This is a genomic window from Streptomyces justiciae, assembly GCF_015163075.1.
Classification (GTDB): Bacteria; Actinomycetota; Actinomycetes; order Streptomycetales; family Streptomycetaceae; genus Streptomyces; species Streptomyces justiciae.
The window spans coordinates 618,001-674,538 of the sequence record NZ_JADDXU010000003.1 but is presented as its reverse complement, the minus strand read 5'-3'; the positions used below and the strand labels follow the sequence as shown (position 1 = coordinate 674,538).

At 69.5% G+C, this 56,538-nt stretch carries 51 protein-coding genes (2 of these 51 cut by a window edge); 28 read left to right on the top strand and 23 right to left on the bottom strand.

The window, feature by feature from the left end; translation table 11 throughout:
* Positions 1-651, bottom strand: the 5' portion of a protein-coding gene (locus tag IQ210_RS11405; RefSeq protein WP_194078978.1) for an ABC transporter ATP-binding protein. The gene continues 324 nt to the left of window position 1, outside the view; only the first 651 of its 975 coding nucleotides appear in the window; it begins with the start codon at positions 649-651; its stop codon lies off the left edge, out of view.
* A 262-nt stretch (positions 652-913) separates the two neighbouring features.
* Between IQ210_RS11405 and IQ210_RS11400 the strand changes: the two genes are divergently transcribed.
* The 7 genes from IQ210_RS11400 (at position 914) to IQ210_RS11370 (ending at position 7,834) form a co-directional block, all read left to right on the top strand.
* On the top strand, positions 914-1,756 hold the full coding sequence (locus IQ210_RS11400; protein WP_194078776.1) for a M24 family metallopeptidase: 843 nt from the start codon (positions 914-916) through the stop codon (positions 1,754-1,756).
* A gap of 64 nt (positions 1,757-1,820) precedes the next feature.
* Positions 1,821-3,572, top strand: a complete 1,752-nt coding sequence (locus tag IQ210_RS11395) for an SDR family oxidoreductase (RefSeq protein ID WP_228047446.1) — start codon at positions 1,821-1,823, stop codon at positions 3,570-3,572.
* Positions 3,573-3,699: 127 nt separating this feature from the next.
* On the top strand, positions 3,700-4,659 hold the full coding sequence (locus IQ210_RS11390) for a MerR family transcriptional regulator (RefSeq protein ID WP_194078977.1): 960 nt from the start codon (positions 3,700-3,702) through the stop codon (positions 4,657-4,659).
* A gap of 123 nt (positions 4,660-4,782) precedes the next feature.
* On the top strand, positions 4,783-5,331 hold the full coding sequence (locus tag IQ210_RS11385; RefSeq protein ID WP_194078774.1) for an RNA 2'-phosphotransferase: 549 nt from the start codon (positions 4,783-4,785) through the stop codon (positions 5,329-5,331).
* A gap of 80 nt (positions 5,332-5,411) precedes the next feature.
* On the top strand, positions 5,412-5,855 hold the full coding sequence (locus tag IQ210_RS11380) for a hypothetical protein (RefSeq protein WP_194078773.1): 444 nt from the start codon (positions 5,412-5,414) through the stop codon (positions 5,853-5,855).
* A gap of 102 nt (positions 5,856-5,957) precedes the next feature.
* On the top strand, positions 5,958-6,860 hold the full coding sequence (locus IQ210_RS11375) for an LLM class flavin-dependent oxidoreductase (RefSeq protein ID WP_194078772.1): 903 nt from the start codon (positions 5,958-5,960) through the stop codon (positions 6,858-6,860).
* Positions 6,861-6,937: 77 nt separating this feature from the next.
* Entirely contained in the window at positions 6,938-7,834 is an 897-nt protein-coding gene (locus tag IQ210_RS11370) for a Cof-type HAD-IIB family hydrolase (protein ID WP_194078771.1), read from the top strand.
* Here the strand turns inward: IQ210_RS11370 and IQ210_RS11365 are convergent.
* The 5 genes from IQ210_RS11365 to IQ210_RS11345 form a co-directional block, all read right to left on the bottom strand.
* A complete protein-coding gene (locus tag IQ210_RS11365) occupies positions 7,831-8,895 on the bottom strand; it encodes a M23 family metallopeptidase (RefSeq protein WP_194078770.1) in 1,065 nt (354 codons plus the stop codon). The two genes, IQ210_RS11370 and IQ210_RS11365, sit on opposite strands and share 4 nt — an antisense overlap.
* Before the next feature lie 141 nt (positions 8,896-9,036).
* The gene (locus IQ210_RS11360) at positions 9,037-10,713 is read right to left on the bottom strand and encodes a sensor histidine kinase (protein WP_194078769.1); all 1,677 of its coding nucleotides are present in this window, start codon (positions 10,711-10,713) and stop codon (positions 9,037-9,039) included.
* Between the two features lie 75 nt (positions 10,714-10,788).
* Positions 10,789-14,286, bottom strand: coding sequence for a thiol reductant ABC exporter subunit CydD (gene cydD / locus IQ210_RS11355; protein ID WP_194078768.1), 3,498 nt, complete (start codon positions 14,284-14,286; stop codon positions 10,789-10,791).
* A 12-nt stretch (positions 14,287-14,298) separates the two neighbouring features.
* Positions 14,299-15,303 carry a cytochrome d ubiquinol oxidase subunit II gene (gene cydB / locus IQ210_RS11350; RefSeq protein WP_194078767.1) on the bottom strand — a complete coding sequence of 335 codons (1,005 nt, stop codon included), beginning with the start codon at positions 15,301-15,303 and terminating at the stop codon, positions 14,299-14,301.
* An 18-nt stretch (positions 15,304-15,321) separates the two neighbouring features.
* A complete protein-coding gene (locus IQ210_RS11345; RefSeq protein WP_194078766.1) occupies positions 15,322-16,836 on the bottom strand; it encodes a cytochrome ubiquinol oxidase subunit I in 1,515 nt (504 codons plus the stop codon).
* 216 nt (positions 16,837-17,052) lie between these two features.
* Here IQ210_RS11345 and IQ210_RS11340 point away from each other — a divergent pair, with 216 nt between their 5' ends.
* Positions 17,053-17,427 (top strand): cyclophilin-like fold protein, encoded by a 375-nt coding sequence (locus IQ210_RS11340; RefSeq protein WP_194078765.1) that lies wholly within the window; start codon positions 17,053-17,055, stop codon positions 17,425-17,427.
* A 21-nt stretch (positions 17,428-17,448) separates the two neighbouring features.
* Here IQ210_RS11340 and hisC read toward each other — a convergent pair whose 3' ends face one another.
* The gene (hisC, locus tag IQ210_RS11335) at positions 17,449-18,528 is read right to left on the bottom strand and encodes a histidinol-phosphate transaminase (RefSeq protein WP_194078764.1); all 1,080 of its coding nucleotides are present in this window, start codon (positions 18,526-18,528) and stop codon (positions 17,449-17,451) included.
* 429 nt (positions 18,529-18,957) lie between these two features.
* Between hisC and IQ210_RS11330 the strand changes: the two genes are divergently transcribed.
* From IQ210_RS11330 to IQ210_RS11320, 3 genes are all read left to right on the top strand, one after another.
* Positions 18,958-20,070: a LacI family DNA-binding transcriptional regulator gene (locus tag IQ210_RS11330; protein WP_079083271.1), complete on the top strand. Its 1,113-nt coding sequence runs from the start codon at positions 18,958-18,960 to the stop codon at positions 20,068-20,070.
* Positions 20,071-20,292: 222 nt separating this feature from the next.
* Complete coding sequence (locus tag IQ210_RS11325) at positions 20,293-21,375, top strand: metallophosphoesterase (RefSeq protein ID WP_194078763.1); 1,083 nt, start codon at positions 20,293-20,295, stop codon at positions 21,373-21,375.
* A gap of 193 nt (positions 21,376-21,568) precedes the next feature.
* Positions 21,569-22,435, top strand: coding sequence for a hypothetical protein (locus tag IQ210_RS11320; protein WP_194078762.1), 867 nt, complete (start codon positions 21,569-21,571; stop codon positions 22,433-22,435).
* A 119-nt stretch (positions 22,436-22,554) separates the two neighbouring features.
* Here IQ210_RS11320 and thiC read toward each other — a convergent pair whose 3' ends face one another.
* Positions 22,555-24,360 (bottom strand): phosphomethylpyrimidine synthase ThiC, encoded by a 1,806-nt coding sequence (gene thiC, locus IQ210_RS11315; protein ID WP_228047443.1) that lies wholly within the window; start codon positions 24,358-24,360, stop codon positions 22,555-22,557.
* A 253-nt stretch (positions 24,361-24,613) separates the two neighbouring features.
* Between thiC and IQ210_RS11310 the strand changes: the two genes are divergently transcribed.
* Positions 24,614-26,464, top strand: coding sequence for a YibE/F family protein (locus tag IQ210_RS11310; RefSeq protein WP_194078761.1), 1,851 nt, complete (start codon positions 24,614-24,616; stop codon positions 26,462-26,464).
* Between the two features lie 211 nt (positions 26,465-26,675).
* Here IQ210_RS11310 and IQ210_RS11305 read toward each other — a convergent pair whose 3' ends face one another.
* From IQ210_RS11305 to IQ210_RS11290, 4 genes are all read right to left on the bottom strand, one after another.
* Complete coding sequence (locus IQ210_RS11305; protein WP_126273050.1) at positions 26,676-27,113, bottom strand: SsgA family sporulation/cell division regulator; 438 nt, start codon at positions 27,111-27,113, stop codon at positions 26,676-26,678.
* A 99-nt stretch (positions 27,114-27,212) separates the two neighbouring features.
* Positions 27,213-28,148 carry an IclR family transcriptional regulator gene (locus IQ210_RS11300; RefSeq protein WP_407699693.1) on the bottom strand — a complete coding sequence of 312 codons (936 nt, stop codon included), beginning with the start codon at positions 28,146-28,148 and terminating at the stop codon, positions 27,213-27,215.
* A 214-nt stretch (positions 28,149-28,362) separates the two neighbouring features.
* Entirely contained in the window at positions 28,363-28,575 is a 213-nt protein-coding gene (locus tag IQ210_RS11295) for a DUF5326 family protein (protein ID WP_194078760.1), read from the bottom strand.
* Between the two features lie 149 nt (positions 28,576-28,724).
* Complete coding sequence (locus tag IQ210_RS11290) at positions 28,725-29,042, bottom strand: cupin domain-containing protein (RefSeq protein ID WP_126273051.1); 318 nt, start codon at positions 29,040-29,042, stop codon at positions 28,725-28,727.
* A 60-nt stretch (positions 29,043-29,102) separates the two neighbouring features.
* Here IQ210_RS11290 and IQ210_RS11285 point away from each other — a divergent pair, with 60 nt between their 5' ends.
* The 5 genes from IQ210_RS11285 to IQ210_RS11265 all read left to right on the top strand — a co-directional run bounded on the left by IQ210_RS11285 (position 29,103) and on the right by IQ210_RS11265 (position 32,821).
* Entirely contained in the window at positions 29,103-29,480 is a 378-nt protein-coding gene (locus tag IQ210_RS11285; protein WP_194078759.1) for a phage holin family protein, read from the top strand.
* 8 nt (positions 29,481-29,488) lie between these two features.
* A complete protein-coding gene (locus IQ210_RS11280) occupies positions 29,489-29,980 on the top strand; it encodes a low molecular weight protein-tyrosine-phosphatase (protein WP_194078758.1) in 492 nt (163 codons plus the stop codon).
* Positions 29,977-31,116 carry a cystathionine gamma-lyase gene (locus IQ210_RS11275; RefSeq protein WP_194078757.1) on the top strand — a complete coding sequence of 380 codons (1,140 nt, stop codon included), beginning with the start codon at positions 29,977-29,979 and terminating at the stop codon, positions 31,114-31,116. Before IQ210_RS11280 ends, IQ210_RS11275 begins: the two co-directional genes overlap by 4 nt.
* Before the next feature lie 228 nt (positions 31,117-31,344).
* Positions 31,345-32,250 carry a LysR family transcriptional regulator gene (locus IQ210_RS11270; protein WP_194078756.1) on the top strand — a complete coding sequence of 302 codons (906 nt, stop codon included), beginning with the start codon at positions 31,345-31,347 and terminating at the stop codon, positions 32,248-32,250.
* 88 nt (positions 32,251-32,338) lie between these two features.
* A complete protein-coding gene (locus IQ210_RS11265; RefSeq protein ID WP_059194394.1) occupies positions 32,339-32,821 on the top strand; it encodes an NUDIX domain-containing protein in 483 nt (160 codons plus the stop codon).
* Positions 32,822-32,836: 15 nt separating this feature from the next.
* On the opposite strand, the gene IQ210_RS11260 is transcribed toward IQ210_RS11265, so the two are convergent.
* Both IQ210_RS11260 and IQ210_RS11255 read right to left on the bottom strand, forming a co-directional pair.
* A complete protein-coding gene (locus IQ210_RS11260) occupies positions 32,837-34,309 on the bottom strand; it encodes a globin domain-containing protein (RefSeq protein WP_228047441.1) in 1,473 nt (490 codons plus the stop codon).
* Positions 34,310-34,735: 426 nt separating this feature from the next.
* Positions 34,736-35,368: an HAD family hydrolase gene (locus IQ210_RS11255; RefSeq protein ID WP_194078754.1), complete on the bottom strand. Its 633-nt coding sequence runs from the start codon at positions 35,366-35,368 to the stop codon at positions 34,736-34,738.
* A 225-nt stretch (positions 35,369-35,593) separates the two neighbouring features.
* On the opposite strand from IQ210_RS11255, the gene IQ210_RS11250 reads away from it, so the two are divergent.
* Positions 35,594-36,460 (top strand): GNAT family N-acetyltransferase, encoded by an 867-nt coding sequence (locus tag IQ210_RS11250; RefSeq protein ID WP_194078753.1) that lies wholly within the window; start codon positions 35,594-35,596, stop codon positions 36,458-36,460.
* A gap of 65 nt (positions 36,461-36,525) precedes the next feature.
* On the opposite strand, the gene IQ210_RS11245 is transcribed toward IQ210_RS11250, so the two are convergent.
* Complete coding sequence (locus tag IQ210_RS11245) at positions 36,526-37,743, bottom strand: MFS transporter (protein ID WP_194078752.1); 1,218 nt, start codon at positions 37,741-37,743, stop codon at positions 36,526-36,528.
* 142 nt (positions 37,744-37,885) lie between these two features.
* On the opposite strand from IQ210_RS11245, the gene IQ210_RS11240 reads away from it, so the two are divergent.
* Together IQ210_RS11240 and IQ210_RS11235 are read left to right on the top strand one after the other, a co-directional pair.
* Positions 37,886-38,344, top strand: coding sequence for a MarR family winged helix-turn-helix transcriptional regulator (locus IQ210_RS11240; protein ID WP_194078751.1), 459 nt, complete (start codon positions 37,886-37,888; stop codon positions 38,342-38,344).
* A 9-nt stretch (positions 38,345-38,353) separates the two neighbouring features.
* Positions 38,354-38,806: a GNAT family N-acetyltransferase gene (locus IQ210_RS11235; RefSeq protein WP_194078750.1), complete on the top strand. Its 453-nt coding sequence runs from the start codon at positions 38,354-38,356 to the stop codon at positions 38,804-38,806.
* A gap of 54 nt (positions 38,807-38,860) precedes the next feature.
* On the opposite strand, the gene IQ210_RS11230 is transcribed toward IQ210_RS11235, so the two are convergent.
* Together IQ210_RS11230 and dnaB are read right to left on the bottom strand one after the other, a co-directional pair.
* A complete protein-coding gene (locus tag IQ210_RS11230; RefSeq protein WP_194078749.1) occupies positions 38,861-40,246 on the bottom strand; it encodes a serine hydrolase domain-containing protein in 1,386 nt (461 codons plus the stop codon).
* Between the two features lie 61 nt (positions 40,247-40,307).
* Positions 40,308-41,780, bottom strand: coding sequence for a replicative DNA helicase (gene dnaB / locus IQ210_RS11225; protein WP_194078748.1), 1,473 nt, complete (start codon positions 41,778-41,780; stop codon positions 40,308-40,310).
* 460 nt (positions 41,781-42,240) lie between these two features.
* Between dnaB and IQ210_RS11220 the strand changes: the two genes are divergently transcribed.
* Positions 42,241-43,578, top strand: a complete 1,338-nt coding sequence (locus IQ210_RS11220; protein WP_194078747.1) for an MATE family efflux transporter — start codon at positions 42,241-42,243, stop codon at positions 43,576-43,578.
* A gap of 205 nt (positions 43,579-43,783) precedes the next feature.
* Here IQ210_RS11220 and rplI read toward each other — a convergent pair whose 3' ends face one another.
* The 4 genes from rplI to rpsF all read right to left on the bottom strand — a co-directional run bounded on the left by rplI (position 43,784) and on the right by rpsF (position 45,530).
* Positions 43,784-44,230, bottom strand: coding sequence for a 50S ribosomal protein L9 (gene rplI, locus IQ210_RS11215; protein ID WP_059194386.1), 447 nt, complete (start codon positions 44,228-44,230; stop codon positions 43,784-43,786).
* Between the two features lie 18 nt (positions 44,231-44,248).
* Positions 44,249-44,485, bottom strand: a complete 237-nt coding sequence (gene rpsR, locus IQ210_RS11210) for a 30S ribosomal protein S18 (protein ID WP_003949403.1) — start codon at positions 44,483-44,485, stop codon at positions 44,249-44,251.
* A gap of 79 nt (positions 44,486-44,564) precedes the next feature.
* Complete coding sequence (locus IQ210_RS11205) at positions 44,565-45,158, bottom strand: single-stranded DNA-binding protein (RefSeq protein ID WP_194078746.1); 594 nt, start codon at positions 45,156-45,158, stop codon at positions 44,565-44,567.
* Between the two features lie 81 nt (positions 45,159-45,239).
* Positions 45,240-45,530 (bottom strand): 30S ribosomal protein S6, encoded by a 291-nt coding sequence (rpsF, locus tag IQ210_RS11200; RefSeq protein WP_005482942.1) that lies wholly within the window; start codon positions 45,528-45,530, stop codon positions 45,240-45,242.
* Between the two features lie 264 nt (positions 45,531-45,794).
* Between rpsF and IQ210_RS11195 the strand changes: the two genes are divergently transcribed.
* The 3 genes from IQ210_RS11195 (at position 45,795) to IQ210_RS11185 (ending at position 48,508) form a co-directional block, all read left to right on the top strand.
* Entirely contained in the window at positions 45,795-46,109 is a 315-nt protein-coding gene (locus IQ210_RS11195) for a hypothetical protein (protein WP_059194384.1), read from the top strand.
* 180 nt (positions 46,110-46,289) lie between these two features.
* Positions 46,290-47,411: a peptidoglycan bridge formation glycyltransferase FemX gene (gene femX, locus IQ210_RS11190; RefSeq protein WP_194078745.1), complete on the top strand. Its 1,122-nt coding sequence runs from the start codon at positions 46,290-46,292 to the stop codon at positions 47,409-47,411.
* A gap of 65 nt (positions 47,412-47,476) precedes the next feature.
* The gene (locus IQ210_RS11185; RefSeq protein ID WP_126273066.1) at positions 47,477-48,508 is read left to right on the top strand and encodes an alanine racemase; all 1,032 of its coding nucleotides are present in this window, start codon (positions 47,477-47,479) and stop codon (positions 48,506-48,508) included.
* Positions 48,509-48,617: 109 nt separating this feature from the next.
* Here the strand turns inward: IQ210_RS11185 and IQ210_RS11180 are convergent, their stop codons facing one another.
* Positions 48,618-50,126, bottom strand: a complete 1,509-nt coding sequence (locus IQ210_RS11180; protein WP_194078744.1) for a glycosyltransferase family 87 protein — start codon at positions 50,124-50,126, stop codon at positions 48,618-48,620.
* 108 nt (positions 50,127-50,234) lie between these two features.
* A complete protein-coding gene (locus tag IQ210_RS11175; RefSeq protein ID WP_228047437.1) occupies positions 50,235-52,865 on the bottom strand; it encodes a transglycosylase domain-containing protein in 2,631 nt (876 codons plus the stop codon).
* A 366-nt stretch (positions 52,866-53,231) separates the two neighbouring features.
* On the opposite strand from IQ210_RS11175, the gene IQ210_RS11170 reads away from it, so the two are divergent.
* The 4 genes from IQ210_RS11170 to IQ210_RS11155 all read left to right on the top strand — a co-directional run.
* Complete coding sequence (locus IQ210_RS11170) at positions 53,232-53,921, top strand: PadR family transcriptional regulator (protein WP_194078743.1); 690 nt, start codon at positions 53,232-53,234, stop codon at positions 53,919-53,921.
* 44 nt (positions 53,922-53,965) lie between these two features.
* Positions 53,966-55,048, top strand: a complete 1,083-nt coding sequence (locus IQ210_RS11165) for an inositol-3-phosphate synthase (protein ID WP_194078742.1) — start codon at positions 53,966-53,968, stop codon at positions 55,046-55,048.
* A 97-nt stretch (positions 55,049-55,145) separates the two neighbouring features.
* Positions 55,146-56,408, top strand: coding sequence for an MFS transporter (locus IQ210_RS11160; protein WP_194078741.1), 1,263 nt, complete (start codon positions 55,146-55,148; stop codon positions 56,406-56,408).
* Between the two features lie 124 nt (positions 56,409-56,532).
* Positions 56,533-56,538, top strand: the start of a protein-coding gene (locus IQ210_RS11155; protein ID WP_194078740.1) for an LppU/SCO3897 family protein. Its footprint extends 513 nt past the window's final position; the window shows 6 of its 519 coding nt (coding positions 1-6); it begins with the start codon at positions 56,533-56,535; its stop codon lies beyond the right edge, outside the window.

The window sequence follows — 56,538 nt, the reverse complement described above, 5'->3', positions numbered from 1 at the left end:
GGTGGTGGAGCTGGAGCGCAGGAGCTTTCCGCCGTCGACGACGACCACGTGGTCGCAGGTGCGTTCCAGTTCGCCCAGGAGGTGGGAGGTGACCAGGACCGAGATGCCGAAGTCGGTGTGGATGCGCCGGATCAGGGCGAGCATCTCGTCGCGGCCGACCGGGTCCAGGCCGTTGGTCGGCTCGTCCAGGAAGACCAGTTGCGGGTCGTGGACGAGGGCCTGGGCGAGCTTCACGCGCTGCTTCATGCCGGTCGAGTAGCCGCCGATGGGGCGGTAGCGCTCCTCGTACAGCCCGACATGGCGCAGCGTGTCCGCGGTGCGCTCGCGCGCGGCGGCGGGCGGCAGGCCGGACATGCGCGCCATGTGGACGACGAACTCGGTGGCCGAGACGTCGGGCGGCAGGCAGTCGTGCTCCGGCATGTACCCGACGCGCTCGCGGATGGCGCCGCCCTTGGTGGCGACGTCGAGGCCGAGCACCTCGGCGCGGCCCTCGGTGGCGGGGGACAGACCCAGCAGGATCTTGATCAGTGTGGACTTGCCGGCTCCGTTGGCTCCGACGAGTCCCGTCACACCGGGTCCGACGTCCACGGAGAGCCGGTCAAGCGCGGTCACCCGGGGGAACCGCTTGCTCAGGCTTTCGGTCGCGATCACAGTCACGTCTTCGACAGTAGTGACCCGCGCCACTCGTGGTCGTCACACCGCAGAGCTGTCTTCGGGTCAGCCTCCAGATGTACGGGCCCGTAGGGGATGCCATGCCTGAGAGCTACGGAGGGGCCGCTCGGCGGGGCTCGCGTCAGGGTTTTCCACAGGCCGACCCGTGCTGTTGACGCAGCCTCTAACAACTGTCACATTCGGCGGTGTCAAGTTACGGGCACGTAGCGCAGTCGGCGTGGACTGCGTGGGACGGGGTCGCATGACGACGGCAGTGGCAGGCGAACGCGCCGCGGAACTGCGGGGATTCAGGAAGGTCCAGCGGCTGGCGTACGAGTGCGCCGAGGCCGTCGCGGCCAGCCTGGAACCCGGAGTGACCGAGCGCGAGGCGGCGCGGATGCAGCGCGTGTGGCTGCGCGAGCGCGGGGTGCGGGACTGGTTCCATCTCCCCTTCGCCTGGTTCGGGGACCGCACGGCGTTCGTGAACTTCCGCGTCCCGCTCCAGTTCTTCCCCACCGACCGGCGTCTGGAGCCCGGGATGCCGTTCATCCTCGACATGGCCCCGGTCCACGGCGGCTTCACCGCGGACATCGGCTACTCGGGCTCCCTCGGCCTGAACCCCCTGCAGGACAAGCTGATGGACGACCTGGAGGCCCACCGCGAGCTGATCCTGCGCGAGGTCCGCGAGCGGCGCCCGCTGCGCGCGATCTACGAGGACGTGGACCGGCTCATGGTCCGCCAGGGTTACGCGAACCGGCATCGTGCCTACCCGTTCGGTGTCATCGCCCACAAAGTGGACCGGGTGAAGGAGCGCCGCTGGTCCCCGAAGGTCTTCGGGTTCGGCACCCAGTCGCTGAAGGGCCTCGCGGCCGACGCGCTGCACGGCCACCGCGAGGGCTGGTCCCCGCTGCGGTCGCCGTACCGCTTCTCCGACCACCCGCCGCGGCCGGGCCTGTGGGCGGTCGAACCGCACCTCGGATTCCGGGGCACGGGCGCGAAGTTCGAGGAGATCCTCGTGGTCACCGACTCCAAGGACCCCGAGGAGAGCGCCTTCTGGCTGGACGACGACCTGCCGCATGTGCGGCGCTGGGCGGAGGGCAAGTGACCGGGTTGGTTCTCGAAGGCGCGCGCGAGCGCGGAACGCGGCGCTGGGCGGAAGGGACGTGAGCATGCTGGAGAACGCGCGTGAGCGCCGGGTGCGGACCGGCGGGGTCGAGCTGTGCGTCGCCGAAGTGGGGGAGCCCGGGCAGCCGACCGTGGTCCTCGTGCACGGCTACCCGGACAGCAAGGAGGTGTGGGCGCAGGTCGCCGCCCGCCTCGCCGACCGCTTCCACGTCGTGCTCTACGACGTCCGGGGCCACGGCCGCTCCACGGCACCGCGGCCGCTGCGGGGCGGCTTCACCCTGGAGAAGCTGACGGACGACTTCCTGGCCGTGGTGGACGCGGTCAGCCCTGACCGTCCGGTGCATCTCGTCGGGCACGACTGGGGCTCGGTGCAGTCCTGGGAGTTCGCCACCGTGGCGCGCACCGAGGGCCGCATCGCGTCCTTCACCTCGATGTCCGGGCCGTCCCTCGACCACTTCGGCCACTGGATCAACACCCGCCTCAGGCGCCCCACCCCCCGCCGGGTCGGCCAGCTCCTCGGACAGGGCGCCAAGTCCTGGTACGTGTACGCGCTGCACACGCCCGTGCTGCCCGAACTGGCCTGGCGCGGCCCGCTGGGCAAGGTGTGGCCGCGCGTCCTGGAGCGCTTCGAACGGGTCCCCGGCGACGGCTACCCCACCTCGTCCCTCCCCACGGACGCGGCCCACGGAGCCTGGCTGTACCGGGACAACGTACGGGCCCGACTGCGCCGCCCCCGCGCGGACGCCTACGCGCACGCGCCCGTGCAGCTCATCACGCCGCTCGGCGACGCCTTCCTGTCGGAGCGGCTCTACGACGAACTGGAGCAGTGGGTCCCACAGTTGACGCGGCGCACCCTCCCGGCCCGGCACTGGATACCCCGGTCCCGGCCCGACCAACTGGCCGCCTGGATCGGCGAGTTCGTGACGGCCAACGAGGGCGGCAGGACGGTCACCGCGCCGGACGGCAAGTACGCCGAGCGGTTCGGCGGGCAGTTGGTGCTGGTCACCGGCGCGGGCAGCGGCATCGGGCGGGCGACGGCGTACGCGTTCGCCGAGTCCGGCGCACGCGTCATCGCCGTCGACCGGGACCCGGAGGGCGCGGCGCACACCGCCGAGATGTCCCGGCTGCTGGGGGCGCCAGAGGCCTGGGCCGAGACGGTCGACGTCTCCGACGAGCAGGCCATGGAGAAGCTCGCCGACAAGGTCGCCGCCGAGTACGGGGTGGTGGACGTCCTGGTCAACAACGCCGGGATCGGTCTCGCCGGGTCCTTCTTCGACACCACCCCGGAGGACTGGAAGAAGGTCCTCGACGTGAACCTCTGGGGCGTCATCCACGGCTGCCGGCTGTTCGGCAAGCAGATGGCCGAGCGCGGACAGGGCGGCCACATCGTCAACACCGCGTCGGCGGCGGCGTACCAGCCCTCCAAGGCGCTGCCCGCCTACAGCACCTCCAAGGCGGCGGTGCTGATGCTCAGCGAGTGCCTGCGCGCCGAACTCGCCGGCCAGGGCATCGGGGTCAGCGCAATCTGTCCCGGCTTCGTCAACACCAACATCACCTCGACCGCGCGCTTCGCCGGCGTCGACGCCGAGGAGGAGAAGCGGCGCCAGAAGAGGACCGCGCGGCTGTACGGGCTGCGGAACTACCCGCCGGAGAAGGTCGCGGACGCGATCCTGCGGGCGGTCGTGCGCAACGAGGCGGTCGTACCGGTGACACCGGAGGCGCGCGGCGCGCACCTGCTGTCCCGCTTCACGCCCCGCGCGCTCCGGGCGATCGCACGACTGGAACCACCGCTGTGAGTAAGGGGGTTGCCTCTCGCGGCCTCTGCTTCGGCTGGTCGCGCATTCCGCCGCGCTGGGCACCCGGCGAGCTGATCGCTCTTGCGTGCGGGCCGCACGGCGAGCCGATCGCCTCTCCGCCGAGGGCATGGGCGGCAAGGGCGATCCCGTGAGCACAGGCCCCGCGTACCGGATCGAGGACCTCGCGCACCGCAGTGGCGCCACCGTCCGCACCATCCGTGCCTACCAGGACCGGGGCCTGCTCCCCCGCCCCGAGCGGCGCGGCCGTGCCAACGTCTACTCGGACGCCCATCTCGCCCGCCTCCACCAGATCGCCGACCTCCTGGACCGCGGCTACACCCTGGCCTCCATCAAGGAGTTGCTGGAGGCCTGGGACGCCGGGCGCGGGCTCGGCGGGGTGCTCGGGCTGGTCGCCGAGGTCGACGGGCCGTGGAGCGACGAGGAGGCGGTACGGATCTCGCGCGCGGAGCTGGAGGAGCGGTTCGGCGGCAGTCCGGACGTCGCGGCGGTCGCCGACGCCGTGGAACTCGGGGTGCTGGAGCCGGTGCCCGGCGACGAGGACTCCTTCCTCGTCCCGAGCCCTCAAGAGCTCGCCGTGGCGGTCGAGTTGCACGCGGCGGGGGTGCCGCTGTCCGCGATCTCCGGCCATCTACGGGAGTTGAGGGGGCAGGTCGAGCACATCGCGGCCCGTTTCCTGGAGTTCACGACCGAGCATGTCTTCGCCCGCTACCTCGACGGACCGCACCGTCCGACCGACGCAGAAGCGGCCGAGGCGGCCTCTCTCGTACGACGGCTGCGGCCGCTGGCGCAGCAGACGGTGGACGCGGAACTCGCCCGCGCAATGCGTCTGTTGGCGGGGCGGCAGCTGAGACGGCACCTCGGCACGGACGAGGGCACGCCGGAGCGTTCCGCGACCCGAACCGTGGTCCTGCCCGAGGAGACGATGCGGGCCGTGGAAGGGCTGGTTGGCGAGGAGCGGGCGGCGGAGTTCGTGGCGTTGGCGGCTGAACGGGAGGTGCGGACGCGGGGGTTGGACGCGCTCACGTCAAGGGGCGGCCCCCCTAGCGATCTTGACGAAGGGGACTGACAGGGCCGGTAGTTGTCCACAGAAGCGCCAACTGGCCTGTGGATAACTGGACTTGGCTGTGGATCAAACATCCGGAGCAAAATCATTCGCGTGATTCACGTCTCGCCCATCACGCTGAGGGACATGGACGAACGACGCACCGTGAAGGTGTCGAAGTACCTCTCGAAGCACCTGCGCCATCAGCCGGAACGCATCGGGCTCACGCTCGACGAGGGCGGCTGGGTCGAGATCGACACGTTGATCGCGGCGGCGGCAGCCCACGGCTTCCGCTTCACCCGGGAAGAGATGGACCACGTGGTCGCCGCCAACGACAAGAAGCGCTTCGCCGTGGAGGGCACCCGCATCCGCGCCAGCCAGGGCCACAGCATCGACGTGGACCTCGGCCTGCCCCCGGCGACGCCACCGCCGTACCTCTACCACGGCACCGTGGCCCGCAGCCTGGACGCGATCCGCGCCGAGGGCCTGCGACCGATGAACCGGCACGCCGTGCACCTCTCGGCGGACCGCGAGACCGCGACCCGTGTGGGCGCCCGGCGTGGCCGCCCCGTCGTGCTCTCGGTGGACGCCGGCGCCATGCACCGCGACGGCCATGTCTTCCATGTCAGCGCGAACGGCGTGTGGCTGACCGAGGCGGTACCGCCGCAGTATCTGCGGTTCCCTGAGCCGCACTGACCCCTCGTCGCCGGGCACCGACCGACGAGGGGTCCGTAATTCCCCGCGTGCCCCCGGACGGACCCGGCATGATCGGCGCCATGGACCACCTCCCCACCACCGAGGCCGCCGTCACCGCCCTCCGCGCGCTCGCCGCCGAGTACGCGCTCGCGATCGAGGTGACCCATGACATCGGCGCCGACCAGACCTCGCGCCGCACCGCCGCGGGCGTCGGCGTCACCGCGGACCCCGACGGCTCCCTGCCCCACGAGGCCTACGTCGAGCTCGGCGGCCGACCCCGGGTGGACGTGCGGCTCTACGCCGACGACGACGCGCTGATCACCGTCGACGGGGTCGAATGCCCCGACATCGACCGCGACGACGTGCCCGCGTTCCTGCGCGCCCTCTACGAAGGCCACGCCTGGGTCAAGACGCGCCGCTTCCCGCCGGGCAACTTCCTGATGGTCCCGCTGCCGGGCGACCGGGTGCACAAGGAGTTCATCCTGGTCGGCCTGAGCCCGTGGCTGAGTGGCCGCACACGCTGAGCCCTGGCTGAGCCGCCGTGGTCCGCTGACCGAGAGCCGGTCAGACCGTGACCGTGGGTCACTGTTTCACGTGAAACACGATCGGCCGCATACGCTCGAAACATGAGTCTGCGTCTGAGCACCGTGATCCTCCCGTACCGCCGCTGGTCCGAGGGGGGTCGTGAGGCGTGGCAGCGGGCGGAGGAGCTCGGCTTCCACACCGCGTACACCTACGACCACCTGTCCTGGCGGACCTTCCGCGACGGCCCCTGGTTCGGTGCCGTGCCGACGCTGACCGCCGCCGCGGCCGTCACCGACCGGCTGCGCCTGGGCACGCTGGTGACCTCGCCGAACTTCCGGCACCCGGTGACCCTCGCCAAGGAACTGATCTCTCTCGACGACATCTCCGGCGGCCGCATCACGCTCGGCATCGGCGCGGGCGGCACCGGCTTCGACGCCACCGTCCTCGGCCAGGAGCCGTGGACGCCGCGCGAGCGTGCCGACCGGCTGGCGGAGTTCGTGCCGCTGCTGGACCGGCTGCTCACCGAGGACTCGGTGTCGTACAAGGGCGACTTCTACTCGGCGCACGAGGCCCGCAACATCCCGGGCTGTGTGCAGCGCCCCCGGCTGCCCTTCGCGGTCGCCGCCACCGGCCCGCGCGGGCTGCGGCTCGCCGCGCGGTACGGACAGGCGTGGGTGACCACCGGCGACCCCAAGCTGTACGAGAACGGCACTCCTGAACAGTCGATTCAAGCCATTCGCGGACAGGCCGAGAAGCTGGCCGACGCGTGCGCCGAAATCGGGCGGGACACGAACGAACTCGGCAAGATCCTCCTCACCGGATTCACCCCGGACCGCGGCCGGCCGCTGGAGTCGCTCGACGCGTTCGTGGACTTCGCGGGGCGCCACCGGGAACTGGGGTTCACCGAGATCGTGATCCACTGGCCCATCCCCGACTCGGACTTCGCCGCCGACGAGAAGGTCTTCGAGCAGATCGCCATGGAGGCCTCGGCGCAGCTGCGCTGAGACCACTGTGCGTGAGGGTGCAGGTGGGAGGCTGTAATCACTCACCTGTGCAGGCTCCTGCACGGCCGTGCAGGCATATGCGGGAGAATGGCCGGGTGACTTCAGCGACTCGACAGCCCGAGACCCCGGCCGCCGCCGTCCCGCCGCGCCTGATAGCCACCGATCTCGACGGCACGCTGCTGCGCGACGACAAGTCCGTCTCTCCCCGCACGGTCGCGGCGCTCGCCGCCGCCGAGGAGGCGGGCATCGAGGTCTTCTTCGTCACCGGCCGGCCCGCCCGCTGGATGAACGTCGTCAGCGACCACGTCCACGGCCATGGCCTCGCCATCTGCGGCAACGGCGCCGCGGTCGTCGATCTGCACGGCGGTCCCGGCGCCCACCGGTTCGTGAAGGTGCGCGAGCTGGCCAGGGAGAACGCGCTGGACGCCGTACGCCTGCTGCGGGACGCGGCGCCCGGCACGGTGTACGCGGTGGAGCAGACGTACGGCTTCCACCAGGAGCCGGACTATCCGAAGCTGCACATGGAGATCCCGGACGAACTCCAGCCCGCCGAGAAGCTGCTGGCGGCGGACGGGCCCGGCGCCGGTGAGCCGGTCCTGAAGATCCTCGCCTTCCACCCCACGCTCGACCCGGACGCCTTCCTCACCCTGGCCCGTCTCGCCATCGGCGACATCGCCAACGTCACCCGCTCCAGCCCCAGCGCCCTGCTGGAGATCAGCGGCCCGGGCGTCTCCAAGGCCAGCACCCTCGCCCTGTGCTGCGCCGAGCGCGGCATCTCGCACGAGGAGGTCGTCGCCTTCGGCGACATGCCCAACGACGTCGAGATGCTGACCTGGGCGGGCCGCTCGTACGCCATGGGCAACGCGCACCCCGATGTGCTCGCGGCGGCCTCCGGACGGACGGTCGACAACAACGAAGACGGCGTCGCGGTCGTCATCGAGCAGCTGGTGGCCCAGCGCGAGGGCCTGTCCTAGCCGAGGGGCACACCCCGCGCCGCCAGCCACGGCACCGGGTCCACGCCCGAGCCCAGTTCCGGGGTGACCCGCACCTCGAAGTGCAGGTGCGGGCCGGTGGAGTTGCCGGTGGTGCCCGACTGGCCGATCCACTGCCCCGCCGTCACCTGGTCGCCCTGGTCGACGGTGACGGCGGCGAGATGGGCGTACTGCGTGTAGTAGCCGCCCGCGTGCTCGATCACGATCTCGATGCCGAAGGCGCCCCCGCAGGACACCTTCACCACCCGGCCCGCGCCCACCGACCGCACCGGCGTGCCGATCGGCACGGCGAAGTCCTGCCCGGTGTGCCGGTTCGCCCACCGCGATCCACCGCTGCCGAAGCCCGCGGACAGCTCGTACGTCTCCACCGGCGTGACCCAAGGAGCCGTGACCTGGACCTCCGGCTGATCCAGCCGGACGGCACCCCGGCAGGAGCCCGCCGCGACCGAGGCGTCCGCCTGCCCCTGCAACTGCCAGCGTGCTTCCTCCAGCTTCTGCTCGATCCCCCTCTTCAGATCGGCGAGTTCGACGTTCCGCTTCTCCAGCGACTGCCACGCGGTCGCGGCCTCCGCCTCGTCCGCGGCGAGCTTCGCCTCGGCCCGCCGGCTCTTCTCGATGGCGTTGTTCACGGCCAGGTTCGTCTGGGAGAACACCTGCTGACCGCGCATCAGCTGATCCGGGCTGCCGGCGAAGATGATCTGCGCGGTGAGCGGAAGGTCGCCGCCGTTGCGGTACTGGGCGCGCGCGATCCGGCCCAGGTCCTCGTGCAGGACGGAGATGTCCCGCCGCTCCCGGTCGAGCAGCCCCTCCAGCCGCTGCGCCTTCGCCCGCTGCACCTCCGCCTCCAGCCGCCCCGCCTCGTACTGCTGCGTCGCCACCGCCGCGTCCTCGTACAGCCGCGCGACCTGCGCGCTGATCCCGGCGTCCGTACCGCCGTCGCCGGGCGCCTTCTTCTCCGCGGCGTCGGTCGGACGGGCCGCCAGGACGGCGAGCGCGCACAGCAGAGCCGGGACGAGCAGCGGATGACGGCGGGACGGTCGCATGCCAGCGATCCTGGCCCGAGCCCGCGCGGGCGGTCCTGTTGGAGTCGTACGGCCGGGGGACATCGGGCCACGGATGGCTCAGTCGTACGACTGAACGGCCGGTGTCGGGATGCGGGGTGACGGCTCGTCATGCTCGGCCGGCTATTCGAGGGGTGCCTCCCACACCACCGTCGTACCGCCCCCGTCCTCGCCGATACCCGGCCCGTGCCGGCTGTCGCCGCCGAGGAACTCCGCGCGCCGCTTGAGGTTCTTCAGGCCGCTGCGCCGCCCGCCCTCCGGGATGCCCACGCCGTCGTCCGCGACGGTCAGCCGGACGCCCTTCCTGCCGTCCGGCAAGGTCACGTCGGCGTCCACGACGACGTCGATCCGGGAGGCCTGGGCGTGCCGGAAGGCGTTGGAGAGGGCCTCGCGCAGGGCCGCGATGAGGTTCTTGCCGGTGAGATCGCCGACCAGGGCGTCGACCGGGCCGACGAAACGGTGCGAGGGCTTGAAACCGAGCGGCACCGCGGCCGTGTTGATCTCCCGCAGCACGCGCGTGCGCAGCCCCGAGGGAGCCTCGGCCGGCCCCTGCTGGAGCGCGAAGATCGCGGTGCGGATCTCCTGAATGGTGACGTCGAGTTCGTCGACGGCGTTGCCGACGCCCTCGCGCACCTCCGGCACGACCGATCTGCGCTGCGCGCTCTCCAGCATCATCCCGGTGGCGAACAGCCGCTGGATGACCAGGTCGTGCAGGTCGCGGGCGATGCGGTCACGGTCCTCGTAGACGGCGAGCCGCTCCCGGTCGCGCTGCGCGTCGGCCATCATCAGCGCGAGCGCCGCCTGCGAGGCGAACTGGATCGCCAGCGTGCGCTCGGTCTCCGTGAACGGCCGCTCCCCCCGCGCCCGCGGAGTCACCAGGGCGCCCAGGATCCGGCCGTCGCTGTGCAGAGGAACCATCATGGTGGGCCCGTATCCGTGGGCCAGCGTGGTGATCATGCGGGGATCACCGGCCGCGTCCTCCAGGAACACCGCCTGTCCGTCGAGGAGTTCGGCGACGATCCCGCTCTCCGGCGGCACGACCGTGCCCAGCAGGGCCGACGGGCGGTCCGCGGCCACGGCGGCGATCTCCAGGCCGCCCTCGTCCGCGGGCAGCAGAACGATCCCGGCCGTCGAACCCGACAGCTTGCGGGCCTGCTCGGCGACGACCTGGAGGGCGTCGTCGGCGTCGCCGCCCGACAGCAGCGCGGTGGTGACGGCGACCGACCCGTCGATCCAGTGCTCGCGCTGCTTGGCCGCCTCGTACAGCCGGGCGTTGCCGATCGCGATCCCGGCCTCGGTCGCCAGCACCCGGACCATGGTGAGGTCGTAGTCGTTGAACGGCTCCCCGCCCCGCTTCTCCGTCAGGTACAGGTTCCCGAAGATCTCCCCCTGGACGCGGATCGGGAGGCCCAGGAAGCCACGCATCGGCGGGTGGTGCTCGGGGAAGCCACAGGAGCGCGGGTCGGACGTCAGGTCAGCGAGCCGTACCGGCTCGGGATCGCGGATGAGCGCGCCGAGCAGGCCCCGGTGCCCGTCCGGCAGGCGTCCGATACGGCGCGCGGTCGCCTCGTCGACCCCGTGGTAGACGAAGTCCGCGAGGCCCCGCCCGTCCTCGTCGATGACCCCGATGGCCGCGTAACGGGCGCCCGTCAACTCGGCCGCGGTCTCGCAGATCCGGTCCAGCGTGGAGTGCAGTTCGAGCCCGCTGCCGACGGACCGCATGGCCTCCAGCAACCGCGGCACCCGCGCGGTCAGCTCGGCCGACAGCGGACCGGGGCCGGAGCGCGTGGTGTCGGACATGAGCCGAGCGTAATTAGTCCCATTTGATACAGAAAGTTGGGAGATCGAGGGATTGGATGCCTGTACGGCGGCGGCTCATGCCGTGAGGGCCAACACCTCCGCGTCCGACTCCCGCTCCACCATCTCCCGCAACGGCCCCTCCTCGGCGGCCAACTCGGCGTACGAGCCCCGCTGCACGACCCGTCCCTCGTCGAGCACGACGATCTCGTCCACCCCCTCCAGCCCGGCGAGCCGGTGCGTGATGAGCACCGTTGTACGGCCCTCGGTGGCGGCCAGCAGATCGGCGGTGAGCGCGTCGGCGGTGGGCAGGTCGAGATGCTCGGCGGGCTCGTCCAGGACGAGGACGGGGAAGTCGGCGAGCAGCGCCCGGGCCAGCGCCAGCCGCTGCCGCTGCCCCCCGGACAGCCGCGCCCCGTGCTCGCCGACCAGCGTGTCCAGCCCGTCGGGCAGTCCGTCGGCCCAGTCGAGGAGCCGGGCCCGCCGCAGGGCGTCACGGAGGTCCACCTCGGTGGCGTCCTTCTTCGCGAGCAGCAGGTTCTCCCGCAGCGAGCTGTCGAAGAGGTGCGCGTCCTGCGCACACAGCCCGACGAACCGCCGTACGTCGTCCCCCTCCAGGTCGTACGCGTCCACGCCGCCCAGCGTGTACGAACCGGCCGCCGCGTCCAGGAACCGCAGCAGCACCTGTGCGAGGGTCGTCTTGCCGGACCCGGACGGGCCCACGACGGCGATCCGGCGGCCTTCCGTGACAGTCAGATCGAGCCCCGCGAGGGCGTCCCGCTCCTGTCCGGCGTACCGGGCCGACAGGCCCTTCACGACGACCGGGAACGGCGACGCGGGCGCCTCGCACGGCCGCTCCGGCTCCCGTACGGGTTCCGGGGCGTCCAGCACCTCGTACACCCGCTCCGCGCTCTTGCGGACCCGCTGGCGGTACTGCACGGCCAGCGGGAGGCCGAGGACGGCCTCGAAGGCGGCCAGCGGGGTGAGGACGACGACGGCCATGGCGACGCCGCCCAGCCGTCCGTCGGCGACCGCCTGGGCGCCTGCGAGCGCGGTGGCGGCGACGGTGAGGCCGGAGACGAGCGCGGTGAGGCCGTCACCGAGGGCGGTGGCGGTGGCGCCGCGCGAGGCGATCCGGGTGAGCACTCCGTCGGCCTCGCGTGCCTCGGCGGTACGTGCGGGAAGGGCGCCGGCGACGGCCAGTTCGGCTGTCCCGGTCAGCAGGTCGGTCACCCGCGTCGCCAGCGCACCGCGGGCCGGCGCCAGCCTCCGCTCCGCACGCCGGGCCACCGCACCGGTGACCAGCGGCACCCCGACCCCGGCAGCCAGCAGCCCCACGGCGAGTGCGGCACCGGCCTCGGGCAGCAGCCAGGCCGTGAAGCCGACAGACGCGGCGGACACGGTCAGTGCCGCGCCCGCGGGCAGCAGCCAGCGCAGCCAGTAGTCCTGGAGGGCGTCGACATCGGCGACGAGCCGCGACAGCAGGTCTCCGCGGCGGGTCCGCCGCAGCCCGGCGGGCGCCAGCCGCTCCAGGCGCCGGTACACGGCGACCCGGGTGTCGGCCAGCATCCGCAGCACGGCGTCGTGCGAGACGAGGCGCTCGGCGTAGCGGAAGACGGCCCGCCCGATCCCGAAGGCACGCGTCGCCGTGACGGCCACCATCAGATAGAGCACGGGCGGCTGCTGCGAGGCGCGCGAGATCAGCCACCCGGAGGTCGCCATGAGCCCGACGGCACTGCCGAGCGCGAGGCTCCCGAGAAGCAGGGCGAGCGCGAGCCGGCCGCGCCGGGGGCCGGACATGGCACGGACGCGGGCGAGGACACCGCGGCTTTCCGCTGCCGGTGCAGCCACGTCGGCGGTGTCAGCGGTGTCCGCGGTGGGAGGCGCCACCACCTCGACCTGCCTAGGCGCTTGAACCGTTCCGGCCTCGGCGGCGCCCGCGAGCGCGGGCTCGGCCAACCGCACCACCCGGTCCGCCACCCCCAGCAACGCCGGCCGGTGCACGACGAGGAGCACCGTGCGCCCCACCGCCAGCCTCCGCACCGCCGCCACGACGTCCGCCTCGGTGGCCCCGTCGAGCGCGGCGGTCGGCTCGTCGAGCAGCAGCACCGGCCGGTCCGCAAGGAACGCCCGGGCCAGCGCGAGCCGCTGCCGCTGCCCGGCGGACAGCCCGGCCCCGTCCTCGCCGAGCCCGGTCTCGGCGCCCAGCGGCAACGCGTCGACGAACTCCAGGGCCCCCGCATCCGCGAGCGCCTGCCGTACGGCGGCGTCGTCCGCGTCGGGCCGCGCCAACCGCACGTTCTCCGCGATCGTCCCGGCGAACAACTGCGGCCGCTGCGGCACCCACGCGACCTGCGACCGCCACCGGTCCAGGTCGGCGTCGACGAGATCGACTCCCCCGACCAGCACCCGCCCCTCCGCGGGCGCGACGAACCCCAGCAGTACGTTCAGCAGCGTGGACTTGCCCGCCCCGCTCGGCCCGACGAGCGCGACCGTCTCCCCGGGCTCGACGGCGAAGGACACGTCCTGGACGGAGTCACCGGACCGCCCCGGGTAGCGCACGGTGACGCCCTCGAAGGTCAGCGCACCAGCCGGCACGTCGGCTGTTCCCGCCGCCGGCACGGGCGTCTCCAGCACCTCGAAGATCTCCTCGGCGGCGGCCAGCCCTTCCGCCGCCGCGTGGTACTGCGCCCCGACCTGCCGCAGCGGCAGATAGGCCTCGGGCGCCAGCACGAGGATGACCAGGCCGTCGTACAGGTCCATCTCGCCGTGCACGAGCCGCATGCCGATCGTCACGGCGACCAGGGCCACCGACAGCGTGGCGAGCAGTTCCAGGGCGAAGGAGGAGATGAAGGCGATACGCAGCGTCCGCATGGTCGCCTGCCGGTACTCGCCGGTGATGCGCTTGATCGACTCGGCCTGCGCCTTGGCCCGGCCGAACACCTTCAGGGTCGGCAGACCGGCGACGACGTCGAGGAAGTGCCCGGACAGCCGGGACAGCAGCTGCCACTGACGGTCCATCCGGGACTGGGTGGCCCAGCCGATCAGCACCATGAAGACCGGGATGAGCGGGAGAGTGCCCACGATGATGGCGGCCGAGACCCAGTCCTCGGTGACCACGCGCGCCAGCACCGCCACCGGCACGACCACCGCCAGCCCCAACTGCGGGAGATAGCGCGAGAAGTAGTCGTCCAGGGCGTCGACGCCCCGCGTGGCGAGGGCGACCAGCGAACCGGTCCGCTGCCCGCTCAGCCACCCAGGGCCGAGCGCCACGGCCCGCTCCAGCAACCGCCCCCGCAGTTCGGACTTCACCGCCGCGCTCGCCCGATGCGCTGCGAGCTCGGTGAGCCACGAGACCAGCGCACGACCACCGGCGACCGCCACCAACAACAGCAGGGGAGTGCGGAGTTCAGCGACCGCCATCCCGTGCTGGAAGGCGCCCACCACCACCTCGGCGATGAGCATCGCCTGAGCGATGACCAGCGCCGCTCCGACGACGCCCAGTCCGACGACCGCCGCCATGAAAAGGCGAGTGGCGCGGGCGTAGCGGAGCAGACGCGGATCGATTGGTTTCACGTGAAACACACCTCAATGCGTGGCTTCGGCGATGTGCTGCGTTCCGATGCGCTTGCGGAACACCCAGTAGGTCCAGCTCTGGTAGAGCAGGACGATCGGCGTGGCGATCGCCGCACACCAGGTCATGATCTTCAGGGTGTACGGGCTCGACGAGGCGTTGGTGACCGTCAGGCTCCAGTCCTCGTGGAGCGAGGACGGCATGACGTTCGGGAAGAGCGACAGGAAGAGCATCGCCACGGCGGCCACGATGGTGACGCCGGACAGTGCGAACGACCAGCCCTCACGGCCGGCCTGATTGGCCACCAGCGCGGCGACCAGGGCGGCGACGGCCACGACCAGAGCGACCAGGCTCTTGCCGTCACCGCTGTCGACCTGCGTCCACAGCAGGAAGATCAGCGCGCACACGGCCGTGACGAGCCCGACCTGGAGCGCCAGCTTCCGTGCCCGCTCCCGGATGTCCCCGACGGTCTTGAGCGCCGTGAACACCGCCCCGTGGAAGGTGAACAGCGTGAGCGTCACCAGGCCGCCGAGGAGGGCGTAGGGGTTGAGCAGGTCCCAGAAGGTGCCGACGTACTCGAAGTTCTTGTCGATCTTCACGCCCCGCACGATGTTGCCGAAGGCGACACCCCACAGGAAGGCGGGGATGAGGGAGGTCCAGAAGATCGCGGTCTCCCAGTTGCGCTGCCAGTTCTCCTCGGGCCGCTTCGCCCGGTACTCGAAGGCGACACCGCGGACGATCAGGGAGACCAGGATGATCAGCAGCGGCAGATAGAAGCCGGAGAAGAGCGTGGCGTACCACTCGGGGAAGGCGGCGAAGGTCGCGCCGCCCGCCGTGAGCAGCCACACCTCGTTGCCGTCCCAGACGGGGCCGATCGTGTTGATCAGCACCCGCTTCTCGGGCCGGTTGCGGGCCAGCAGCTTGGTGAGGATGCCGACCCCGAAGTCGAAGCCCTCCAGGAAGAAGTAGCCGGTCCACAGGACGGCGATGAGCACGAACCAGACGTCGTGAAGTTCCATGACTCGATCTCCCTCGGCCTAGTACGAGAAGGCCATCGGCTTGTCGGCGTCACGGGTGTCGCCGCCGATCTTCGTGGGCGGGTTGAGGTCGGCCTCGGTGAGCTCGGGCGGTCCTGCCTTGATGTACTTCACGAGCAACTTGACCTCGACGACGGCGAGGATGGCGTAGAGCGTCGTGAAGACGATCATCGAGGTGAGGACCTCGCCCTGGGAGACACCGGGGGAGACCGCGTCACGGGTCTGCAGGACGCCGTAGACGACCCACGGCTGCCGGCCCATCTCGGTGAAGATCCAGCCCCAGGAGTTGGCGATCAGCGGGAAGCCCATGGTCAGGACGGCGATCCGCCAGTACCACCGGGTGAGCTTCGGGCCGAGGGCCTTCTTGCCGCGGGGCATCAGCACGAGATGCGGCACCTCGTCGTCGGCCACCCGCAAGTGCTGCGGCAGCATGAACTTCTTGCGGGTCAGCCACAGGCCCAGCACACCGATCGCGAGCGACGTCATACCGAAGCCGATCATCCACCGGAAACCCCAGTAGGCGACGGGGATGTTGGGCCGGTAGTCGCCGGGCCCGTACTTCTCCTGCTCGGCCTTGTTGACGTCGTTGATGCCGGGGACGTACGAGGTGAAGTCGTCCTTGGCGAGGAAGGACAGCAGGCCCGGGATCTCTATGGCGACCTTGTTGTGGCCCTTGTCGACGTCGCCTACCGCGAAGACCGAGAAGGGCGCCGGCTTCTCGCCGTCCCACAGCGCCTCGGCGGCGGCCATCTTCATCGGCTGCTGCTCGTACATGATCTTGCCGAGGGTGTCGCCGCTGATCGCGGTGAGCAGACCGCCGACGATGACGGTGACCAGGCCGAGCCGCAGCGAGGTCTTCATGTCGCTGATGTGCTTCTTGCGCAGCAGGTGGAAGGCGGAGATGCCGACCATGAAGGCGCCACCGGTCAGGAACGCGGCGGACAGGGTGTGGAAGGCCTGGGCGAGCGCGGTGTTCTGCGTCAGCACCAGCCAGAAGTCGGTGAGTTCGGCCCTCCCCTTCGCCTCGTTGATCCGGTAGCCGACGGGGTGCTGCATCCACGAGTTGGCCGCGAGGATGAAGTACGCCGACAGGATCGTGCCGATGGAGACCATCCAGATGCAGGCCAGGTGGATCTTCTTCGGCAGCTTGTCCCAGCCGAAGATCCACAGCCCGATGAACGTCGACTCGAAGAAGAAGGCGATCAGGGCCTCGAAGGCGAGCGGGGCACCGAAGATGTCACCGACGAAGCGCGAGTAGTCGGACCAGTTCATGCCGAACTGGAACTCCTGCACGATGCCGGTGACCACACCCATCGCGATGTTGATCAGGAAGAGCTTGCCCCAGAACTTCGTCGCCCTGAGGTACTTCTCCTTCTCCGTGCGCACCCAGGCGGTCTGCAGGCCGGCCGTGAGGGCCGCGAGCGAGATCGTCAGGGGGACGAAGAGGAAGTGGTAGACGGTGGTGATGCCGAACTGCCAGCGCGCCAATGTCTCCGGCGCCAGAGCCAGGTCCACGTCGTCAGTCTCCTTACGTCGCCGTGGTACAGCGGCAGTTTGCCCCTTATGTCACACACATCACTGGAGCAACCGGGACACGCTTGTGAACGCGTTCACATTCACAAGCCCAGTATGACGTACTGAATTTCGACTAACGGCAGGGGGGTCATGTCTCCTGCGTCACCCGGGCATGACCCTTGGCAGCAACTTCAACATCTTGTTGAATTGCTGGCCATGCAGATACGGATCTCCTGGCCCTCGGGCCACCTCACCGCGACTCTCGACGACACCCCGACAGCGCAGGCCCTCACCAAGGCGCTGCCGCTAGTCTCCTCCGCCCACACCTGGGGGCAGGAGGTCTACTTCGACACAGGGCTCTCGGTTCCACGTGAAACCAACGCCCAGCAAGTCGTGGAGCCCGGCACAGTGGCCTTCTGGACCGACGGCGACGCCCTCGCGCTCCCCTTCGGGCCCACGCCGATCTCGCGGGGCGACGAGTGCCGCCTCGCGAGTCCGTGCAACGTCATGGGCCGCCTGGACAGCGACCCGAGCCTGTTGGCGTCCGTGCGGGACGGAGACCCCGTCCGCGTCGAACGCGTGGAGAACTAGAGCTCCTCAGGGACCCTGCGGTCAGAGCTCCTTACGGAACCCTTCCGCCACCTTCAGGAAGATGTCGTTCGCCTCGGCCTCCCCGACCGTCACCCGCACACCCTCGCCGGGGAACGGCCGGACCACCACGCCGTGCCGGTCGCACGCCGCCGCGAAGTCGACCGTGCGCTCCCCCAGCCGCAGCCACACGAAGTTGGCCTGGGTCTCGGGCACCGTCCAGCCCTGAGCGCGCAGTCCCTCGACCACACGGTTGCGCTCACACACCAGGGAGCCCACCCGGCCGAGCAGTTCGTCCTCCGCACGCAGCGACGCGACCGCCGCGTCCTGCGCGAGTTGGCTGACGCCGAAGGGCACCGCGGTCTTGCGCAGCGCCGCCGCCACGGGCTCATGGGCGATGGCGAATCCGACACGGAGGCCGGCGAGACCGTACGCCTTGGAGAAGGTCCGCAGGACGCAGACGTTCGGCCGGTCGCGGTAGAGCTCCACCCCGTCCGGCACCTCGTTGTCGCGGATGAACTCGCGGTACGCCTCGTCGAGGACGACGAGCACATCGCTCGGCACCCGGTCGAGGAACCGCTCCAGCTCGGCCCGCCGCACGACCGTGCCCGTCGGGTTGTTGGGGTTGCAGACGAAGATCAGCCGCGTCCGGTCGGTGATGGCCGCGGCCATCGCGTCCAGGTCGTGCACATCGCCGGGCGTCAGCGGGACCTTCACCGAGGTCGCGCCGCTGATCTGCGTGATGATCGGATACGCCTCGAAGGACCGCCAGGCGTAGATGACCTCGTCGCCGGGTCCCGAGGTCGCCTGGATCAGCTGCTGGGCGACGCCGACCGAACCCGTGCCGGTGGCCAGGTGCGTCAGCGGGACGCCGAAGCGCTCGGACAGCTCGTTCATCAGGCCCGTGCAGGCCATGTCCGGGTAGCGGTTGAAGGCCGTTGCCGCCGCCGTGACGCTCTCCATCACGCCCGGAAGGGGCGGATAGGGGTTCTCGTTGGAGGAGAGCTTGTAGGCGACCGGGCCGTCGGCCGCGGCGGGCTTGCCGGGCTTGTAGGTGGGGATACCCTCCAGCTCGGCGCGCAGCTTGGGGCTCGTCTCGCTCACCGCAGTCCTCCTCGCGACCACCGACGGCCCCGTCCACGCCGCCGGCTTCCAATACTCCACACCTTATGAGGATTCGGCGCCGGTGCGTACAGGTGGGACGCAGGAGATCGCAAACCACACCAGTCCCACTGGCATCAGGGGCATCACCGCCCGAAGGCAGACGAATCGCAGGGCGCTCTCACATATATCTATGCGCCGGTGGTGCGCGCCGTGGCGCGCATCCCTCGTGAAGGTGAGTTGAGACCTCTTCGAAACATCGAGGAGTTGGCAGGCTCATGCGTGCCGACAAGTCACGTAGTGCCATTGGATCGTTCAACTCCCTTTCATTCGAAGGGAATTGACAGGCGATGACCATGCAGAAACGTGCCTGTCAACGCGTGCATATGCGTCCGCACTACCCCACCGCATGAGCCCTACTATCGGCTCGCCATGACAGCAGCAGGGAAGCACCAGGTGAGCCGCGCGGAAACCTCACGTCGAGGCAGCCGACCGGGCCGGGCGGGCATCAGAGACGTGGCCGCCGCCGCCGGAGTCTCCATCACGACCGTCTCCGATGCCCTCAACGGCAAGGGCCGGCTCCCGGACGCCACCCGACGCCATGTCCGAGAAGTCGCCGACCGACTGGGCTATCGCCCGTCGGCAGCGGCCCGAACCCTCCGTACCGGCAAGTCGGGACTCATCGGCCTGACCGTGACGACGTACGGGGATGAACCTTTCACCTTCACCGAGTTCGCGTACTTCGCCGAGATGGCCCGGGCCGCCACCTCGGCCGCGCTCGCCCGCGGCTACGCGCTCGTCATCCTCCCGGCGACCTCACGCCACGACGTGTGGTCGAACGTCGCCCTGGACGGCACGGTCGTCATCGATCCGTCCGACCAGGACCCGGTCGTCAGCGAGCTGGTCCGGCAGGGACTGCCGGTGGTCTCCGACGGCCGCCCGGCCGGCGAGCTGCCGGTGACCGCCTGGGTCGACAACGACCACGAGGCCGCCGTGCTCGGCATCCTCGACCATCTGGCCGACGCCGGCGCCCGCCGCATCGGCCTGCTGACGGGGACGTCGACCGACACCTACACGCATCTGTCGACGACGGCGTACCTGCGCTGGTGCGAGCGGGTCGGCCAGGACCCGGTGTACGAGGCCTATCCGGCCCACGACCCCTGTGCGGGCGCCGTCGCCGCCGACCGGCTGCTGGCCCGGCCCGACCGGCCCGACGCCGTCTACGGCCTGTTCGACCCCAACGGCACCGATCTGCTCGCCGCCGCCCGTCGCTACGGGCTGCGCGTACCGGAGGACCTGCTTCTGGTCTGCTGCAGCGAATCCACCGTGTACGCCAGCACGGAGCCCCCCATCACCACGCTCTCGCTGAAGCCGCGACGCATCGGCACGGCGGTCGTCCAGCTCCTCATCGACGCCATCGAAGGGGTCGAGTCGGACCAACCGGTCGAGCAGGTGATACCGACCGAACTGATCGTGCGCACTTCGTCCCAGCGACGCCCGCCGCGGACGACCGTCAGCCCGCCCCGGTCACCGGAGGAGAAGTAGAGCGCGGACGCCGTACGGCCCTCACCGGGTCGTCAGCAGGTGGCCGAAGCCCTGCCCAATCGGGGCGAAAGCCGCGGTGAACTGGACTCTTGCGCCGATTCACCACCCCTGGGTCATCACATGGCGCGATCCGCATTCCTATGATGGGCCCACGACACCGCGGGCCGCTGCGACCAGGCAGTCCGAAGCGGTGCAGATGCGGCGCGATGGTGGAGGGGTCTGATGACTCAGGGGGCCGGTCAGGGACCCGAGGCGGAGCGGACGGCGACGTTGCGCGACTTCCGGGTACCCGCGTACGTCCACGAGACCGGTCCGTACGGCCACAGCACGCACCCCGGCGACGTCGCGCCGCCCCACGAGGAGGCGTACCCCGAGGGTTACCCGGAGGGGTACACCCCGACGGAGCGGAACCTTCCGGTCGTCAACCGCGGTGACACCCTTCAGGTGAGCGTCGACCCGGCCGTGGTCCCGCAGCCCGTGGACGGGCCGGGCGCCCTGTTCGTCGTCGGGGATGTGCACGGCTATCTCGACGAGCTGGTGGCGGCCCTCCAGGAGAAGGGCCTCATCGACTCCGCGGGCAACTGGTGCGCCGGCACCGCCCGGCTGTGGTTCCTCGGCGACTTCACCGACCGCGGCCCGGACGGCATCGGCGTCATCGACCTCGTGATGCGGCTGTCCGCGGAGGCCGCCGCAGCCGGCGGCTACTGCAAGGCCCTCATGGGCAACCACGAGCTGCTGCTGCTCGGCGCCAAGCGGTTCGGCGACACCCCCGTCAACTCCGGCGCGGGCACCGCCACCTTCCAGGCGGCCTGGCTGCTCAACGGCGGGCAGAAGACCGACATGGACCGCCTCCAGGACCACCACCTGCAGTGGATGGCCCGCCTCGACGCCATGGAGGCCGTCGACGGTCATCTGCTCGTCCACTCGGACACCACCGCCTACCTCGACTACGGCGACTCGATCGAGGCGGTCAACGACACGGTCCGCGAGACCCTCACGCGCAACGACGCCGACGAGGTGTGGGACCTGTTCCGCAAGTTCACCAAGCGCTTCTCCTTCCGCGACGAGGGCGGCGCCGACCATGTGCGGTCCCTGCTCGATACGTACGGCGGCACCCGGATCGTTCACGGACACAGCCCGATTCCCTACCTCCTGGGCGAAGTCGGCTCCGAGGACGGCGAGGACGGGGGCGGCCCCGTGGTCGAGGGACCGCACGTCTACGCCGACGGACTGGCCATCGCGATGGACGGCGGCGTGACCATGGCCGGAAAGCTGCTGGTCCAGCAACTTCCGCTGGATATCTGAACGTTCACCGGGCAGACGATCCCCCATGCCGGACCGATCGGAGACGGCGCAGGCCAGGGCCCAATTTCTGGAAACCCCCTGTCACCCTGTGCGGTGACCGCTCTACCATCGGCTTATCCGTAGCAGGCTCCCCTCCGTTTCTGCCCGACGGCTCACAGTCATGCGAGCCCCAAGCCCTACGGAGCATCGGGGGATGCACATGAACAGCGTTCCGCAGCACCTGCTGAGCGAGGACCGCCAGGAATACGAGCGGATCCTCGATGAGGCGCTGCGCTCCGCCCCACACCGCCCGGAACTGGCCGCTGTGGGACAGCGGCTCAATCCCGAACAGCTGCGCACCATGGCGCTCAACGCCACCGCGATCATCACGGCGGCCGCGGCGACCGAGTACCAGCACTACGTGAAGGTCCGCGAGGAACTGCGCCAGCCGGCGCCGTCCACCCCGACGTCCGTGCGCGAGACCGGCTCCGCGGAGTCCGGTTCGAGCGCGGCGGGGCTCGCCGCCACCATGGGAGAGGTCGCCGAGACCGCCGGCGCGGGCGCCGTCGCCGTCGTCGCGGTGCTGGCTCCCGTCCTCGCCGGCACCGCCGCGGCGATATTCCTGCTGGTCGGCTACATCCTGAAGATGCTCGACCCGGAACAGGCGTTCGCCAGGACGATGCTGACCACGGGCTGGGTCTTCGGCGCGATGACCGCGGTGGCGATCCTGGTCGCCGCGGTGGGGCTGCTGCTCACCGCCCTGCGCAACCGCCCCTCGCTCGTCGACACCGGGCCGTACGCCGAGCTGACCGGGGAGGTCGCCCGCGCCAGGGAAGCCTGGCACGACGCCCTGCTGGAGCGGGGCGTCCTGCCCTTCCTGCGGGACGCCCTGGCCGACCCCGGCACCGCGGCAGCCCTGCACCGCACCACACCGCAGGCGCCCAGCCGCATGCCCAACCTCGGCTACGACCGCCCGGGCTTCAGCAGCCCGGACGACGGCACCACGGGCTCCCGCCCCAGCTTCAGCAGCCCGGACTACACCAGCCCGGACTTCGGCGGCCCCGAACACCAGCCGGAGTGACCCCCGGCTTGCGCCCCTCGCCGCGACCAACCGCCTTCGGGGGAGCGCAAGCCGGATGTCCGACCGACGGCACGGACAAGGGGTACACCTGTCCCCGCCGCCGCCCCATCACTCGGTACTCAGTCCGCGATCGGCAGATACACCCGGTTCCCCGCCGCCGCGAACTCCTTCGACTTCTGCGCCATCCCTTCCTCGATCTCCCCCTGACTGCTGCCGTGTTGGCGGCGGATGTCCTGGGAGATCTTCATCGAGCAGAACTTCGGACCGCACATCGAGCAGAAGTGGGCCGTCTTGGCCGGCTCCGCCGGGAGTGTCTCGTCGTGGAACTCTCGGGCCGTGTCGGGGTCGAGGGCCAGGTTGAACTGGTCCTCCCAGCGGAACTCGAAGCGGGCGTCCGACAGGGCGTCGTCCCACTCCTGTGCGCCAGGGTGCCCCTTGGCAAGGTCCGCCGCATGGGCCGCGATCTTGTAGGTGATGACGCCGGTCTTCACGTCGTCACGGTTGGGCAGGCCCAAGTGCTCCTTGGGCGTGACGTAGCAGAGCATCGCAGTGCCCCACCACGCGATCATCGCGGCGCCTATGCCCGAGGTGATGTGGTCGTACGCCGGGGCGACGTCCGTGGTCAGCGGGCCGAGCGTGTAGAACGGAGCCTCCTCGCAGATCTCCTGCTGAAGGTCGATGTTCTCCTTGATCTTGTGCATCGGGACATGCCCCGGGCCCTCGATCATGGTCTGAACGTTGAAACGCTTGGCGATCGTGTTGAGTTCCCCGAGCGTCCTCAACTCCGCGAACTGCGCCTCGTCGTTGGCGTCCGCGATCGAGCCGGGCCGCAGGCCGTCGCCGAGCGAGTACGTGACGTCGTAGGCGGCGAGGATCTCGCAGAGTTCCTCGAAGTTCTCGTAGAGGAAGCTCTCCTTGTGGTGCGCCAGGCACCACGCCGCCATGATCGAGCCGCCGCGAGAGACGATGCCCGTCTTGCGGTTCGCGGTCAGCGGGACGTACGGCAGGCGGACGCCCGCGTGGACGGTCATGTAGTCCACGCCCTGCTCGGCCTGCTCGATGACCGTGTCCTTGTAGATCTCCCAGGTCAGTTCCTCGGCCTTGCCGTCGACCTTCTCCAGCGCCTGGTAAAGCGGCACTGTGCCGATGGGGACGGGGGAGTTGCGCAGCACCCACTCACGGGTGGTGTGGATGTTGCGGCCCGTGGAGAGGTCCATGACCGTGTCGGCGCCCCAACGGGTCGCCCAGGTCATCTTCTCGACCTCCTCCTCGATGGAGGAGGTGACCGCGGAGTTGCCGATGTTGGCGTTGACCTTCACCAGGAACCGCTTGCCGATGATCATCGGCTCGATCTCCGGGTGGTTGACGTTCGCCGGGAGCACCGCGCGCCCCGCCGCGATCTCGTCCCGGACGACCTCGGGCGCCACGTTCTCCCGGATGGCCACGTACTCCATCTCGGGCGTGATCTCGCCGCGGCGCGCATACGCCAGCTGCGTCACCGCCCCGCCGTCACGGCTCCGGCGCGGCAGTCGGGGCCGCCCCGGGAAGACCGCGTCGAGGTTGCGCAGGTTGCCGCCCCGCGGCGAGGTGTGCTTGATGCCGTCGTCCTCGGGACGGACGGGACGACCCGCGTACTCCTCGGTGTCGCCGCGAGCGATGATCCAGTTCTCCCGCAGCGGGGCCAGGCCCCGGCGGACATCGGTATCGACCAGGGGATCGGTGTACGGGCCCGACGTGTCGTACAGCGTGACCGACTGCCCGTTGGTGAGGTGCACCTGACGGACCGGCACTCGAAGGTCGGGGCGCGAGCCCTCGACGTACCCCTTGTGCCAGCCGATGGACTTCCCACTCTCCGTGGACTTTTCGCCCGCGATGGGCTGTTCGTCCTGGCTGGAGGCAGGCGTGCGCGCGTCCTTGATGGTCATGAGACCTACTCCCTACGCCGGCATTACCCGGTAACAGGTTCGGCGGTCGACGCAGCGGTTTCCGTCTGCCGACGTTTCGTGGGGAACGTCACTCACTGGTGACGACGTTCCACGTGAAACATCGCTGGGACGGAGGTCAGCGCCCTCTCAGCCCGGTGCTCCGAGCTCCCGCGTGTACAAAGGTGCCTCCACGCTAGCGTCAATTCGGGCGCGGTGAACAGAGGGCCCCTGCCGTTCTTGCGATGATCGGTCGGTGACCACGACACCGCAGCCCCCGTATCCGCCCGAGCCACCCCGTGGCCCCGGCCGCAGAGGCGGCGGCGCTCAGCCCGGGCCGGATGACTGGAACGGGCCTGAGTCCGGCGGCTGGAACGGGCCAGGGCCGGGTGGCTGGAATGGGCGCGGGCCCGGTCCCGGACCTGCTTCCGGTCCTGGACCTGGACCCGGTCCTCGTCCTGGGCCCGGTCCTCGTCCTGGGCCCGGTCCTCGTCCTGGGCCCGGCGGAGGATTCGAGCAAGGGCCCCGACCCGGCGGCCGGGTCGAACGCGGGCCGGCAAGCGGCGGCGGTCACCACCACGGTCACGACCCTGCCGGCGGCCCCGGCCACAGCCACGAGCACGCACACGGCACCGATGGCGGGCACGGCGCCTTCCCGAGGGAAGGCAGCGGCGGCGGCACGGGAGATGGCGGTGGCACGGGAGGTGGCGGCGGGCACGGTCACTCGCACGGCCACAGTCACAGCCACGGCCCCGCGGCCCCCGTCTCCAAGCACCTGCGCAAGGTCATCGCGGCGATCCTCATCCCGTTCGGTGCCGCCGTTCTGGTGGGCCTCGCCGTGCTGTGGCCCGGCGGTGCCCCCGCGCACGAGCGCACCGGCGTCGGCTTCGACCGGCAGACCCAGCAGGCCACCGTCACCAAGGTCGACGAGGTGAGCTGCAAGTCCGTCAACGCCTCCGGCGAGACGCCGACCGGCGACACCTCCACGGCCGAGGGCTCCTCCGCCCAGCAACAGGCCGACGGCACCTGCAAGAAGGCCACGATCCGCGTCGACACCGGCAAGGACAAGGGCCGTACGTTCACCGAGATCGTGCAGCCGGACCAGTCTCGGCAGTTGCACGAGGGCGAGAAGGTCGTGGTCGCCTACGAGCCCTCCGCGCCGAAGGACCTGCAGTACTCGGTCACCGACGTGAACCGCCGGTTCCCCATGGCCCTGCTCGCCGGCATCTTCGCCCTGGCCGTCGTGGTCGTCGGGCGGTTGCGCGGTGTCATGGCTCTCGTCGCGCTGGCGATCAGCTTCCTGATCCTGAACTTCTTCATCCTGCCCGCGATCCTCCAGGGTTCGAACCCGCTGGTCGTGGCCGTGATCGGGGCGAGCGCCATCATGCTGATCGCGCTGTATCTGTGTCACGGGCTGTCGGCGAGAACCTCCGTCGCGGTGCTCGGAACGCTGATCTCACTGCTGCTGATCGGCATCCTCGGCTCGCTGTTCATCGGCTGGGCGGCGCTCACCGGCAACACCGACGACAACACGGGTCTGATCCATGGCCTGTTTCCGTCGATCGACATGAGCGGTCTGCTGCTCGCCGGCGTCATCATCGGCTCGCTCGGCGTCCTCGACGACGTCACGGTCACGCAGACCTCGGCGGTCTGGGAGCTGCACGAGGCCAACCCCTCGATGGGCTGGCGCGGGCTGTACCGCGCGGGCATCCGCATCGGCCGCGACCACATCGCCTCGGTCGTCAACACGCTCGTCCTCGCCTATGCGGGCGCCGCGTTGCCTCTGCTGCTGCTCTTCTCGATCGCGCAGAGCAGCGTGGGGACGGTCGCCAACAGCGAGTTGGTGGCGGAGGAGATCGTGCGGACGCTCGTCGGCTCGATCGGCCTGGTGGCGTCCGTCCCGGTCACGACGGCCCTCGCGGCGCTGGTGGTGTCGGCCGACCGGCCCGGCTCCGGCACGATTCCGACAGGCGGCGAGCCGACTCCGGCGGGCACGCAGGCAGGCGCACAGCCCGGGGCGCAAGCTGGGGCGTACGGCACACAGGGCGCCCAGGCTCCGCAGCCGGCCACCGCACGGGGTGGCCGCGGGCGCCGCCGTAAGCACTGACGCCGCGCCGCCCCCAACCGACCCGGCCCAGCCACTCGGCCACCCGACCACCCAGCCACAACGCCGTGCAGGCTCCAGAACCGGCCCACGCCGGAACGCCCCACGCCCCAGCCGCCCAGAACACACGAACGCACCCCTCCCCAGAAGAAGCGTTCCTGCACCCCTCCACACCGGCGCTGAAGCGTTCCGCCTCCCCTACCGGCGTGACGCTTCAGCCCGCGCTCTGCTCCTCCGCCAGAATGCGGTCCAGCGCCTCGTCGAGATGGGCGTCGAAGTCCGCGAGCGCCCCTTCCTGGCCCAGCGGCACCAGCTTGTCGGTGCGGTCGAGGAAGGCGATGAGCGGCGCCGTCGACGAGCGGAACAGCGCCTGGTCGGCGCCGACCTGAAGCCGGATCAGCACCTCACCGAGCGTCTCGTGCTCCGCCGGCGCAATGCGCACATCCCCGTCGCCGCTCGGCCGCCCCACGCCGTCGATCAGCAACTCGCGCCCGAAGGCCCAGGTCACGGGGGCGTCCCCGGGCAGGTGGAAGGTCAGTCGCACCGCGTAGGGATCACAGGTCTCGTAGCGCAGCTCCACCGGGATACGGAACGAGAGCTCCTCGGACACGAGAAAGCTCATCATGACCTCTGCCTGTACGGACTCGTCCATCGTCTACCCCGTCATCTGCCGTCAACTGGCCGGGAATGATCCCTCTGACTCTGGTGGAATCTTGCTGAACGTATACGGGAGATCACAAGGAGTGAGTTTTCAGATACTGATAGAGATCGCGAGCGACCCCAGAAGCTGTCCGATCTCGCTCTGCAGCCGACGTGTGGCATCCATCAGCCGGTCCGCCTGATGGGAGGGGAGAGAAATGGCCATGGTCGCGGCGGTCGGTCCGATCGTGATCGGGATCGCCGCGCACACCGTGCCGAGCGCGTACTCCTGCTGTTCGAAGACCGGCTCCATCCGCCCCATCCGATCCAGGCGCCGGAGCAGTGTGTGGTTGTCGTGCACGGTGTACGGGGTGATGGCCTGCACGGGGTAGCGCTCGAGGTGATCGCGGCGGGCGCCCTCGTCCAGTTGGGACAGCAGACACTGGCCGATGGCGTGCGCATGCCCCGTCTCACGGAAGTCGGCCCACTCCTCCACCGCGGGGTTGCCCGGGGTGTCGGAGACGCACATGACCTCGATCTCGCCCTCGCGGTACATCGCGTAGTACACGGGTACGCCGATCACGTCCCGCCAGTGGGCCAGCGCCTCGACGACCGTGCTGCGACGTTTCTGCTTGGCTCCGCTGCTGCTCAGCCGCTCGGCCGCCTCGCCGAGGAAGAACAGACCCTTGTCCCGGCGCAGATAGCCCTCGTGCACGAGGGTGCGCAGCAGGTGGTAGGCGGTCGGCAGGGCGAGGCCGGTCTCCCGGGCCAGTTGCTTGGCGGGGGCGCCGTGTTCATGCCCGGCGACGGACTCCAGCAGGCGCATCGCGCGCTGGACCGAGCCGATGAGGGTCGTGGAGGGGGTCTGCTCCTGCTGGTCGGCATGGTCCGACCGCTCCGGCCGTTGGACAGGCGTCGCCGCGTGCCGCTCAACGGGAGTCACCGGTCGTACAGGAGTCGTCTGTCCAGCCGAAGCCGCCGGTCGTGGCGGAGGCGCCGTCTGTACGGGTACGTGAAGTTCTGCGGGTGCGGTGTCAACCGTGGCCAAGGGTCACTCCCGAAGCGCGAGGGGGCTGCCCGTGCGGGGGGACACGGGAGGGGGTGTACGCCGCTCGCGGGGGATCGTCCCCGCGTCGAATTCCGGACTTTAACCGCCCGCCACCGCTCACAGACGGCCTGTGCCGAAAACTTCCCTCGCGCGAGGGAACCGGTGATTCCTGTTACCGATCACCGATACCCGTCACCCATGGCCCGTGCGGACCTCACCAGTCGCTGCGCGACGATGAGCTCGTCGTGAACTTCCGTACGACGTAGATGAGCCCGCCGACCAAAGCCACGAAGATAAGTGCCTTGAACAGCAGCCAGACGACGAAGTGCAGGACGCTGGCTATCAGCCCGCCGAACACGACCAGGGCGATGACGGGCACCGCGATCCACTTCACCCACCACGGCAGTCCCGCGAAGATCTCACGCATCGCCCCAACCTCTCTCGTCCCCGGCATCTCTTGTCGCCGGATCCTTCCGATGTCCTGCTTCGATGCTAGGGCGGGCAGGGGCCCGAACGGGGGCCTCGCACCCCTCGTCGTCCCCTGATCGAACCCCTAGGGAACCCCGAGGCGGCGGCTCAGCTCTCCGGGGGAGAGAAGACCACCAGAACCCGCAGATCCTCGCTGATGTGGTGGAACTTGTGGGCGACACCGGCCGGCACGTACACGACGCTGCCCCGGGCCACCTGGGTCGTCTCCAGACCCACCGTGATCGCGGCACGCCCGCTCACAACGAAGTAGACCTCGTCCTGGTTGTGCGGCTTCTGTGGATCATGCTCACCGGCGTCGAGCGCGTACAGGCCGACGGACATGTTCCGTTCCCGCAGAAACTGCAGGTAGGCGCCCTCGTTGGAGGCGCGCTCCGCCTCCAGTTCGTCCAGCCGGAATGCCTTCATCGCAGTTGTCCGCCCTCGTCGCACTGCTGGTAACCGATCTCTTCTGCCACGATCAGACACATGAAGAATTTCGTAGTCAAGACGATCGCCAACGCGGGCGCCCTGGCGGTCGCCGTGTGGCTGCTCGACAAGATCACCCTGACCGGTGACAGCACGGGCAAGAAGATCGGAACGCTGATCCTCGTCGCGCTGATCTTCGGCGTGGTCAACTTCCTGGTCAAGCCGATCGTGAAGCTGCTCAGCCTCCCGCTGCTCATCCTCACGCTCGGTCTGTTCACCCTGGTCGTCAACGCGCTGATGCTGCTGCTGACGTCGTGGCTGGCGGACAAGCTCGACCTGAGCTTCCACGTCGACGGGTTCTGGACCGCCGTCCTCGGTGGCCTGATCATCTCGATCGTGTCCTGGGCGCTCAACGTCGTCCTCCCCGACGGGGACTGAGCCGGAAGATGACCTACCGCGTCTGCTTCGTCTGCACCGGCAACATCTGCCGCTCGCCGATGGCCGAGTCCGTCTTCCGCGCCCGCGTAGCGGAGGCCGGGCTCGACGACCGGGTCGAGGTCGACAGCGCCGGTACGGGCGGCTGGCACGAGGGCGACGGCGCCGACCCGCGCACCGTCTCCGTCCTCGAGGAGCACGGGTACGACAGCGCCCACACGGCCCGTCAGTTCCAGCCGTCGTGGTTCGCCCGGCTCGATCTCGTCATCGCCCTCGACCACGGCCACCTCAAGGCCCTGCGGCGCCTCGCGCCGACGCCGGAGGACGCGGCGAAGGTGCGTCTGCTGCGCTCGTACGACGCGTCGGCGGGCGACGATCTCGACGTACCGGACCCGTACTACGGCGGTATGGACGGTTTCGAGGAGTGCCTTGAGATGGTGGAGGCGGCGAGCGTGGGCCTGCTCGACGCCGTACGCGAGGACGTGGGAGGACAGGCGGCATGAGGGAGACGACCGGGGCCACCGGGGAGGGCACGCGCGCGGTGCGGGCCGGACTGCCCGAGCCCGTCAAGAACGAGCCCACCCTTCCCGGCCCGGTCTTCGCCGCCCATTTCCATCTGCCGGGCGACGTCGAGGGGCCGTACACCTACGGCCGCGACGAGAACCCGACTTGGACCCTTCTGGAGCGGGCCGTCGGCGAGTTGGAGGCGCCCGGGCAGGACGACGTCCAGACGCTCGTGTTCGCCTCCGGCATGGCCGCCATCTCGTCGGTGCTCTTCTCGCAGCTGCGCGCCGGGGACACCGTCGTCATGCCGGACGACGGCTACCAGGCGCTGCCCCTGGTCCATGAGCAGCTGCGGGCGTACGGCATCCAGGTACGGACCGCGCCGACGGGCGGGGACGCGCAGCGGGCCGTCCTGGAGGGCGCTCGGCTGCTGTGGATCGAGACGCCGTCGAATCCCGGGCTCGACGTGTGCGACATCCGGCGGCTCGTGGAAGCGGCACACGCGCGTGGCGCCCTCGTCGCGGTCGACAACACGCTCGCCACGCCGCTCGGACAGCGCCCCCTGGAGCTCGGTGCCGACTTCTCCGTGGCGAGCGGCACCAAGCAGCTCACGGGGCACGGGGACGTGCTCCTGGGATACGTCTGTGGCCGCGACGCCCAGGCGATGACGGCCGTACGACGCTGGCGCAAGCTCGTCGGGGCGATCCCCGGCCCCATGGAGGCCTGGCTCGCGCACCGGTCGATCGCCACGCTCCAGCTGCGTGTCGAGCGGCAGAGCGCCAATGCGCTGGCCGTCGCCGAGGCGCTGCGCGACTGGCCCGAGGAGTTCGCCGTGCGCTACCCGGGGCTGCCCGCCGACCCGTCGTACAAGATCGCCTCGCAGCAGATGCGCCGCTTCGGGTGCGTGGTCTCCTTCACGCTGCCCACGCGCGCGCGTGCCGAGCATTTCCTCGACGCGCTGCGGCTCGTGGACGACGCGACCAGCTTCGGCGGGGTGCGCTCGACGGCCGAACGGCGGGGGCGCTGGGGCGGCGACGCGGTGCCGGACGGGTTCGTCCGTTTCTCGGCCGGTGCCGAGGACACCGAGGACCTGGTGGCGGATGTGCGGCGGGCGCTGCGGGAGTCGGCCGACTGAGCCCTACACGTACCCGCCGGTCGGTGTCCGGCTACGTACAACGGACGGTCCGAGCCTCCCCCCTCGTGGCTCGGACCGTCCTCGGTTCCGCGCGCGAAGAACCGCGCGAACAAGGCTAGTTGACTCTGTGTCAGTGTCCAATCACAGTAGCGACAGAGACCTATCGACATATTTATAGTTGGGGCCCGGCCGGGGGCTGGAACAGGGCGCGGAAGGGGAGGGCGTGGCATGGATCTGGCCTTGTTGCGGACCTTCGTGACCGTGCACCGGGCCGGCTCCTTCACCCGCGCCGCAGCCCTGCTCGGTCTGTCGCAGCCCGCCGTGACCTCGCAGATCCGCACCCTGGAACGGCAGTTGGGCCGCCCCCTGTTCCTGCGGCAGGCCCGCGGCGTGACCCCGACGACCATCGGCGACGAACTCGCGCACAAGGCCGCGCCTCATCTGGACGCCCTCGTGGAGATCGCCGAGACCGGCCTCGACGACGAGTCCTCCTTACGGACCCTGCACCTCGCCGGGCCACCCGAGTTCACCGCGGAACGGGCCCTGCCCGCGCTCACCGAGCTGACCGGCGAGGACGGTCAGGGCTTCGCACTGCGCGCCTCCTTCGGAAACGCCGAGGAGACGCTGGAAGGGCTGGCCGCCGGGCATCACGATCTGGCCATCAGTACGGCCCGTCCGCGCGGCGCTCTGCTCACCGCGACTCCGCTCTGCGACGAAGTGCACGTCCTGGTCGCCTCCCCGCGCCGGGCGGAGCAGATCGGCTCGGGCCTGCTGCGCCGCAAGGGAGCGCATGCCCTGGAGGACGTCCCGGTGGTCGAGGTGCACGAGTCGCTGCCGTTCGTCTCCCGCTACTGGGCTTCCGTCTTCGACTCCCGTCCGGCCGCCCCGGGTACGGTCATCGTCCCCGATCTGCGTGCGGTGCTGGCCTGCGCGGCAGCGGGGGCCGGGCTGGCGGTGCTGCCCACGTATCTGTGCGCCGAGGCCCTGGAGCGGGGTGACGTCGTCGCGCTGCACCATCCCGCGGTGCCGCCGCTGCGCACGTACTTCCTCGTGGTCCGCACCGGCACCCTGGCGATGCCGCATGTCGCACGGGCCCACGACTGGCTGCTGAGGGCGGCCGAGGGCTGGGGCTGACCTGCGGTTCTCCATGGGTCACCTGGTGCGCTCGATCAATGACCGCATGCGATGTTTCACGTGGAACCAAGCGGGCCACATTTCACCCATGACCGTCCGACCCGTGGTCAAGCGCACCGCACGTGCCGTTCTCCTGGACGGCGACGACCTGATCCTGATCAAGCGCACCAAGCCCGGTGTGGATCCCTACTGGCTCACCCCCGGCGGGGGCGTGGAGCCGAGCGACACGACCGTCGTCGACGCCCTGCACCGCGAGGTGTACGAGGAACTCGGCGCAAAGATCACCGACGTGGTGCCCTGCTTCGTCGACACCGTCGAGCACATCGGCGAGGACGGCGGCGCGACCGGGGTGAAGGTCCAGCACTTCTTCGTCTGCCGCCTGGAGTCCATGGACACCTCGCTGCGGCACGGCCCCGAGGTGGACGAGCCCATCGGGGAGTACGAGATCGTGCGGGTGCCGTTCACCCGGGTCGGGATCGCCTCCGTCCATCTGGTGCCGCTGTCGCTGCGGCACTACCTGGACGGCAACATCGAGGGCGTACGTGCCATGCACGCGCCGGACTTGGGATGAGGCAGGTGCGGGTGCTCAGTCGCCGATGACGACGAGCTCCTCCACCGAGTCGTGGCGAATGCGCTCGGACGGAATGCCGCTGTCCCTCAGCGCGTCCACACCCCTGCGGATCATTCCGGGCGGGCCCGAGACATAGGCGTCGAACTCGTTCCAGGGGCCGTAACGGCGGATCGCGTCGGGGAGCTGGAGACGCGCCTGCTCGTCGATGACGGCGCGCACGGAGAGCCACGGGTGGGACTGCTGGAGGCGGAGCATCGTGTCGATGTCGTACAGGTCGATGTCGGTGCGCGCGCCGTAGAACACCTCCACCGGCCGCCGCTCGCCGCGTTCGGCCACGTCCTCGACCAGCGCCTTGATGGGCGCTATGCCGGTGCCGCCGCCCAGGCAGAGAAGACCGCTGTCGGTCGTGTGGTCCACGGTCATCGAACCGGCCGGCGGGCCGAGGCGGAGGACGTCACCGGGCCGGGCGCGGTGCACCAGGGCGCCGGAGACCCAGCCCGCGGGGACGGCCTTCACATGGAACGACAGCAAGCCGTCGGAGCGGGGCGCCGAGGCGAAGGAGTAGTGCCGCCAGATCCGCGGCCACCAGGGCGTCTCCACGCTCGTGTACTGCCCGGCGAGGAAGGGATAGGGCTGGTCCGGGCGGACGGTGACGACGGCGACGTCCGGCGTCCTCAGATCGTGCGCCACGACCTCCGCGTACCACCAGGCGGGGGCGCGCAGTTCGTCCGCGGCCGCCGCGTCGATCATCACCTGCGAGATCGTCGTGTACGCCCGGACCCAGGCCGCCTCGAACTCCGGGCCCCAGATGTGCTCGGCGTACTTGTTCAGGGCGCCGATGAGGCACTCGCCGACGGCCGGGTAGTGCTCGGGGCGCGTGCCGTACTTGCGGTGGCCGCGGCCCAGGTTCTGGAGGTAGTCGACGAGGACGGGGGTGTTGTCGATGTGCTCCGCCGCGGTGAGCAGCGCCTTGAGCAGCCGGTCCCGCTGAGTGTCCATCGCCGCGGGGAAGAGCGAGCGCAGCTCGGGGTGGCGTACGAAGAGCAGGGCGTAGAAGTACGAGGTGACCTTGTCGGCCACCGGGCCGACCTCCGCCATGGTCCTGCGGATGAGAACCGCGTCCGGGGAGGCCTCCTGGGCCCTCGCGGGGGCGGCCCGCTGAGGGGGCACGCGTTGTTCGGCGGGCGGGGATGTCTCCGGTGACACGGGGGCCGGTACGGGAGGCGCCGGCGGGGTCGGGGCGGCCTGTGGGGCTTGCGCGGCCTGTGCGGGTTGCCCCGCCGAGCTCTCGTCATGGCCCGGTGTGGTCCTGCCGACCGCGCGCAGCCCCGCCAGTCGGTTGCCCTCAGGGGCCTCCTGCTGCCGGTTGCCCTCGGCGGCCTCCTGCTCGCCGCCCGGTGGCGTCGTCGGCTGCTTGTGCGGCGTGAACCAGCCGCCCCCGCCGCCGGAAGTGCCGTTGTCGGCCGACGTGGTGGTCGGAGCGTCCATGGTGTGCCTCGCCTCGAACATCTTTCGGTCGGTCTGCGCACTTCCCCGATCGGAATGTGCCTGCTTCCCCCGCAGACGGCTTGCTTTCCCCGTTCATGGCCACGGCCGATGCGGCCATATTCAACCCGTATTCACGCCCCATACGGACAAGTAAGGCGAGAGTGCGACATTGGCCGCAGCGCGCTCACCGCAGCATCGCATCGTGTGCGGATACTCCGGCCGCATAACCGAAAATGCGGGTCTTCGATCTCTCCGTCCCGTTAGGCTGCGTCGCCTCGTTCTCGGCCCGACGCAGGAGGGTACGCACAGGACGCTCCCCTCGTCGGACAAGAACCGGAGTCGACCCTACCGGTCACTGCGGCGCACACAAGTCCCCCCTCGGTCCCCCATGAATGAGGCAGGGGTGCGAACCATGAATTCGCTCAATTACCGGGCGCGACCCACCAATTCATAGGCTTCCCACAGATCCTTCCCCGCGTAGGAGTGGGTGGCGAGACCGGCCAGATGACGGTCGGCATTGACCGCGACGGAGACCGGAACCACACCGAAGAGGTCCTTGTCCGACGACGAGTCTCCATAAGCGACGCAATCGGCCCGGGTGACCCCGAACTCCTGGCACAGCCGATCGGCGATCAGGACCTTGGCCGCGGCGCTGAGAACTCCGGCCGGGTCCACGGGCTCGGTGAACGGCACGGCCGGAAAACGCGATCCGTACGCCGCATGCGCGCCCCAGGCGGTGAGCCGCTCGACGAAGAAGGACGGGGAAAGAGACACCACCGCGCAGTAGTCCCCGTTGCTCCGGATCTCCCCCCAGACCTCACGAATACGGGCCAGCCAGGGCGCGCCCTCGAATGCGGCCGTCACATGGGCGTCCGTGAGATCCGCCCACAGGGTGTGCACCCGCGTCGCATACTCGGGCGGCTCGATGAGCCCCGCCGAGACCGCCTGATCGAGGGCCACGGTCTCGGCTTCCAAGCCGAGTTGCCGGGATATCTCGACCGGCGCGGAGGTGCCGTGCAACAACGTGCCGTCGAGATCGAAGAGATGAAGTCTGGCCATGGAGCCCGAGGTTAACGGGGTGAACTGAAGCCCGAGGCTGCCCGGGCCGGATTTCGGTACGCCGACTCGCGAGGGTGCCGTAGGCCCGCAGTTCGCCCATGTTTCACGTGAAACAACGGGCAGCTGTCGCCGGGCTGTGCGGACGGCTACGACATGGCCAAAAGCTCGTACTTCTCCCCGGAAACGGGTGGACGTCAGGGGTGCCGGTCAGACAGCCTGACCTGCGTGTCGACACCTTCCCCCGCCGCTCTGCCCATCCGCCGTCTGACGCATCGCGATCTCGCCGCCTGCGCCGACTTGTCCGAGGACCGGGGGTGGCCGCGCGAGGAGCACAAGTGGGGCTTCCTCCTCGCCGCCGGGACGGGTTACGGCATCGACGACCCCGAGGGGGGACTTGTCAGCGCCTGTGTCGTCACCGAGTACGGGCCGCAGGAGCGCCCGGAGCTGGGGGCCATCGGCATGGTCCTGGTCGCCGAACGGCACGCCCGCCAGGGGGTCGGCCGCCGGTTGATGCGCCATGTCCTCGCGGCCATGGGCACCACCCCCCTGACCCTGCACGCAACTCCCAACGGCCGCCCTCTCTACGAGGAGCTCGGCTTCAAGGCCACCGGCCGAGCAGAAATGGTGCGTGGGCATTTCAGGGCCGACGGGTACCGGCCCGCCATTGCGACGCGGGCGGCCACGGGTGGGGACCTCGCCGCCATTCTCCGCCTCGACGAAGAGGTCTTCGGCGCCGACCGCACCCACATCGTCACGCGGCTGCCCGCCTTCGCCGACCAGCTGCGGGTCGCGGAGGAGAACGGCCGGATCATCGGTTACGCGGCCGCGTGGCCCAACATGGACACCCACGTGGTGGGGCCGCTCGTCGCCCGGGACACCGAGACGGCGAAGGCTCTCCTCGCCTCCCTCGCCGCCCACACCGACCGACCGCTGCGCACCGACATCGACGTACGGCACGAAGAGCTGCTGGCGTGGGCGCGGGAACACGGCCTGGAGTCCGTCGCCTTCAACGCGGTCATGACCTACGGCATCCCGGAACTGCCGGGTGACTGGAGCCGGCGGTTCGCGCCGGTGACGGTGGCCGCGGGCTGAGGGGTCCTCCGTACGACTGCGCCGGTCCCCCGAGGAGTTCGGGGGACCGGCGCAGTCGTTGCGGCTCAGTCGTGGGCGGCGGCCCGCTGTTCGGTCGGCACGGCTCCGGCGACGACCGCGCTGGGCGTGCCGGACCTGTGGTCCCGGCGCTCCAGGGCCGCCGAGAGGACGGCGAGGCCCAGGGCGCCCGCGGCGAGGGCGGCGCCCACCCAGTCGGGGGCGGTGTAGCCGAGGCCCGCGCTGATGACCAGGCCGCCGAGCCAGGCGGAGAGCGCGTTGCCGAGGTTGAAGGCGCCGATGTTCACGGCCGAGGCGAGCGTCGGGGCGCCGTGTGCCTGGTCCAGGACGCGCTTCTGGAGCGGCGGGACGGTGGCGAAGCCGAGGGCGCCGATGAGCGCGATCGTGACGGCCGCGAGCACCTTGTTGTGCGCGGTGACGGTGAAGAGCGCGAGGACGATCGCGAGGGCGCCCAGGGAGACGTACAGCATGGGCATCAGGGCGCGGTCCGCGTACTTGCCGCCGACGAGGTTGCCGCCGACCATGCCGAGGCCGAAGAGGACGAGCAGCCAGGTGACGGAGCCGTCGGCGAATCCGGCGACGTGGGTCATCATCGGCGCGATGTAGGTGATCGCCGCGAAGACGCCGCCGAAGCCGAGCACGGTCATCGCCATGGCGAGCAGGACCTGGGCGTTCTTGAAAGCGGCCAGTTCGTGGCGCAGGCGCACGCCCTCGGCCTTGGGCATGTCGGGGACGAGCTTGGCGATGCCGGCCAGGCCGACGACGCCGAGGGCGGCCACGACCGCGAAGGTGACCCGCCAGCCGACGGTCTGTCCGACGAGGGTGCCCAGCGGCACGCCGACGACGTTGGCGACGGTGAGGCCGGTGAACATCATCGCGATGGCGCCGGCCTTCTTGTCCGGGGCGACCAGGTCGGCGGCGACGACCGAGCCGATCCCGAAGAAGGCGCCGTGGGCGAGCGAGGCGACGATCCGGCCGATCAGCATGACGCCGAAGGCGGGGGCGAGGGCGGAGAGCAGGTTGCCGACGATGAACAGGCCCATCAGCGCCATCAGCATCCGCTTGCGGGAGACCTTGGTGCCGAGCACCGTCATGAGCGGGGCGCCGAACATGACGCCGAGCGCGTAGCCCGTCACCAGGAAGCCGGCCGTGGGGATGGAGACACCGAAGTCGCCTGCGACCTCGGGCAGCAAGCCCATGATCACGAACTCGGTGGTTCCGATGCCGAAGGCCCCGATCGCGAGGGCCAGGAGCGCGAGAGGCATGGAGGTCTGCACCTTCCCGGTTGATTGCACGAGCGCTTTACGCTTGATGACAATACTTGCAGACGCGCGATAATTGCAAGCGCAGGCTATTGCGGGCCTGCCCTATCCTGGTTTCAGCCGTTCCGGGACGAAGGAAGCGCCAATGACAGCGACGGACCCCGCACTCACCGCCCTCGCCCAGGGCTGGTGCGCCCTCTCCCTGCTGCACGGGAGGATCGAGGCCCACATCGAGCGGGCACTGCAGGCTCGGCACGACCTCAGCGTGCGCGAGTACTCCCTGCTCGACGTCCTCAGCCGGCAGCACGACGGTGACGGCGGCCACCTCCAGATGAAGCAGGTCGCCGACGCGGTCGTGCTGAGCCAGAGCGCCACCACCCGCCTGGTGACGCGCCTGGAGGACCGCGGCCTGCTGACCCGGTACCTGTGCCCCACCGACCGCCGCGGCATCTACACCAACGTCACCGCGGCAGGCCTCGCCCTGCTGGAGGAGGCGCGGCCGACCAACGACTCCGCCCTGCGCGAGGCGCTGGACGAAGCGGCCAAGAACCCCGAGCTGGAACCTCTGGTGAAGGTCGTCGAATCGCTGAAGGTGCCCGCATAGGCTGACGGCATGGGAGATCTTGAAATACGCGCCGCCGGCTCCGATGACGTCGCCCCGATCGTCGCCATGCTCGCCGACGATCCGCTGGGTGCGCAGCGCGAGTCGCCGGACGACCTCGCCCCCTATCTGACCGCCCTGGAGCGGCTCAGCGCCGACCCGAACCAGCACCTGGTCGTCGCCGTCCGCGAGGGCCGTGTCGTCGGCACCCTCCAGCTCACGATCATTCCCGGGCTGTCCCGGCGCGGCTCCACCAGGTCAATCATCGAAGGCGTCCGTGTGCATGCCGATGAGCGCGGCAGCGGACTGGGAACCCAGCTCATCGAGTGGGCGATCGAGGAATCCCGACGTCAGAACTGCCAGTTGGTGCAGTTGACCTCTGATGTCACCCGCACCGACGCCCACCGCTTCTACGAGCGGCTGGGCTTCGAGGCCTCGCACGTGGGCTTCAAGCTGCCGCTCTGACATTTCCGTACGGCGGCGGGGGCTTGTTTCACGTGAAACAAGCCCCCGCACCGCTCAACCGATCCCGCGCCACCCCTCCGGGTCCACCCCACCAGGCACAGGAGCCCCCTCGTCGTACGGCTCACGCGTGAACACGAACGACCCGAGGTCCAGATGGCTCACGCTTCCGTCAGGCCGCCGTACGGCCCGCAGAAGCTCTCCGGCGTAGTAGCCCTCCAGCCCCGTCCAGGTGCCGTCGCCGTTGGCGCGGAAGCGTGAGCGGCGGCCACCGCCGGACAGCGGCCCCATCGAGACGCCACCGTCGGAGGTGAGCCGCAGGGCGAAGACATGAGTGCCCCAGTACCACTGCCCCGCCAACTCCAGGACGTCCGCGTCGACTTCGGGCAGCGGACGCCACGGTTCGGGAATGCGCGGCTCGGCCTCCGCGACGATCCGGACCAAGTCGGCGCCCACGGCGGACAGCGTCGGGCCGGACGTGCAGTTGGTCAGCACGACCGCCGCGACATCGTCCGTCACGCTGATGGTGAGATTCGCCAGGAACCCGGGCAGGGAACCGGAGTGCCCCACGAGCAGTCGGCCGTCCCGGTGCTGGATCTGCATCCCGAGACCGTAGGTGGCGCCGTCGACCACGTCCGCGGCCTCGGCCGGCGCGGCGGGCGTGCGCATCTCCCGCACCGTCTCCGCGCTCAGCACCCGGTCGTCCCCCTTCACCAGGAAGGCCGCGAACTTGGCCAAGTCACCGGTGGTCGACCAGAGTTGACCCGCCGCCGCCATCCTCCCGAGGTCCTCGGTGGGTTCCGGCAGCATCACATCGGCCCACGGATGCACGGCCCAGCCGCCCGCGTGCGGGGCCAGCGGATGAGCGCTCGTGCGGCCCAGGCCCAGGGGTTCGAGCACTTCGCGCCGCAGGACCTCCTCCCATGAGGCTCCGCGCACCTTCTCCACCAGGGCGCCCAGCAGGGTGTAGCCGGGGTTCGAGTAGTGATGACGGCGGCCGGCCGGATGCAGGAAGGGCTGTTCGCCGAGAACGTCGGACAGCTCGGGACGCAGAGCGCCCGCGGTCCGCTCCCACCACGGGCCGGGTGCCTCGGCCGCCAACCCGGCCGTGTGCGCGAGCAGTTCGGCGATGGTCGCCTCCCCCGCGCCGGTGCCCGGAAGGTGCTTCTCCAAGGGGTCGCCGAGGTCGAGCAGTCCCTCGTCACGCAGCCTCAGCACGAGCACGGCGGTGAAGGTCTTGGTGATCGAGCCGATCCGGTACTGGACGTTCTCGTCCGGGCCATGCCCGTCCACCGAGGTCCGTGAGCCGTGCCAGACGGCCCGGCCGTCCCGCACGACCGCCGCGACCAGCGACGGCGTCCGCCCTTCGGCCTGGGCCACGGCGATCCGGTGCAGCAGAGCGCGGCGTGTGCCGGGGAGCAGCAGTTCCTGAGATGTCGTCATGCCCCCAGTCCACCCCGGCAGGTGCCGGGGCGTCGAGTTCATTCGGCCCGGGGCGGGCGGCTCAGGTCTGGGCCATGTCCACGAAGCGCGAGTAGTGGCCCTGGAAGGCGACCGTGATCGTCGCCGTCGGGCCGTTACGGTGCTTGCCCACGATGATGTCCGCCTCGCCCGCGCGCGGCGACTCCTTCTCGTAGGCGTCCTCGCGGTGCAGCAGGATCACCATGTCGGCGTCCTGCTCGATGGAGCCGGACTCACGCAGGTCGGACACCTGGGGCTTCTTGTCCGTGCGCTGCTCGGGACCACGGTTCAGCTGCGAGAGCGCGATCACCGGGACCTCGAGCTCCTTGGCCAGCAGCTTGAGGTTTCGCGACATGTCCGAGACCTCCTGCTGACGGCTCTCGGAGCGCTTGCCGGACTGCATCAGCTGGAGATAGTCGATGATCACGAGCTTGATGTCGTTGCGCTGCTTGAGCCGGCGGCACTTCGCGCGGATCTCCATCATCGACAGGTTCGGGGAGTCGTCGATGTAGAGCGGCGCCGCCGAGACCTCCGGCATCCGGCGTGCCAGACGTGTCCAGTCCTCGTCCGTCATGGTGCCGGACCGCATGTGGTGCAGGGCCACCCGCGCCTCGGCCGACAGCAGACGCATCGCGATCTCGTTGCGCCCCATTTCGAGGGAGAAGATGACGCTCGGCAGGTTGTTCTTGATGGACGCCGCCCGGGCGAAGTCCAGTGCGAGCGTCGACTTACCCATGGCGGGGCGGGCCGCGATGACGATCATCTGGCCCGGGTGCAGGCCGTTGGTGAGGGAGTCGAGGTCCGTGAAGCCGGTCGGCACACCGGTCATCTCGCCGGTGCGGGAGCCGATGGCTTCGATCTCGTCGAGCGCGCCCTCCATGATGTCGCCGAGCGGGAGGTAGTCCTCGCTGGTGCGCTGCTCGGTGACCGCGTAGATCTCGGCCTGGGCGCGGTTGACGATCTCGTCGATGTCGTCGTCGGCCGCGTATCCCATCTGGGTGATGCGCGTACCGGCCTCCACCAGCCGCCGCAGCACCGCCCGTTCATGGACGATCTCCGCGTAGTACTCGGCGTTCGCCGCCGTCGGGACCGTCTGTACGAGGGTGTGCAGATACGATGCGCCGCCGACCTTGTTGATCTCGCCGCGCTTGGTCAGCTCGGCGGCGATCGTGATGGGGTCGGCCGGCTCGCCCTTGGCGTAGACGTCGAGGATCGCCTGGAAGATCGTCTCGTGGGCCGGCTTGTAGAAGTCGTGGCCCTTGATGACCTCGACGACATCGGCGATGGCGTCCTTCGACAGGAGCATGCCGCCGAGCACGGACTGTTCCGCGTCAAGGTCCTGCGGTGGCACGCGCTCGAAGGACGCGCTCCCGCCGTCCCATTCGCCGTTCTCCCGGCCGCGGTCGTGCTGCTCGTCGCGGCCCCGGCCTCCGTCGCCGCGTCGGCGTGAGGCAGGCAGGCGATCACTGGGACCGCTGTCGGCCCACGGATCGTCCAAGGGCTCGGAAATGCTCACCGAGCCACCTCCTCCCGTCCGCCGAGCGGACCCTCGCCGTGCCTCTCTTTCTACGGCACGGCACTGACAAATGAGAGGCCCAACTCCGTTTGCGGCGCGTCGGTTTTGTGATGGTTTTCGGGCCGACGGACGGAGCCGGGCGCCGGACCACGGTAGGCCTGTCGGCACCGTCAGCCAATCTGGTTATCCACAGGCCATGTGGACGACGGCCCGGATGCTGTGGAGAACTCGGCGAAACCTGTGCACGACCCGGTGGACAGGCCTGTGAACAAGCTCGCCCTTCTCTCGAAGGACGTGCCCTGACCTGCACACTTCCCGTCCACCGGCTGTGCAGAAGAAAAACTTTCCCAGTCGGACCAAGATCAGGCCGCACGGCGTCCACAAGCGCGCGGCGCAAGACTTCAAGTAAGGGTCACTATTAGATTGCATCTATTACCTGTGGACGATTAGATTGGTGCTCATGACACACGCTCCCGCGACCTCGCGCGCCGCACGGCGACAGCACGACCGAGAGATCGTCGCCCTGGCCGTCCCGGCCTTCGGCGCGCTCGTCGCCGAGCCCCTCTTCGTCATGGCGGACAGCGCGATCGTGGGCCATCTCGGCACCGCCCAACTCGCCGGCCTGGGAGTCGCCTCCGCACTCCTGACGACCGCGGTCAGCGTGTTCGTCTTCCTCGCCTACGCCACCACCGCGGCCGTCGCCCGGCGGGTCGGCGCCGACGACCTCCAGGCCGCCATCCGCCAGGGCATGGACGGCATCTGGCTCGCCCTCCTGCTCGGCGCCGCGGTCATCGCCGTCGTGCTGCCCACGGCGCCCGCCCTGGTGGAGCTCTTCGGCGCCTCGGACACCGCCGCCCCGTACGCGACCACTTATCTGCGGATCTCGTCCCTCGGCATCCCGGCGATGCTCATCGTCCTCGCCGCGACCGGTGTCCTGCGCGGCCTCCAGGACACTAAGACCCCTCTGTACGTCGCCATCGGCGGTTTCGTCGCCAACGCGGTCCTCAACGCAGGCCTCGTCTACGGCGCCGACCTCGGCATCGCCGGTTCCGCCTGGGGCACCGTCATCGCCCAGTGCGGCATGGCCGTCGTCTATCTCGTGGTGGTCGTACGCGGAGCCCGTGCCCATGGAGCCTCTCTGCGTCCCGACGCAGCCGGCATCAGGGCCTCGGCCCAGGCCGGTGCCCCTCTGCTCGTCCGCACCCTCTCGCTCCGCGCGATCCTGATGATCGCCACCGCGGTGGCTGCCCGCCTCGGCGACGCGGACATCGCGGCGCACCAGATCATCCTGTCCCTGTGGAGTCTGCTCGCCTTCGCCCTGGACGCGATCGCCATCGCGGGGCAGGCCATCATCGGCCGCTATCTCGGTGCAGGCGACGCCCAGGGCGCCCACGAGGCATGCCGCCGCATGGTGCAGTGGGGCATCGCGGTCGGCATCGTCCTCGGCCTGGCGGTCGTGGTGACCCGGCCCGCGTTCCTCCCGCTGTTCACCAGTGACTCCACCGTGAAGGACGCCGCCCTGCCGGCGCTGCTCGTCGTGGCGCTCTCCCAGCCGATCTGCGGGATCGTCTTCGTCCTCGACGGTGTACTGATGGGTGCGGGCGACGGCCCGTATCTGGCCTGGGCGATGGTGCTGACTCTGGCGGTCTTCACCCCCGTGGCCCTGCTCGTCCCGACACTCGGCGGAGGTCTCACCGCCCTGTGGGGAGCCATGACGCTGATGATGGCGGTCCGCATGCTGACGCTGTGGATGCGAGCCCGGTCGGGACGCTGGATTGTCACGGGCGCGACCCGCTGACGTTTCACATGAAACATCGCCCGCTGCTTGGCCGTTTCACGTGAAACACGTCCGGGCGCGAGCGCGACGTTTCACGTGAAACACCGCGGACACTGGCGCCCTGCTTGAGCATGCACAGCGCCCGACAATGACTCGCGCATGCAAGAGGGGCCGTACCCGATGTGGGTACGGCCCCTCTCACAACTGCTCAAACCGAGCCCAGCGATCAGGCCGCGACGACCTCGATGTTGACCTTGGCGGCAACCTCGGGGTGCAGACGCACGGACGTCTCGTGGGCGCCCAGGGTCTTGATGGGCGAGCCCAGCTCGATGCGGCGCTTGTCGACCTCGGGGCCACCGGAAGCCTTGATCGCCGAGGCGATGTCGGCCGGGGTGACGGAACCGAAGAGACGACCGGCGTCGCCGGAGCGAACGGCCAGACGAACCTTGACGGCCTCGAGCTGGCCCTTGATCTGGTTGGCCTGCTCGATGGTCTGGATCTCGTGGATCTTGCGAGCGCGACGGATCTGCTCGACGTCCTTCTCGCCACCCTTGGTCCAGCGGATAGCGAACTTCCGCGGGATCAGGTAGTTGCGAGCGTAGCCGTCCTTGACGTCGACGACGTCGCCGGCAGCGCCGAGGCCGGAGACCTCGTGGGTGAGGATGATCTTCATTGGTCGGTCACCCTTCCCTTAGCGCGCGGTGGACGTGTAGGGCAGCAGCGCCATCTCACGGCTGTTCTTGACGGCCGTGGCGACGTCACGCTGGTGCTGCGTGCAGTTGCCGGTCACGCGGCGGGCACGGATCTTGCCGCGGTCGGAAATGAACTTCCGCAGCATGTTCGTGTCCTTGTAGTCCACGTACGTGACCTTGTCCTTGCAGAAAGCGCAGACCTTCTTCTTAGGCTTGCGCACAGGCGGCTTCGCCATGGTGTTTCTCCTGTGTGATCAAGAAGTTTGGGTACGACCCGCCCTCGACCGATCAAGCCCGGGAACCGGGCCCGAAGGTCTAGAAGGGGGGCTCGTCCGAGTAGCCGCCGCCACCGCCGCCGCCGGAGTTTCCACCCCAGCCGCCACCGCCGCCGCCCTGCTGGCCACCGGCGGGAGCGCCGGTCGCCCACGGGTCGTCGGCAGGAGCGCCGCCGCCCTGCTGGCCGCCGCCGGAGTTTCCACCCCAGCCGCCGCCACCCTGGCCGCCACCGCCGCCGTAACCACCCTGGCCACCGCGGCCGGCACCGCCGGCGGTCTTGGTGACCTTGGCCGTGGCGTTCCGCAGGCTGGCGCCGACTTCCTCGACGTCCAGCTCGTAGACCGTGCGCTTGACGCCCTCACGGTCCTCGTAGGACCGCTGCTTCAGCCGGCCCTGCACGATGACGCGCATGCCTCGCTGGAGCGACTCGGCGACGTTCTCCGCCGCCTGACGCCAGACCGAGCAGGTCAGGAACAGGCTCTCGCCGTCCTTCCACTCGTTGGTCTGACGGTCGAAGGTGCGGGGGGTGGACGCGACACGGAACTTCGCGACCGCCGCACCGGACGGGGTGAAGCGCAGCTCGGGGTCGTCGACAAGATTGCCGACGACCGTGATGACGGTCTCGCCTGCCATGGGGGAACCTCTCGGCGGGTTTGCTGCTGGCTGCTTTGTGGTGCTGCTACTCGAGTCCCGAGATCAGCTGAGCGGGAGAGCTCAGTGGGTCTCGGGGCGGAGGACCTTGGTCCGGAGGACCGACTCGTTCAGGTTCATCTGGCGGTCGAGCTCCTTGACGACCGCAGGCTCGGCCTGCAGGTCGATGACCGAGTAGATGCCCTCGGGCTTCTTCTTGATCTCGTACGAGAGACGACGACGGCCCCAGGTGTCGACCTTCTCGACCTTGCCGTTGCCCTCACGGACGACGGAGAGGAAGTTCTCGATCAGGGGGGCGACAGCGCGCTCCTCCAGATCGGGGTCGAGGATGACCATCACCTCGTAGTGACGCATGTGGAACCCACCTCCTTTGGACTCAGCGGCCACGGTCGTTCCGTGGCAGGAGGGTTGTGATGCGTACGCAACGGTATCGGCCGCCACTGACAATCGAGGCTTCCTCGCGGTAGTCCCGGTCGCGGCATGGGCAGACACCAGTGCAGACGGTACAGACTACCCGCACACCGGCTTCCGGTTGAAATCCGGCCGCCGACGCCGACAATCTGTACACATCGGGTGTGTATGGCGCTACGATGCGCCGCCTTCCGCAGGAGGTGCCCTATGGCACAGGCAATGCGACCCAACACCGTCGGAGGCCTTTTCGCCACGGACGGAAAGCCCCACCCCCTCCAGGACACGCTGCTCGCGGTGACCCTGGTGCTGGGCATCACGGCATTCGTCACGGCGATGTTCCACAACCTGCACCTGCTCAGCTCCTGGGCCGGCCTGGTCGGGATCTGCACCGGCGCGTACGGCCAGTGGATCTCGGAGACGACCCGTGAGCGCTTCGGACTGATCCTCGGTCTCGGCGCCTCGGCGGTCGGCTTCTTCCTCGGCATGGCCCACGGCGGCCTCTTCGGCGGAGTGATCAGCTGACGCCAGGGACACCGTCCTCTTCACATCACCCAAAGCACCACGGAACACCTCGGCAGCCCATTGAGCCGGGGCGCAGCTTCCGTACGCCCAGTCGGGGCGCTCGCAAGGCGCAGTAGGCTTCGGCGCGAGAGCCGGAGCCCCTGTACCCATGGGGACACACCAGCCCGAGGAGCGCCCCGAATGAGCCTGACCCTGAGGACGATCAGCCGCGAGCAGCATCTGGCCTACATCCAGAGCCTGCCGTCGGCGAGCCACATGCAGGTTCCGGCCTGGGCAGACGTCAAGGCGGAGTGGCGCTCGGAGAGCCTCGGCTGGTTCGACGACAAGACCGGCGAGATGGTCGGCGCGGGCCTGGTCCTCTACCGCCAGCTGCCCAAGATCAAGCGCTATCTCGCCTATCTGCCCGAGGGCCCGGTCATCAACTGGTTCGCGCCGAATCTGACGGACTGGCTGGAACCGATGCTCGCCCACCTCAAGCACCAGGGCGCCTTCTCCGTGAAGATGGGCCCGCCGGTGATCATCCGGCGCTGGGAGGCCCCCTCCATCAAGGCGGGCATCCAGAACCCGGACGTGAAGCGGCTGCGCGACATCGAGGCCGACTTCATCGAGCCGCGCGCCTTCGAAGTCGCCGACAAGCTCCGTCGTATGGGCTGGCAGCAGGGTGAGGACGGCGGCGCCGGCTTCGGCGACGTCCAGCCGCGTTACGTCTACCAGGTGCCGCTGGCGAACCGCTCCCTGGAAGAGGTCCACAAGAACTTCAACCAGCTGTGGCGCCGCAACATCAAGAAGGCCGAGAAGGCCGGCGTCGAGGTCGTCCAGGGCGGCTACCACGACCTCGAGGAGTGGCAGCGGCTCTACGAGATCACGGCCGTGCGCGACCACTTCCGGCCCCGCCCGCTGTCGTACTTCCAGCGCATGTGGACGGCCCTCAACACCGAGGACCCCAACCGCATGCGGCTGTACTTCGCCCGCCACAACGGCGTGAACCTGTCGGCGGCGACGATGCTGATCGTCGGCGGGCACGTCTGGTACTCCTACGGTGCCTCCGACAACATCGGCCGCGAGGTCCGGCCCTCGAACGCGATGCAGTGGCGGATGCTGCGCGACGCCTACGCGCTCGGCGCGACCGTCTACGACCTGCGCGGCATCTCCGACTCGCTGGACGAGACCGACCACCTCTTCGGTCTGATCCAGTTCAAGGTCGGCACCGGTGGTCAGGCCGCCGAGTACCTCGGCGAGTGGGACTTCCCGCTGAACAAGCTGCTCCACAAGGCGCTCGACATCTACATGTCGCGCCGCTGAGCCACCACAATTCGCTTTCATACCTCTGATACACCGCAGCCACGAGAAAGGTTCCAGGTCCGGCCATGGCGCTCACGCTCTACGTCGACACCGCGCGCTGGCGTGCGCACCACAAGCACGTGCAGGACCAGTTCCCAGGGCTCGTCCCGGTCTGCAAGGGCAACGGCTACGGCTTCGGGCACGAGCGACTCGCCGAGGAGGCCACGCGGCTCGGTTCGGACGTCCTCGCCGTCGGCACCACGTACGAGGCCGCGCGCATCAAGGACTGGTTCGGCGGTGACCTGCTGGTGCTGACGCCGTACCGGCGCGGCGAGGAGCCCGTCCCGCTGCCCGACCGTGTCATCCGCTCGGTGTCGTCGATCGACGGGGTCTACGGCCTCGTCGGCGCCCGGGTGGTCATCGAGGTGATGTCCTCGATGAAGCGGCACGGCATCAGCGAGCAGGATCTGCCGCAGCTGCACGCCGCCATAGAGAACGTCCGCCTGGAGGGCTTCGCCATCCACCTGCCGCTGGACCGCACCGACGGCTCGGACGCCGTCGAGGAGGTCATCGGCTGGATGGACCGCCTGCGCGCGGCCCGTCTTCCGCTGCACACGATGTTCGTCAGCCACCTCAAGGCCGAGGATCTCGCCCGGCTCCAGCAGCAGTTCCCGCAGACCCGCTTCCGTGCGCGTATCGGCACGCGGTTGTGGCTGGGGGACCACGAGGCCACCGAGTACCGCGGTGCCGTCCTGGACGTCACGCGCGTGGCCAAGGGCGACCGCTTCGGCTACCGGCAGCAGAAGGCGGCCTCGGACGGCTTCCTGGTCGTCGTGGCGGGCGGTACGTCGCACGGGGTGGGCCTGGAGGCCCCCAAGGCCCTGCACGGCGTCATGCCGCGCGCCAAAGGCGTGGCCCGCGCGGGCCTGGCCACGGTGAACCGGAACCTTTCTCCGTTCGTCTGGGGCGGCAAGCAGCGCTGGTTCGCCGAGCCGCCGCACATGCAGGTGTCGATCCTTTTCGTGCCCTCCGACGCCCCCGAGCCGAAGGTCGGCGAAGAACTGGTGGCCCATCTGCGGCACACCACCACGCAGTTCGACCGGATCGTCGACCGCTGAGGGCCGTACGGCCGCCTGAGAAGCCGTATGCAGACAGCCGAAAGGCCGTGCACGGACTGCCCGTGCACGGCCTTTCGCTTGGCGCTAGGGGCCATCAACCCCCGTTCGCTCAGAGCGAACTACCGCCGGAAGGGGACTCTCCGCGCTCGCCCCACTCGACCTGCGGACCGGCGAAGTGGGCCGCGTGCCGCGGGGGATGGGCAGCGGGGCCGAGCACGAACACGTCCTCCGCCCCGTCGAGCACACCGCCCGAGGGGTCGTCGTCGCCCGCTCGTCGTACGACGTCCCGCTCGGGCATGAGAATGTCACGCACGACGACGACGCACAGGTACAGCGTGCCCAGCAGATGCAGGCCGATGGCCCAGTGGTAGCCCTCCTGAGGCAGACCCTTGTGGGCGTCGGCGCTGGTCGTGTACGCGAGGTACATCCAGATGCCCAGGAAGTACGCCACCTCGCAGGCCTGCCAGATCAGGAAGTCCCGCCACTTGGGCCGGGCCAGCACCGCCAGCGGGACCAGCCACAGGACGTACTGGGGCGAGTAGACCTTGTTGGTGAGGATGAAGGCGGCGACGATCAGGAAGGCCAGTTGGGCGAAACGCGGCCGGCGCGGGGCGGTCAGGGTGAGCGCGGCGATGCCGACGCAGCACAGCAGGACCAGCAGCGTGGCGAGCGTGTTGACGGTGTCGGTGCTCAGCGGGTCGGACGAGTTCTGGGCGAGGATCAGCCAGAAGGACCCGAAGTCGACGCCCCGCTCCTGGCTGAACTCGTAGAACTTCGCCCAGCCGTCCCAGGCGAGCAGCATCACCGGAAGGTTCACGACGAGCCAGGCGACCGCGGCGCCGCCGAACGCCTTCCCGAAGTCCCGCCACTTCCCGGCGCGCCAGCACAGCACGAACAGCGGGCCGAGCAGGAAGACGGGGTACAGCTTGGCGGCCGTGGCGAGGCCCAGCAGGACGCCGAACGCGAGGGAGCGGCCCCGGGACCACATCAGCATCGCGGCGGCCGTCAGGGAGACCGCCAGGAGGTCCCAGTTGATGGTGGCCGTCAGCGCGAAGGCGGGCGCCAGGGCGACCAGCAGACCGTCCCAGGGGCGCCGGGCGTGCGTACGGGTCACGCAGACGGCGATGACGGCCGCGCAGGCCATCAGCATCCCGGCGTTGACCATCCAGTACCACTGTTCCTGGTCCTGGATGCTGCCGCTGCCCGGCGTGAGCCAGGCGGCCACCTCCATGAACACACCGGTCAGCACCGGGTATTCGAGGTACTCCATGTCGCCGTTGAGCTTGTCGAAGTACGGCACGAGCCCGTCGGCGAAACCGCGCCCCGCGTAGAGGTGCGGGATGTCCGAGTAGCAGGCGTGCGTGTACTGCGAGCTGGCGCCGAAGAACCATCCGCCGTTGTAGCAGGGCGCCTTCTGGATCAGACCGAGGGCGAACATGCCGATCGCCACGAGCGCGATGACCCGCACGGGAGTCCACCAGGACGTCCCGAGCAGGGCACGCCGCCCGATGGGACCACCGATCAGCTCACTGCCGCTCGCGGCGATCTCGTCGTCCCTGGTGGGCCGCACCGGGTCCTGCTCGTGCACGCTCGCTCGCGTGGATTCTGCACTGGGCATGGGGCACATCCTGCCGTACCTGCCTAGGAATACGCCGAGGGCCGCCGCACCTGGTGGGTGCGACGGCCCATGTTTCACGTGAAACACCCTCGGCGGGCGATATGGCGGCTAACCGGTCGATCCTCCGAAGATGCCGCCTCCATTGCCGTTACCTCTGGTGGTGTCCGTCTCCGTGGCAGTCGGTGTGGAGGTCACGCCTCCGTCCGTACCGCCGGTGTCCGTGCCTCCGGTGTCCGAGCACTGCCAGCTGAACTTGCAGGACTCGCTGGCCGACGGCGAGGGAAGGATCTCGGACTCGCTGGGCGTCGGGCTCGGCGTCGCGCTCGGCGTCTCACTCGGCGTCGCGGTGACGGACGGCGTCGGGGACGGTGCCCCCGCCTCGTCCTGGATCTCACCGATCTTCTCGGCGTCCGGGAAGCCGGGGTCGCTGTCGCCCTTCAGAGCGGCCTTCATGTATTCGGTCCAGATCTCGGTGGGGATGTCACCACCGTGAATGGACTCCACGCCCGCGGTGCCGTTCATGGAGAGCAGCTTGCTGCTCTTGGGGTCCTCTCGGAACATCGCGACCGAGGTCGACAGCTGCTGGGTGTAGCCGACGAACCAGGCCGACTTGTTGCTGTCGGTCGTACCGGTCTTGCCGGCCGCCGTACGGCCCAGGGCCAGCGCGTTCTTACCCGTACCGTTCTTGATGACGTTCTCGAGGAGGTCCGTGACGTTGTGCGCCACGTTCTCGGGCATGGCCAGCTTGATCTTCGGCTTGTCGAAGCCCGACAGGGGCTGTCCGTCCTTCTTGACCTCGGTCACCGAGTACGGATCGGCCTGCTTGCCGGATGCGGCGAAGGTGGCGTACGCGTCCGCCATGCGGATGGCGCTGGGGGTCGAAGTGCCGAGCGCGAAGGAGGGGTTGCCGTTGTAGTCGGCGAAGCTGCTGTCCAGGATGCCGGACTTCGAGGCGACACTCCGCACCTTGTCCATCCCCACGTCCATGCCGAGTTGCACGAACGGCGTGTTGATGGACTGTTCCATCGCCTTACGAAGGCTGATGTAGCCCCAGGGATAGTCGCTCTCGTTCTCCTGGTAGAAGACCGAGTTGTCCTTCTTCAGCACGTAGCTGCCGTCGTTGTTCTTGACCTTCAGATGGTCGTTGCCGTTGTACTTGCTCAGCGGCGAGACACCGACGTCCGGATCCTTGTAGGTGCCGTACTCCATGGCCGCCGCCATCACGAACGGCTTCCACGTCGAACCGACCGGCACACCCGAGGTGTCCGCGTTGTTGTTGAAGTGGTCGTTCTCGTAGCCTGCGCCACCGTAGATCGCGACGATCGCGCCGTCGTTGGGCCGCACCGACGCCGCGCCGAACTGGACGTGCTTGTCCTTCTCACGCTTTTCCGGGTCGATGTTCTCTTTCTCGATCTTCTTGACGGCCGCCGAGAGCGCGTTGACCTTGCTCTTCTCGAAGGTCGTGTAGATCTGGTAGCCGCCCTTGTCGAAGTCGGCCCGCGAGATGTTCGAGTGGGCCAGCACGTACTTCTTGGCCGTGTCGACGAGATAGCTGATCTGGCCGGTCATGCCCTTGGTCGCCTTGAGGCCCTGGGGCATGGGGTACTTCTTGATGGCCGTCTGGTACTTGGCGTCCGTCAGATGCTTGTCGTTGTGCATCTGCTCCAGGATCCAGCCCCAGCGCTCCTTGGAGCGCTTGAGATTGGCGTCCTTGGTCGCCGAGGGGTCGATGCTCGTGTTGTCGATGGGGTCGTAGTACGTCGGGCCCTTGAGCAGCGCGGCGAGGAAGGCGCACTGGGAGTCGGTGAGGTCCTCGGCGTCCTTGCCGTAGTAGGTCTGCGCGGCGGCCTGGATGCCGTACGCGCCACGGCCGTAGTACGACGTGTTCAGGTAGCCCTGGAGGATCTCGTCCTTCGTGAGCTTCGTGCCCACCTTTATGGAGATGAACATCTCCTTGAACTTCCGGGAGACGGTCTGTTCCTGGCTCAGGTAGGTGTTCTTCACGTACTGCTGGGTGATGGTCGAACCACCCTGGGTGTCACCGCCGCGCGCCATGTTGGCGAGCGCTCGCGCGATACCCATGGGGTCGACGCCCGAGTCGGTGTAGAAGCTCTTGTTCTCCGCGGAGATCACGGCCCACTGCATGGCCTTGGGGATCTTGGCGATGTCGACGTTCTGACGGTTGGCACCACTACCAGTGGCCACCATCTGATCGCCGTTGGCCCAGTAGTAGACGTTGTTCTCGGACTTCGCCGCGGCGTTCTCGCTCGGGATGCTCACCATGGCGTAGCCGATGCCCGCGATAGCGACCAGGCTGCCGAAGAAGGCGAGGCCGAGTCCGGAGACGAGGCGCCAGGAGGGCACCCAGCGCTGCCAGCCGTACTTGCCGGCGCGCGGGTAGTCGATGAACCGGTTCTTGGTGGAGGCGGTGGCTCGGCCCCGTCCAGGGCCGCTGGGGCCACCCGGGCCCCCGCGGCGCGCGCCGCGACCCGTGGGCTCGGGCGCTCTGCGTCGGCTGCCCCCGCCTCTCTGCGCCGCGCGGCGGGCCTCGGCGCGGCCGCCGTACGGCCGCTCCTCAGCTCCCGACTCGTGTGAACCCGACCCGTACGCGTCGGAAGGAGATCCGGTGGCGCCACGCGGTGCCGCACGGCGGCCGGAGGACGAGCCGGACTGGCCGCGTCGGGCCGCGGCACGTCCGCCTCCCTGCGGCTGCGGCGGTTTGCGACGGTGCTCGCTCATCGAACGACTACTCCTAGGGCAGGCGCACCTTTGCGCGCCTGGAAACGGCGGCTGCTGGTTTCCGGTCCCCCCGAAGTACGGATGTGGTCGCTTTCGCATTCACCCGTACTGCACCGAGGACGATGACGTCCCCAGACGTCACTCGGTTCCCGGTGGTGTGCATGCCGCACAGACTACGCACCGTCAAAACCCGCCTAGCCCCGAAGTTCACCCCAAATCAGGCAACTTGCCTCCAACGAATCGGTGATGTGATCCCGTTCACCGTCCCCGCACTTGTCGCATCCGGAAGGCCGTTCTATCGTCGTGATGTATCGAGTCGATACATCAGAGCGACATAAGCGAGCGGAAGACCGAGAGGAGGCGACCATGAGCCGGCGTTCCGGGATCCTGGAGTTCGCCGTACTCGGTCTCCTGCGCGAGTCCCCGATGCACGGCTACGAGCTGCGCAAACGACTCAATACGTCACTGGGCGTGTTCCGAGCGTTCAGCTACGGCACGCTCTACCCCTGCCTCAAGACGCTGGTCGCCAACGGCTGGTTGATCGAGGAGTCGGGGAACGCTCCCGAGGACGCCCTCGCCGCACCACTCGCGGGGCGTCGCGCCAAGATCGTCTATCGGTTGACGGCGGAAGGTAAGGAGCACTTCGAGGAACTGCTCTCCCAGACCGGCCCCGACGCGTACGAGGACGAGCACTTCGCCGCGCGTTTCGCCTTCTTCGGACAGACGTCGCGCGATGTGCGCGTGCGGGTGCTGGAAGGCCGCCGCAGCCGGCTGGAGGAGCGCCTGGACAAGATGCGCGTCTCGTTCGCGCGCACCCGGGAGCGCCTCGACGACTACACGCTTGAGCTCCAGCGCCACGGAATGGAGTCCGTGGAGCGCGAAGTGCGCTGGCTGAACGAGCTCATCGAGAGCGAGCGGGCCGGACGGGACCTTCGTGGTTCCACCGGGGGGCCCGCTCAGTCCTCTCAGCAGAACAACACCACTGGAGCGACGGGCAACCTGCCACGGCCCGGGGACACCCCCCGGACCGATCTGCCCGACGACACCGCCACGTGAGCGCCCAGTCAGGGCCTCACTCGTACACACAGGGAGCAACCGGAATGGGTTCGGTTCGCGTAGCCATCGTCGGTGTGGGCAACTGCGCCGCGTCGCTGGTTCAGGGAGTCGAGTACTACAAGGACGCCGACCCGGCGACCAAGGTGCCTGGACTGATGCACGTCCAGTTCGGCGACTACCACGTCGGTGACGTCGAGTTCGTCGCCGCCTTCGACGTCGACGCGAAGAAGGTCGGCCTCGACCTCTCGGACGCCATCGGTGCCAGCGAGAACAACACCATCAAGATCTGCGACGTCCCGAACAAGGGCGTCACGGTCCAGCGCGGTCACACGCTCGACGGTCTCGGCAAGTACTACCGCATGACCATCGAGGAGTCCGCCGAGGAGCCGGTCGACGTCGTCCAGGTCCTGAAGGACAAGCAGGTCGACGTTCTCGTCTGCTACCTGCCGGTCGGCTCCGAGGACGCGGCGAAGTTCTACGCCCAGTGCGCCATCGACGCCAAGGTCGCCTTCGTCAACGCCCTCCCGGTCTTCATCGCCGGCACCAAGGAGTGGGCCGACAAGTTCACCGAGGCCGGTGTCCCGATCGTCGGTGACGACATCAAGTCGCAGGTCGGCGCCACCATCACGCACCGTGTGATGGCGAAGCTGTTCGAGGACCGCGGTGTCCGCCTCGAGCGCACGATGCAGCTCAACGTCGGCGGCAACATGGACTTCAAGAACATGCTGGAGCGCGACCGCCTCGAGTCCAAGAAGATCTCGAAGACGCAGGCCGTCACCTCGCAGATCCCCGACCGCGAGCTGGGCGAGAAGAACGTCCACATCGGTCCCTCGGACTACGTGGCCTGGCTCGACGACCGCAAGTGGGCCTACGTCCGCCTCGAGGGCCGCGCCTTCGGTGACGTCCCGCTGAACCTGGAGTACAAGCTCGAGGTCTGGGACTCCCCGAACTCCGCGGGTGTCATCATCGACGCCCTGCGCGCCGCGAAGATCGCCAAGGACCGCGGCATCGGCGGCCCGATCCTGTCGGCGTCCTCCTACTTCATGAAGTCCCCGCCGGTCCAGTACTTCGACGACGAGGCCTTCGCCAACGTCGAGAAGTTCATCAAGGGCGAGGTCGAGCGCTAAAGCTCACCACCGCTCAAAAACGCTCCTGCCAGGGCTGTGTCGAGGGTCCCCGGGTTGTACCGCCCGGGGACCCTTCCCTTGTGTGAGGCTGTGCCCCATGGCCGTCGTACGTGACCTGCGCGTCCTGCTCCGCTTCCAGGGCTTCAGACGCCTTCTCGCCGTACGCCTGCTCTCCCAGGGCGCCGACGGCGTCTTCCAGGTCGCGCTCGCCGCGTACGTCGTCTTCTCCCCGGAAAAACAGACCTCGGCCGCCGCCATCGCCTCCGCCATGGCCGTCCTGCTGCTCCCCTACTCCCTGGTCGGCCCCTTCGCCGGCGTCCTGCTGGACCGCTGGCGCCGCCGCCAGGTCTTCCTCTACGGCAACTTGGTGCGCGCGGCGATGGCGTCGGCGACCGCAGTCCTGATGGTCAGCCACGCCCCGGACTGGCTCTTCTACGTCTCCGCCCTGTGCGTCACCGCCGTCAACCGCTTCGTCCTGTCCGGCCTGTCCGCCGCGCTGCCCCGCGTGGTCGACGACGAACGGCTGGTCGTCGCCAACTCCCTCTCCCCGACCGCCGGTACGCTCGCGGCAACCGCGGGCGGTGGACTCGCCTTCGTCGTACGCCTGGTCGTGGCCGACTCCGACGCGGCCGTCGTGCTCCTCGGGGCGGCCCTGTACCTGTGCGCGGCGCTGGCATCACTGCGCATCGCAAAAGAACTGCTGGGCCCCGACCCCGCGTTGGTACGCCCCGGCCTCACCGCGGCCCTCGCCGGCACCGCCCGCGACCTGACCGCGGGCGTCCGCCACCTCGCCGGGAAACCACGTCGGGAAGCCGCCTGGGCGCTCGCCGCGATGACGCTGATGCGCTTCTGCTACGGCGCCCTGCTCGTCATGCTGCTGATGCTGTGCCGGTACGAGTTCTCCTCCACCACCGACGACGGACTCGCCCTGCTGGGGCTGGCGTTGGGCATCTCGGGCGCGGGCTTCTTCGTGGCTGCCGTGGTGACACCGTGGGCGGCGGGGCGTCTCGGCCCGGGCCGCTGGATCGTGGTGTGCGCGGCGTCGGCCGCGATCCTGGAGCCCGCCCTGGGCCTCCCCTTCGCCGTCGCGCCGATGCTCGTCGCCGCATTCGTCCTGGGCCTGATCACCCAGGGCGCGAAGATCGCGACGGACACCCTCGTCCAGTCCTCGGTCGACGACGCCTTCCGGGGCCGGATCTTCTCCGTCTACGACGTCCTCTTCAACATCGCCTTCGTCGGAGCAGCCGCGGTGGCCGCCCTGATGCTGCCGCCGGACGGGCGCTCTGTGGTGTTGGTGGTCACAGTGGCCGTTATCTACGGGGCAGTTGCTGTGGTTATGGCCCACTTTGAACGCCAGTAAGTGTCACATCAATGACACAGAGTCCCCCTGGGGTACAGGGGTGTCAGTGGGTCCCGGTAACTTACGTGCGTCTTACTCGCGCCTCATTGCGCATCACTCACCCATGTTCTAGGGGGACCCCCAAGTGTCT

Coding starts and splice junctions, on each gene's coding strand:
- IQ210_RS11340 (WP_194078765.1), top strand. CDS start 17,053: ATGCAGATACGGATCTCCTGGCCCTCGGGCCACCTCACCGCGACTCTC.
- femX (WP_194078745.1), top strand. CDS start 46,290: ATGAGCCTGACCCTGAGGACGATCAGCCGCGAGCAGCATCTGGCCTAC.
- IQ210_RS11330 (WP_079083271.1), top strand. CDS start 18,958: ATGACAGCAGCAGGGAAGCACCAGGTGAGCCGCGCGGAAACCTCACGT.
- IQ210_RS11285 (WP_194078759.1), top strand. CDS start 29,103: ATGAAGAATTTCGTAGTCAAGACGATCGCCAACGCGGGCGCCCTGGCG.
- IQ210_RS11280 (WP_194078758.1), top strand. CDS start 29,489: ATGACCTACCGCGTCTGCTTCGTCTGCACCGGCAACATCTGCCGCTCG.
- IQ210_RS11165 (WP_194078742.1), top strand. CDS start 53,966: ATGGGTTCGGTTCGCGTAGCCATCGTCGGTGTGGGCAACTGCGCCGCG.
- IQ210_RS11175 (WP_228047437.1), bottom strand. CDS start 52,865: ATGAGCGAGCACCGTCGCAAACCGCCGCAGCCGCAGGGAGGCGGACGT.
- rpsF (WP_005482942.1), bottom strand. CDS start 45,530: ATGCGTCACTACGAGGTGATGGTCATCCTCGACCCCGATCTGGAGGAG.
- IQ210_RS11400 (WP_194078776.1), top strand. CDS start 914: ATGACGACGGCAGTGGCAGGCGAACGCGCCGCGGAACTGCGGGGATTC.
- IQ210_RS11195 (WP_059194384.1), top strand. CDS start 45,795: ATGGCACAGGCAATGCGACCCAACACCGTCGGAGGCCTTTTCGCCACG.
- rplI (WP_059194386.1), bottom strand. CDS start 44,230: ATGAAGATCATCCTCACCCACGAGGTCTCCGGCCTCGGCGCTGCCGGC.
- IQ210_RS11170 (WP_194078743.1), top strand. CDS start 53,232: ATGAGCCGGCGTTCCGGGATCCTGGAGTTCGCCGTACTCGGTCTCCTG.
- IQ210_RS11385 (WP_194078774.1), top strand. CDS start 4,783: ATGGACGAACGACGCACCGTGAAGGTGTCGAAGTACCTCTCGAAGCAC.
- IQ210_RS11305 (WP_126273050.1), bottom strand. CDS start 27,113: ATGGACGAGTCCGTACAGGCAGAGGTCATGATGAGCTTTCTCGTGTCC.
- IQ210_RS11235 (WP_194078750.1), top strand. CDS start 38,354: ATGGGAGATCTTGAAATACGCGCCGCCGGCTCCGATGACGTCGCCCCG.
- IQ210_RS11380 (WP_194078773.1), top strand. CDS start 5,412: ATGGACCACCTCCCCACCACCGAGGCCGCCGTCACCGCCCTCCGCGCG.
- IQ210_RS11365 (WP_194078770.1), bottom strand. CDS start 8,895: ATGCGACCGTCCCGCCGTCATCCGCTGCTCGTCCCGGCTCTGCTGTGC.
- IQ210_RS11265 (WP_059194394.1), top strand. CDS start 32,339: ATGACCGTCCGACCCGTGGTCAAGCGCACCGCACGTGCCGTTCTCCTG.
- IQ210_RS11205 (WP_194078746.1), bottom strand. CDS start 45,158: ATGGCAGGCGAGACCGTCATCACGGTCGTCGGCAATCTTGTCGACGAC.
- cydB (WP_194078767.1), bottom strand. CDS start 15,303: ATGGAACTTCACGACGTCTGGTTCGTGCTCATCGCCGTCCTGTGGACC.
- IQ210_RS11290 (WP_126273051.1), bottom strand. CDS start 29,042: ATGAAGGCATTCCGGCTGGACGAACTGGAGGCGGAGCGCGCCTCCAAC.
- IQ210_RS11275 (WP_194078757.1), top strand. CDS start 29,977: ATGAGGGAGACGACCGGGGCCACCGGGGAGGGCACGCGCGCGGTGCGG.
- IQ210_RS11270 (WP_194078756.1), top strand. CDS start 31,345: ATGGATCTGGCCTTGTTGCGGACCTTCGTGACCGTGCACCGGGCCGGC.
- IQ210_RS11240 (WP_194078751.1), top strand. CDS start 37,886: ATGACAGCGACGGACCCCGCACTCACCGCCCTCGCCCAGGGCTGGTGC.
- IQ210_RS11390 (WP_194078977.1), top strand. CDS start 3,700: ATGGGCGGCAAGGGCGATCCCGTGAGCACAGGCCCCGCGTACCGGATC.
- IQ210_RS11180 (WP_194078744.1), bottom strand. CDS start 50,126: ATGCCCAGTGCAGAATCCACGCGAGCGAGCGTGCACGAGCAGGACCCG.
- thiC (WP_228047443.1), bottom strand. CDS start 24,360: ATGACCATCAAGGACGCGCGCACGCCTGCCTCCAGCCAGGACGAACAG.
- IQ210_RS11230 (WP_194078749.1), bottom strand. CDS start 40,246: ATGACGACATCTCAGGAACTGCTGCTCCCCGGCACACGCCGCGCTCTG.
- IQ210_RS11260 (WP_228047441.1), bottom strand. CDS start 34,309: ATGGACGCTCCGACCACCACGTCGGCCGACAACGGCACTTCCGGCGGC.
- IQ210_RS11370 (WP_194078771.1), top strand. CDS start 6,938: ATGCGGGAGAATGGCCGGGTGACTTCAGCGACTCGACAGCCCGAGACC.
- IQ210_RS11160 (WP_194078741.1), top strand. CDS start 55,146: ATGGCCGTCGTACGTGACCTGCGCGTCCTGCTCCGCTTCCAGGGCTTC.
- IQ210_RS11395 (WP_228047446.1), top strand. CDS start 1,821: ATGCTGGAGAACGCGCGTGAGCGCCGGGTGCGGACCGGCGGGGTCGAG.
- IQ210_RS11320 (WP_194078762.1), top strand. CDS start 21,569: ATGCACATGAACAGCGTTCCGCAGCACCTGCTGAGCGAGGACCGCCAG.
- IQ210_RS11255 (WP_194078754.1), bottom strand. CDS start 35,368: ATGGCCAGACTTCATCTCTTCGATCTCGACGGCACGTTGTTGCACGGC.
- IQ210_RS11185 (WP_126273066.1), top strand. CDS start 47,477: ATGGCGCTCACGCTCTACGTCGACACCGCGCGCTGGCGTGCGCACCAC.
- IQ210_RS11325 (WP_194078763.1), top strand. CDS start 20,293: ATGACTCAGGGGGCCGGTCAGGGACCCGAGGCGGAGCGGACGGCGACG.
- IQ210_RS11245 (WP_194078752.1), bottom strand. CDS start 37,743: ATGCCTCTCGCGCTCCTGGCCCTCGCGATCGGGGCCTTCGGCATCGGA.
- IQ210_RS11375 (WP_194078772.1), top strand. CDS start 5,958: ATGAGTCTGCGTCTGAGCACCGTGATCCTCCCGTACCGCCGCTGGTCC.
- rpsR (WP_003949403.1), bottom strand. CDS start 44,485: ATGGCGAAGCCGCCTGTGCGCAAGCCTAAGAAGAAGGTCTGCGCTTTC.
- IQ210_RS11295 (WP_194078760.1), bottom strand. CDS start 28,575: ATGCGTGAGATCTTCGCGGGACTGCCGTGGTGGGTGAAGTGGATCGCG.
- IQ210_RS11220 (WP_194078747.1), top strand. CDS start 42,241: ATGACACACGCTCCCGCGACCTCGCGCGCCGCACGGCGACAGCACGAC.
- IQ210_RS11360 (WP_194078769.1), bottom strand. CDS start 10,713: ATGTCCGACACCACGCGCTCCGGCCCCGGTCCGCTGTCGGCCGAGCTG.